General features: G+C 42.2%; 53 protein-coding genes and 1 pseudogene (1 of these 54 cut by a window edge). 5 read left to right on the top strand and 49 right to left on the bottom strand.

What is annotated here, in order from left to right; translation table 11 throughout:
* Window positions 1-200: 200 nt before the first annotated feature.
* The 21 genes from DFO72_RS07980 to DFO72_RS08080 form a co-directional block, all read right to left on the bottom strand.
* Window positions 201-980, bottom strand: a complete 780-nt coding sequence (locus tag DFO72_RS07980) for an enoyl-CoA hydratase/isomerase family protein (RefSeq protein ID WP_110065947.1) — start codon at window positions 978-980, stop codon at window positions 201-203.
* Between the two features lie 17 nt (window positions 981-997).
* Window positions 998-1777: an SDR family NAD(P)-dependent oxidoreductase gene (locus tag DFO72_RS07985; RefSeq protein WP_110065946.1), complete on the bottom strand. Its 780-nt coding sequence runs from the start codon at window positions 1775-1777 to the stop codon at window positions 998-1000.
* Window positions 1778-1958: 181 nt separating this feature from the next.
* Window positions 1959-2525 carry a TetR/AcrR family transcriptional regulator gene (locus DFO72_RS07990; RefSeq protein ID WP_110065945.1) on the bottom strand — a complete coding sequence of 189 codons (567 nt, stop codon included), beginning with the start codon at window positions 2523-2525 and terminating at the stop codon, window positions 1959-1961.
* Window positions 2526-2716: 191 nt separating this feature from the next.
* On the bottom strand, window positions 2717-3469 hold the full coding sequence (locus DFO72_RS07995) for an SDR family NAD(P)-dependent oxidoreductase (protein WP_113884031.1): 753 nt from the start codon (window positions 3467-3469) through the stop codon (window positions 2717-2719).
* A gap of 390 nt (window positions 3470-3859) precedes the next feature.
* A complete protein-coding gene (locus DFO72_RS08000) occupies window positions 3860-4261 on the bottom strand; it encodes a PaaI family thioesterase (RefSeq protein WP_113884032.1) in 402 nt (133 codons plus the stop codon).
* Between the two features lie 18 nt (window positions 4262-4279).
* Window positions 4280-5059 carry an enoyl-CoA hydratase/isomerase family protein gene (locus DFO72_RS08005; RefSeq protein WP_113884100.1) on the bottom strand — a complete coding sequence of 260 codons (780 nt, stop codon included), beginning with the start codon at window positions 5057-5059 and terminating at the stop codon, window positions 4280-4282.
* 16 nt (window positions 5060-5075) lie between these two features.
* The gene (locus DFO72_RS08010) at window positions 5076-5459 is read right to left on the bottom strand and encodes a PaaI family thioesterase (protein ID WP_113884033.1); all 384 of its coding nucleotides are present in this window, start codon (window positions 5457-5459) and stop codon (window positions 5076-5078) included.
* A gap of 11 nt (window positions 5460-5470) precedes the next feature.
* Window positions 5471-6679: a thiolase family protein gene (locus DFO72_RS08015; RefSeq protein WP_113884034.1), complete on the bottom strand. Its 1209-nt coding sequence runs from the start codon at window positions 6677-6679 to the stop codon at window positions 5471-5473.
* 26 nt (window positions 6680-6705) lie between these two features.
* Window positions 6706-7857 carry an acyl-CoA dehydrogenase family protein gene (locus DFO72_RS08020; RefSeq protein WP_113884035.1) on the bottom strand — a complete coding sequence of 384 codons (1152 nt, stop codon included), beginning with the start codon at window positions 7855-7857 and terminating at the stop codon, window positions 6706-6708.
* A gap of 15 nt (window positions 7858-7872) precedes the next feature.
* Window positions 7873-8718, bottom strand: coding sequence for a 3-hydroxyacyl-CoA dehydrogenase family protein (locus DFO72_RS08025; RefSeq protein ID WP_110065939.1), 846 nt, complete (start codon window positions 8716-8718; stop codon window positions 7873-7875).
* An 86-nt stretch (window positions 8719-8804) separates the two neighbouring features.
* Window positions 8805-9782, bottom strand: a complete 978-nt coding sequence (locus DFO72_RS08030; protein WP_110065938.1) for an electron transfer flavoprotein subunit alpha/FixB family protein — start codon at window positions 9780-9782, stop codon at window positions 8805-8807.
* A 13-nt stretch (window positions 9783-9795) separates the two neighbouring features.
* Window positions 9796-10569 carry an electron transfer flavoprotein subunit beta/FixA family protein gene (locus DFO72_RS08035; protein WP_113884036.1) on the bottom strand — a complete coding sequence of 258 codons (774 nt, stop codon included), beginning with the start codon at window positions 10567-10569 and terminating at the stop codon, window positions 9796-9798.
* A 14-nt stretch (window positions 10570-10583) separates the two neighbouring features.
* On the bottom strand, window positions 10584-11462 hold the full coding sequence (locus tag DFO72_RS08040; protein ID WP_113884037.1) for a 3-hydroxyacyl-CoA dehydrogenase family protein: 879 nt from the start codon (window positions 11460-11462) through the stop codon (window positions 10584-10586).
* Complete coding sequence (locus DFO72_RS08045; RefSeq protein WP_113884038.1) at window positions 11452-13074, bottom strand: long-chain-fatty-acid--CoA ligase; 1623 nt, start codon at window positions 13072-13074, stop codon at window positions 11452-11454. The genes DFO72_RS08040 and DFO72_RS08045 overlap by 11 nt, the downstream gene beginning before the upstream one ends.
* Before the next feature lie 21 nt (window positions 13075-13095).
* Window positions 13096-14106 carry a TAXI family TRAP transporter solute-binding subunit gene (locus DFO72_RS08050; protein WP_113884039.1) on the bottom strand — a complete coding sequence of 337 codons (1011 nt, stop codon included), beginning with the start codon at window positions 14104-14106 and terminating at the stop codon, window positions 13096-13098.
* Window positions 14107-14130: 24 nt separating this feature from the next.
* Window positions 14131-16089, bottom strand: a complete 1959-nt coding sequence (locus tag DFO72_RS08055; protein WP_113884040.1) for a TRAP transporter permease — start codon at window positions 16087-16089, stop codon at window positions 14131-14133.
* Window positions 16090-16122: 33 nt separating this feature from the next.
* Window positions 16123-16899: an SDR family oxidoreductase gene (locus DFO72_RS08060; RefSeq protein WP_113884041.1), complete on the bottom strand. Its 777-nt coding sequence runs from the start codon at window positions 16897-16899 to the stop codon at window positions 16123-16125.
* Between the two features lie 6 nt (window positions 16900-16905).
* The gene (locus DFO72_RS08065; protein ID WP_113884042.1) at window positions 16906-18054 is read right to left on the bottom strand and encodes an acyl-CoA dehydrogenase family protein; all 1149 of its coding nucleotides are present in this window, start codon (window positions 18052-18054) and stop codon (window positions 16906-16908) included.
* A gap of 262 nt (window positions 18055-18316) precedes the next feature.
* Window positions 18317-19225: a ketopantoate reductase family protein gene (locus DFO72_RS08070; RefSeq protein ID WP_113884043.1), complete on the bottom strand. Its 909-nt coding sequence runs from the start codon at window positions 19223-19225 to the stop codon at window positions 18317-18319.
* An 11-nt stretch (window positions 19226-19236) separates the two neighbouring features.
* On the bottom strand, window positions 19237-20913 hold the full coding sequence (locus DFO72_RS08075; RefSeq protein ID WP_113884044.1) for a sigma-54 interaction domain-containing protein: 1677 nt from the start codon (window positions 20911-20913) through the stop codon (window positions 19237-19239).
* A gap of 295 nt (window positions 20914-21208) precedes the next feature.
* On the bottom strand, window positions 21209-22414 hold the full coding sequence (locus DFO72_RS08080) for an NAD(P)-dependent malic enzyme (protein WP_113884045.1): 1206 nt from the start codon (window positions 22412-22414) through the stop codon (window positions 21209-21211).
* Between the two features lie 142 nt (window positions 22415-22556).
* Here DFO72_RS08080 and DFO72_RS08085 point away from each other — a divergent pair, with 142 nt between their 5' ends.
* On the top strand, window positions 22557-23450 hold the full coding sequence (locus DFO72_RS08085; protein ID WP_113884046.1) for a LysR family transcriptional regulator: 894 nt from the start codon (window positions 22557-22559) through the stop codon (window positions 23448-23450).
* A 50-nt stretch (window positions 23451-23500) separates the two neighbouring features.
* Here the strand turns inward: DFO72_RS08085 and DFO72_RS08090 are convergent, their stop codons facing one another.
* Window positions 23501-24205, bottom strand: a complete 705-nt coding sequence (locus DFO72_RS08090) for a gamma-glutamyl-gamma-aminobutyrate hydrolase family protein (protein ID WP_113884047.1) — start codon at window positions 24203-24205, stop codon at window positions 23501-23503.
* 133 nt (window positions 24206-24338) lie between these two features.
* Window positions 24339-25988, bottom strand: coding sequence for a catalase (locus tag DFO72_RS08095; protein WP_113884048.1), 1650 nt, complete (start codon window positions 25986-25988; stop codon window positions 24339-24341).
* 236 nt (window positions 25989-26224) lie between these two features.
* Here DFO72_RS08095 and DFO72_RS30380 point away from each other — a divergent pair, with 236 nt between their 5' ends.
* The 3 genes from DFO72_RS30380 to DFO72_RS08105 all read left to right on the top strand — a co-directional run bounded on the left by DFO72_RS30380 (window position 26225) and on the right by DFO72_RS08105 (window position 28442).
* On the top strand, window positions 26225-26350 hold the full coding sequence (locus DFO72_RS30380) for a hypothetical protein (protein ID WP_258549827.1): 126 nt from the start codon (window positions 26225-26227) through the stop codon (window positions 26348-26350).
* A gap of 116 nt (window positions 26351-26466) precedes the next feature.
* On the top strand, window positions 26467-27423 hold the full coding sequence (locus DFO72_RS08100) for a nucleoside hydrolase (RefSeq protein WP_113884049.1): 957 nt from the start codon (window positions 26467-26469) through the stop codon (window positions 27421-27423).
* Window positions 27424-27812: 389 nt separating this feature from the next.
* Entirely contained in the window at window positions 27813-28442 is a 630-nt protein-coding gene (locus DFO72_RS08105) for a hypothetical protein (RefSeq protein ID WP_113884050.1), read from the top strand.
* A 42-nt stretch (window positions 28443-28484) separates the two neighbouring features.
* On the opposite strand, the gene DFO72_RS08110 is transcribed toward DFO72_RS08105, so the two are convergent.
* Window positions 28485-29270, bottom strand: coding sequence for a glucose-1-dehydrogenase (locus tag DFO72_RS08110; RefSeq protein WP_113884051.1), 786 nt, complete (start codon window positions 29268-29270; stop codon window positions 28485-28487).
* A 19-nt stretch (window positions 29271-29289) separates the two neighbouring features.
* Entirely contained in the window at window positions 29290-30144 is an 855-nt protein-coding gene (locus tag DFO72_RS08115) for a GRP family sugar transporter (RefSeq protein WP_113884052.1), read from the bottom strand.
* Window positions 30145-30438: 294 nt separating this feature from the next.
* On the opposite strand from DFO72_RS08115, the gene sstT reads away from it, so the two are divergent.
* Entirely contained in the window at window positions 30439-31671 is a 1233-nt protein-coding gene (gene sstT / locus DFO72_RS08120; RefSeq protein ID WP_113884053.1) for a serine/threonine transporter SstT, read from the top strand.
* Window positions 31672-31787: 116 nt separating this feature from the next.
* Here sstT and DFO72_RS08125 read toward each other — a convergent pair whose 3' ends face one another.
* The 24 genes and pseudogenes from DFO72_RS08125 to DFO72_RS08240 all read right to left on the bottom strand — a co-directional run.
* Window positions 31788-32183, bottom strand: a complete 396-nt coding sequence (locus DFO72_RS08125; RefSeq protein ID WP_113884054.1) for a VOC family protein — start codon at window positions 32181-32183, stop codon at window positions 31788-31790.
* A 619-nt stretch (window positions 32184-32802) separates the two neighbouring features.
* Entirely contained in the window at window positions 32803-34254 is a 1452-nt protein-coding gene (locus DFO72_RS08130; RefSeq protein ID WP_113884055.1) for an SLC13 family permease, read from the bottom strand.
* A 1-nt stretch (window position 34255) separates the two neighbouring features.
* Window positions 34256-35377, bottom strand: a pseudogene (locus tag DFO72_RS08135) (glycerate kinase family protein).
* A 289-nt stretch (window positions 35378-35666) separates the two neighbouring features.
* Window positions 35667-36089, bottom strand: coding sequence for an SRPBCC family protein (locus DFO72_RS08140; protein ID WP_113884056.1), 423 nt, complete (start codon window positions 36087-36089; stop codon window positions 35667-35669).
* Between the two features lie 24 nt (window positions 36090-36113).
* Entirely contained in the window at window positions 36114-36890 is a 777-nt protein-coding gene (locus DFO72_RS08145; RefSeq protein ID WP_113884057.1) for an SRPBCC domain-containing protein, read from the bottom strand.
* A gap of 221 nt (window positions 36891-37111) precedes the next feature.
* On the bottom strand, window positions 37112-41500 hold the full coding sequence (locus DFO72_RS08150) for a TIM-barrel domain-containing protein (protein WP_113884058.1): 4389 nt from the start codon (window positions 41498-41500) through the stop codon (window positions 37112-37114).
* Between the two features lie 32 nt (window positions 41501-41532).
* Window positions 41533-42486 (bottom strand): 1-phosphofructokinase, encoded by a 954-nt coding sequence (gene pfkB / locus DFO72_RS08155; RefSeq protein WP_113884059.1) that lies wholly within the window; start codon window positions 42484-42486, stop codon window positions 41533-41535.
* Complete coding sequence (locus DFO72_RS08160; RefSeq protein ID WP_243856101.1) at window positions 42473-43303, bottom strand: tagatose bisphosphate family class II aldolase; 831 nt, start codon at window positions 43301-43303, stop codon at window positions 42473-42475. The genes pfkB and DFO72_RS08160 overlap by 14 nt, the downstream gene beginning before the upstream one ends.
* Window positions 43304-43332: 29 nt before the next feature.
* The gene (gene nagA, locus DFO72_RS08165; RefSeq protein ID WP_113884061.1) at window positions 43333-44487 is read right to left on the bottom strand and encodes an N-acetylglucosamine-6-phosphate deacetylase; all 1155 of its coding nucleotides are present in this window, start codon (window positions 44485-44487) and stop codon (window positions 43333-43335) included.
* The gene (agaF, locus tag DFO72_RS08170; RefSeq protein ID WP_113884062.1) at window positions 44487-44909 is read right to left on the bottom strand and encodes a PTS galactosamine/N-acetylgalactosamine transporter subunit IIA; all 423 of its coding nucleotides are present in this window, start codon (window positions 44907-44909) and stop codon (window positions 44487-44489) included. The genes nagA and agaF overlap by 1 nt, the downstream gene beginning before the upstream one ends.
* A 21-nt stretch (window positions 44910-44930) precedes the next feature.
* Complete coding sequence (locus DFO72_RS08175; protein ID WP_113884063.1) at window positions 44931-45806, bottom strand: PTS system mannose/fructose/sorbose family transporter subunit IID; 876 nt, start codon at window positions 45804-45806, stop codon at window positions 44931-44933.
* Window positions 45796-46572: a PTS N-acetylgalactosamine transporter subunit IIC gene (gene agaW / locus DFO72_RS08180; RefSeq protein ID WP_113884064.1), complete on the bottom strand. Its 777-nt coding sequence runs from the start codon at window positions 46570-46572 to the stop codon at window positions 45796-45798. Before agaW ends, DFO72_RS08175 begins: the two co-directional genes overlap by 11 nt.
* Window positions 46573-46592: 20 nt before the next feature.
* Window positions 46593-47066 carry a PTS N-acetylgalactosamine transporter subunit IIB gene (gene agaV / locus DFO72_RS08185; RefSeq protein WP_113884065.1) on the bottom strand — a complete coding sequence of 158 codons (474 nt, stop codon included), beginning with the start codon at window positions 47064-47066 and terminating at the stop codon, window positions 46593-46595.
* A gap of 19 nt (window positions 47067-47085) precedes the next feature.
* A complete protein-coding gene (locus DFO72_RS08190; RefSeq protein WP_113884066.1) occupies window positions 47086-48255 on the bottom strand; it encodes an SIS domain-containing protein in 1170 nt (389 codons plus the stop codon).
* Window positions 48256-48291: 36 nt separating this feature from the next.
* Entirely contained in the window at window positions 48292-49203 is a 912-nt protein-coding gene (locus tag DFO72_RS08195) for an ROK family protein (protein WP_113884067.1), read from the bottom strand.
* A 127-nt stretch (window positions 49204-49330) separates the two neighbouring features.
* Window positions 49331-50062 (bottom strand): GntR family transcriptional regulator, encoded by a 732-nt coding sequence (locus DFO72_RS08200; protein WP_113884068.1) that lies wholly within the window; start codon window positions 50060-50062, stop codon window positions 49331-49333.
* 282 nt (window positions 50063-50344) lie between these two features.
* Window positions 50345-51178, bottom strand: coding sequence for a carbohydrate ABC transporter permease (locus DFO72_RS08205; RefSeq protein WP_113884069.1), 834 nt, complete (start codon window positions 51176-51178; stop codon window positions 50345-50347).
* Window positions 51179-51192: 14 nt separating this feature from the next.
* Entirely contained in the window at window positions 51193-52146 is a 954-nt protein-coding gene (locus DFO72_RS08210; protein WP_395858194.1) for a carbohydrate ABC transporter permease, read from the bottom strand.
* 56 nt (window positions 52147-52202) lie between these two features.
* Entirely contained in the window at window positions 52203-53453 is a 1251-nt protein-coding gene (locus DFO72_RS08215) for an ABC transporter substrate-binding protein (RefSeq protein ID WP_113884071.1), read from the bottom strand.
* A 217-nt stretch (window positions 53454-53670) separates the two neighbouring features.
* Entirely contained in the window at window positions 53671-54945 is a 1275-nt protein-coding gene (locus DFO72_RS08220; RefSeq protein WP_113884072.1) for a Gfo/Idh/MocA family protein, read from the bottom strand.
* A 91-nt stretch (window positions 54946-55036) separates the two neighbouring features.
* Entirely contained in the window at window positions 55037-56086 is a 1050-nt protein-coding gene (locus tag DFO72_RS08225; RefSeq protein WP_113884073.1) for a LacI family DNA-binding transcriptional regulator, read from the bottom strand.
* A 104-nt stretch (window positions 56087-56190) separates the two neighbouring features.
* Complete coding sequence (locus tag DFO72_RS08230) at window positions 56191-56523, bottom strand: rhodanese-like domain-containing protein (RefSeq protein WP_166672439.1); 333 nt, start codon at window positions 56521-56523, stop codon at window positions 56191-56193.
* Between the two features lie 158 nt (window positions 56524-56681).
* Complete coding sequence (locus tag DFO72_RS08235; RefSeq protein WP_113884075.1) at window positions 56682-57590, bottom strand: macrolide 2'-phosphotransferase; 909 nt, start codon at window positions 57588-57590, stop codon at window positions 56682-56684.
* A gap of 37 nt (window positions 57591-57627) precedes the next feature.
* Window positions 57628-57671 carry the final stretch of a TetR/AcrR family transcriptional regulator gene (locus DFO72_RS08240; RefSeq protein WP_113884076.1) on the bottom strand. Its footprint extends 559 nt past the window's final position, so the window shows 44 of its 603 coding nt (coding positions 560-603); its start codon lies off the right edge, out of view — the gene reads right to left on this strand; it ends in the stop codon at window positions 57628-57630.

Here is a 57671-nt window from a genome sequence, read left to right on the forward strand (position 1 = left end):
CCTGAACAGTGATGTGTAAAATACATTGAATTTGAAAAAGCACATTTTCTGTAACTATGAAAAATGTTTTTTATCTTCAAATTAGACAGCTTTTTTGATTGTTAATTAGCCGATTCAGCCAGCATCTCTCAGCCCATGCTCGTTACCGGCATAAATATGGAAGGGGTCCTTCTCTTTGGTCCAGACCATGTACGGACTCCTTACTTCCCTTTAAATACAGGAATTCTTTTTTCCTTGAAAGCCGTAATTCCCTCATGATGATCCTCGGTTGAAACCATAAGCGTTTGTGTAATTCGCTCCTGCTCGAGGATTTCTTCAAGAGTGGACGTTAAGGAGTGGTCGACAAGCTTTTTAATCATTCCATAAGTCATCGTTGGCCCTTCTGCCAATTGGCTGGCCATTTTCTGAGTCTCGGCCTGCAGCTTCTCCGCAGGTACAAGGCAGTTAATAACCCCCATTTGATATAGCCGTTCAGCTTTTATGGGCTCGGCTGTGAAAAAGAATTGCTTGGCCAGATGGGGTCCCAGGAGTCTTGATATAAAATAAGAGCCTCCGCCATCAGATACAAGCCCTACTTTTGAGAAGCTTAGTGCGAATTGACTGTCGTCTGCAGCAATAATCAGATCACATGCAAGCGCCAGATTGAAACCAGCTCCAGCTGCAAATCCGTGAACACCGGCAATGATTGGCTTCCCGGATTCTTTCATCGTAAGAATGCATTGATTCAGTCTGCCAATATGCTCGTAAACACCTGTTCCATTTGCCTGGCCCATGGATTTCACATCTCCTCCGGCACTGAAGGAGCGTCCTGCACCGGACAGGACAATTACTTTTATTTCAGGATTGGTCCCAGCCTCACGAATAGCTTCCGTTAAGCCAAGAATCATCTCAGGGCTGAACGCATTTAAACGGTCCGGCCTATTTAAAGTCAAGTTCAGAATTGCTCCAGTTTGATTTATGATTAAATGCTCATTTCTCATTGCATTCATCTCCCCATTTATTTGATTAACCAGCCGCCATCAACAAGGACATCCGACCCAGTCATATATGATGCCTCACTGGAAGCAACAAAGCTGATGACATTAGCTATTTCCCCTGGCTCTCCTGCCCTTCCAAGGGCCGTATTCCTCCGGATTGCTTTTACGAACTGTTCATTCTTCATTCCCTGCTCCGTTAAGGGGGTTACGGCAAATCCTGGAGAAACTGAATTTACCCTGATTCCAAATGGAGCAAGCTCAAGTGCTAACGCTCTTGTAAAATTAATTACTCCCGCTTTTGCTGCGCTGTAATGAGGAATATGTGCACCAGCCTGATGGCCGGATAAAGAGGCAATATTCACAATGGATCGGTTCTGTGTAAAATCTCCGTCTGCACCAGATGAATCAGCCATCAGCTTCCCAAGCAGCTTTGAGACAAGGAAAACACTTTTCAAATTGGTATTTTGCACAAAGTCCCAATCACTGGATGAAGTATCCATAATCTTTGAATGAACCGATCCGCCAGCATTGTTGACAAGCACATGCAAATCTCCATATTGTTCCTTTACAAAATCAGCTAATTCACGGACATCTTCTTCATCTGTAACATCTGCAGTAAAAACCTCTGCCCTCGGAATTTTATTAGACTCATTTATCTCCATGGCAGCATTCTCAAGTTTTGATGCTGTACGTCCTACTAGAATAACCCGGGCACCTTCATTGGCAAGCCTGAATGCTGCAGCTTTTCCTATGCCGCTCCCGGCACCTGTTACGAGAGCAATTGAGTCCGAAAATCTCATGTACACTCCCCCTTGTTTGATTTAGGTTTCTAACGCAACTTAAAACTGAATGTTCAGTCTTTTAAATGGATGGATGGATGACTCCTTTATATAAACTGCTGTTCCCATATCGAGTTATTTTCATACTAACCGGTAGGTATGCAAAACGCAGATAGAGGACAATGGCCCCTCGCCAGTATTCTCAATCCAGTTGAATTCCCTTCAGAATCATTTCCACAAACGTTTCGGCTATTTCACGGTCAGATGAACTGCCAGCTGGGTTAAACCAATGATAACTCCAATTTGCTGCCCCAAGAATGCCAAATGTGATAATGGAAGGATTCAAATCCTTTCGGAATTCTCCGTTTTCGATTCCACCCCGAATGATTCGTTCAACGTTGAGCCGGAATTGATCCCGCTTTGAAACAATTTGCTCCAGCCGGTCTGCACTCAAATGCCGCATTTCCCTGAAGAAAATTTTCGCAGAAGTGCCCTTTGTTTTAATGCTGCTGATCAGCATATAAACAATGTCGAAAAGTTTTTGCTTGTAGCTTAATTGCTCATCCCCAAGAATTTGCTCCTGCCGATCAAGCAATTCATTAATGTATCCAAGATGAATATCCATTAACAATTCTTCTTTACTGGAAAAATAATAATAAAATGATCCTTTAGTCACTCCAAGAGAATCGACAATATCCTGAATGGAGGTGTCTCTAAACCCTTTTTTTTCAAATAGCTTTATGCTTTGCTTCGTAATTTTTTCCTTCACTATGCTGTCCTCGCAATCTTACTAATATTTAAAAATTATACCATATCCCCCCTATTCCATTGTCCTCCAATTTAAAGTTATAACTTTTAAAAATTTTTCCGATTATCAAAAAAAATTTGTAAAAACGGGTCCTAGAGATACGTAACTCAGGGAACACTGTCAGATTCATTTCTATTAAGAAAGGTCATTTCCTAATACGTCATGCCTCCCCCATCTACTGAAAGCGTGGCTCCAGTGATGAAGGATGATTCCTCGGAAGCAAGGAACAATACTGCAGATGCTACCTCTTCGGGCGTTCCGATTCTTCCGAGTGCATTGGCCCTGGAAATGATTGGCCATTTCCGCTCATCATTTTTCCAGCCTTTAATGATATTCGTATCAATAACCCCAGGAGCAATGGCATTTACCCGGATATTATACTTTCCATATTCCAAAGCTGCATTTTTAGTTAATAGGATCACCCCGGCTTTGGAGGCGTTATAGGGAGCTAGATATTTCTGCCCTTTGAGCCCGAGTAAACTGGAAGTGTTAATGATAGAACCGCCTCCGGCTTTCATCAACTCTGGGACGGCATGCTTCATCCCAAGGAAAACTCCTTTTAAATTGACATCAATGACCCGATCCCAATCTTCTTCTTCAAGATCAATACTTTTAACATTTGGACTGCCAATTCCCGCATTGTTGAAAAGGATATTCACCTGTCCATACATTTCTGATGCATATCCAATAAGATTCTTTACTTGTATGGAATCGCTTACATCAGTATGAAAAAATGCTGCTGAACCACCTTGCAGCGAAATAAGATTTACTGTTTCTTCTCCACCTTCAGCATCCATATCACCAATGACAATCTTTGCTCCTTGTTCTGCAAAGAGAAGGGCAGCTGCACGCCCAATCCCTCCGGATCCGCCGGTTATAATGGCTGTCTTTCCTGCTAATCTCATATCATTCCCCCTTCTGTGCCAGTCTTCCTACTTAGATACTAACCAGTAGGTATGTACTTAAACTTATTATAAGCTTAATATCGAATTATTCAACTACTATTCTAAATATTACAAAAATAATTTTAAATGGTCCGAAATACTAAAGATTTAAGCATTTTAAGAATCCATACATTCTATTAACTACTCGCCAGGTTCCTCTTACGCAGCTCAGCTGTACTTTCCTGTTCCTCTACAGAGACTCCCCGGGAATTTGAGTAAGCCCCTGAAAAAATACCGTAGAATGAAGGCGATTGTATTGAGGATCCCGTGCATTGCGCTCCAAACAACACGGTTCCAAAATCACATGAGCCTTTAACATAGCCATTAAATAAAAGGAACCTGACTTTTATTTTAAGAACGCAATAGTTTAAAGTTTCCTAACCCTTTTGCCAGAATTTCACCTTTTGAGTTTTTAATTTCTGCTTCCATAAAGGCAAGTTTAAAACCCAGCTTCAGGATTTTTGATTCTGCAAAAATTTCACCTACGGAAACCGGGGCAAAATATTGGATAGTTAGGCTGGTTGTAATGCACTTTTCCTTTGTAACAGCTCTTAGAAGCATCCCTTGGACAAAATCCAGCATCGTTGCATGAATTCCTCCATGAAGTGTACCATTTACATTTAACAGCTGATCCCTAATCCCCAGCTTTAATTTCACTCGGTTATCATCAAACTCTATGATTTCAAAACCAATATGCTTAAAAAAAGGACTATTTTCGAAGGTCTCCTTTATATCGTCAGCAGTCAACTGCACAATTTCACTCCCCTTATCTTATCGTGAAACGAACTCTGGTTTTCTTTTTTCCAGGAAAGCTGCTGTTCCCTCATTCTTGTCCTCTGTTGAGAATAGGACTGCCTGAGCCAGCTTTTCAATCATTAAACCAGTTTTTTGATCTGTCTCAGCTCCAGTGTGAACTGCTATTTTCGCCATTTTCACAGCAAGCGGGCCTTTTGTTAATATGATCCGGGCTATTTCCTCTGCTTTTGCCTGCAGATTTTCGGGTGACACTACTTCTGATACCAATCCAAACCGATAAGCCTCTTCACCGTCTATTACTTTTCCAGTCAAAATCATTTCAAGCGCTTTGCCTTTTCCTACAATTCGTGCTAGCCGCTGAGTTCCCCCTGCTCCCGGGATAATTGAAAGATTTAGCTCCGGCAGCCCAAATTTCGAATTATACGAAGCAACACGTATGTCACAGGAAAGAGCAAGCTCACATCCTCCTCCAAGGGCATAGCCATTTACCATCGCAATGGTTGGCTTATCATACATTTCAATATAGTCATAAACCTGTTGCATCCCGCCCGGTTTAAATACATCTAAAGCCACCTTCTGCTTGAGCTGGCTAATGTCTGCACCTGCGGCAAAAGATTTTTCTCCCTTCCCTGTAAAAATGACACAGCCCACCGTTTCATCTTCCCTCAGCCTGTTAAGTGCAGAAAGGATTTCCTGCAGCGTTTCATGATTTAAAGCATTTCGAAGCTCTGGACGGTTGATTACAATATAGGCAAGACTGTTCTTTTTTAAGACTTCAATATTTTCATAAACCAATTTCAAATCAGCTCCCTTACACATTTTTATAGGAAATTAATTTAAAGCTTGCCTGGCCATTTGCAATCATTCTGCCTGAAGCATCGAGGATCTTTCCTTCCCCATATGCTGATTTAGCCGTACTATGCAAGACTTTTGCCCGGCAGAAAAAGATGTCTTTTTTCGCAGAATCAAAAATATTGGTGTGCAGCTGAAGGGTTACAGCAAAACACCTTGCCTTTTCAGAAACGGCTGTTCCAATCGCAGTATCGAGCAATATCTGAAAAACGCCTGCACCAATGTTCTCTTCATCCAATAAATGCTTTTCTTTTAGAACACTTCTAATAACAATGGTTCCATTTTCATCAGGCTCACGTTTAAAATCCAAGTAGTCAAATAACAAGGAATGCCTATCTTCCATCTATTCCACCATCACATTCTCTGAGCTTGGGCAATATTTTCAATTAAGATGGCCATCCCTTGGCCTCCCCCCACACAAAGGGTTGCAATTCCATATCGTTCCTCCCTGCGAATCAGTTCGTGCATTAAGGTTACAACGATACGGGTACCTGTAGACCCTACAGGATGGCCAAGGGCAATTGCCCCGCCATTTACATTCACTTTATTCTGATCAAGACCCAGTTCTCTAATAACAGCAAGGGATTGAGATGCAAATGCTTCATTTAGCTCAAAAAGAGCAATATCTTTAATGGATTTATCTGTACGTTCAAGGAGTTTTTTAACTGCAGGGACTGGACCTATTCCCATAATTTCAGGTGACACACCTGCTGCAGCCCAATCAACTATCCTGGCAAGAGGCCTTTGGTTTAGCTCTTCAGCTTTTTCGCTTGACATGACAATAACAGCTGCAGCTCCATCATTTCGGCCGCAAGCATTCCCAGCCGTTACTGTTCCGGCGTTTCTGAAAGCCGGCTTTAATTTAGCCAGCTTTTCCATGGTGGTTTCAGGGCGGGGATGCTCATCTGTATCCACTAAAAAGGAACCTTTTTTTGATTGGATTTCGTACGAGGCAATTTCCTCCCTGAATCGGCCTTCCCGAATGGCTGCGTCCGCTTTTCGCTGGCTTTCTAATGCAAAAGCATCCTGGTCTTCCCTGGCAACACTATATTTTTCGGCTACATTTTCTGCGGTGATGCCCATGCCGAGATTTTCACCATAAATTTCCTTGGGCTGTTGTCCTGCTTCAGTATTAGAGTCAATCAATTTTGCCCGGTCTCCGCCAAAACGGGCCGCCCGCAAATAAATAGGTGAACAGCTCATGCTCTCCGTTCCGCCGGCCACAACAATCTCCGCCTGGCCGGATTGAATTTGCTGAACCGCAGAGGCAATAGCCTGCATCCCGGATGCGCATAAACGATTAACAGTGAAAGCAGGTGCAGTTTCAGGTATGCCTGCCCTTAAGGCTGCAACTCTTGCTACGTTTGATGATTCTGTTGATTGCCGCACTTCTCCTAAGATGACTTCATCAACCTGATCTCCTTTAAGTCTCGCACGACCCAGCGCTTCTTTAATTACATGGCTGGCCAAATGGCCTGAGCTGATTTCCTTCAAAGCTCCGCCATAACGTCCAATTGGGGTGCGTACACCGCTGACAATGACGATTTCTTTCCGAACTGCCATATCCATTCTCCTTTTACCTGCAAATTTTATAGGCTGTAATCCTTCTTTAATTGTCCTGCAATTATATTTTTCTGAATCTCTGAAGTTCCTTCGTATATGCGTGTAATACGTGCATCCCGGAAAAAACGTTCAATTGGATAGTCAGCAATATAACCAAGACCCCCATGTACCTGGACAGCCTTGTCGGCGACACGGTTGTAAACTTCAGATCCAAACAGCTTCAGCATCGCTGCTTCTTTGATAACCTTCATACCCTCATCGACCATCCAGGCGACTCTGTACGTAAAGGAACGAAGCGTTTCAATTTCCATAGCCATTTCAGCAAGCATATGAGAAACGGCCTGGTGTTCTATAATCGGAACATTAAATTGAACTCTGGTTTGAGCGAAAATAGCGGACATATCGAGTATCTTTTGGCATGATCCCAGATTCCTTGCTGCGAGGCCGGCACGTCCATTCGCAAGGATTTTAAGGGCATTTACATAGCCGTGTCCTTCTTCGCCAAGGACGTTTTCAACTGGAACTTCACAATCCTCGAGTATTACTTCAGCAGAATGTGATCCTCTCAGTCCCATTTTTTTCTCCACTGCTCCGACATGGAAGCCCGGAAAATCTTTTTCAACTATAAAAGATGTAATACCCTTTGCACCTTTTAAAGGGTCGGTTACTGCCATGACTGTAAAGACATCTGCCTCAGTGGCATTTGTGATATAATGTTTTGTTCCGTTAAGGATATATTTATCTCCTTTTTTTACTGCTGTCGTTTTTAAATTCGTTGCGTTTGATCCCGCAGCTGGTTCAGTGAGTGCGAAGGCACCAATCTTCTCCCCTGCTGCCATATCGGGAAGATACTTCTGTCTTTGCTCTTCGTTTCCCATCTCCACAATCCCGACTGTGCCGATGCCAGTATGTGCACCAATCAGGGTGGTATAACCATTATGTGTAGCACCAATTTCTTCATAAAGCGCACATTTTCCGACCATTCCAATACCCAGACCGCCATATTCCTCAGGAATACTCAGTCCGAATAAACCCATTTCTTTTGACATTTCTATTATTCTCTCAGGTATTTTGTTTTCTTCTTCAATTTGCATTGCGACAGCTTCTACTTCCGTCTGAACAAAGTCGCGGACATTCTTTTTCAAAAATTCGATGTCTTCACTCAATCGAAAATCCATTCCCAATCACCCCGCTTAATTGTAATCATAAAATCCTTTCCCGCTTTTCTTGCCGAGACGTCCCGCTTTGACATATTTAACCAGAACCGGACATGGACGGTATTTCTCACCAAGCGTTTTATAGAGATACTCCATATTCCGGAGCCTTGTATCGAGCCCCACAAGGTCCGCGAGTTCAAGCGGGCCCATCGGATGGTTTAGGCCAAGCTTGATCGCTTTATCGATATCCTCAACCGTGCCGACGCCTTCCATGACCATATTCATCGCTTCGTTGCCAATCAGGCAGTTCATTCTGCTCACCGCAAAGCCCGGAAATTCCGTGATTTTAACACATTCCTTTCCAAGCGCTTTTCCAAATTCAATGCTTCGTACAACCGTTTCTTCGGAAGTTTCCAATCCGCTGATGACTTCAATCAGCTTCATTTTGGGAACAGGGTTGAAGAAATGAAGGGCAATGCAGCGCTCTGGTCTTGAGGTTTGTGCCGCAATCTCAGTGGGACTCATCGTAGAGGTATTAGTAGCCAATATCGCTGACGGTTTAACGAACTGATCGAGCCGTTTGAAAATATCTATTTTAAGGTCCATTATTTCAGGTACAGCTTCAATGACCAAATCGGCTTCCTGAGCGGATTCTTCGAGTTTGGTTGTATATTGGATTCTGCTGATGGCCGAATCTCCTTCTTCTCTATTAATCAGCCCATTTTCAACAGAACGGTTAAATTGATTTTCTATATAAGCTTGACAGCTGTCCAGGGAGCTTTTATTAATATCCTGGACCACTGTCATAAATCCTGCCGCAGCACTTGAATAAGCGATTCCGCGGCCCATTGTGCCGGAACCAATTACACTGATTGTTTCCATGCTGATTCCTCCTTTTTAAACTTCATGGCAGGCAGTTTAAGTATTACTAGTCTTTAAATCTTTCAAAACATTTTTACTGAAATAGACTATGCTTTTACCAGCATTGCTTGAAGCTCTTCGACCAGCATTGGCACCACTTCAAATAAATCTCCGACAATACCGTAATCAGCTACCTTAAAAATGTTTGCTTCCGGATCTTTATTAATGGCCACGACTACTTTTGAATTCGACATTCCGGCTAAGTGCTGGATAGCACCTGAGATTCCACAAGCGATATATAGATCGGGTGTGACCACTTTTCCTGTTTGTCCGATTTGGAGTGAATAATCACAATATTCCGCATCACATGCACCGCGTGAAGCCCCAACCGCACCGCCAAGCACATCAGCAAGTTCCTTAAGCGGCTTGAAGCCCTCAGCACTTTTCACACCGCGCCCACCGGCCACAATCACTTTGGCTTCTGACAGGTCGACACCCTGGACAGCCTTTTCGGCTACTTCACGGACGATGCTGCGGAGATCTTTAATATCTGCAGAAACGGCTGAAATCTCTCCTTCACGTGATGCATCTTCTTTAAGCGGAGGGATGTTATTGGGCCTAATGGAAGCCATCAAAATCCCATCCGTTAAAATCTTCTTTTCAAATGCTTTTCCAGAATAGATAGGCCGTGTAAAAATAATATTGTCACCCGCTGCTTCAATGGCAACAGCATCAGAGATCAGTCCCGCGCCCAGCTTGCTTGCAATTTTAGGAGATAAATCCTTTCCTAGCGCTGTATGTCCAAAAATAATAGCTTCCGGTTTTTCTTGATCAATAACGGCAAGAAATGCCTGGGAAAATCCATCAGGAGTGTAGGCTGCAAGCTTAGGATCCTCAACAATGACAGCCCTGTCTGCACCATAATGAATCATCTGCGGTGCAAGACCGCGTACCGATTCACCCAACAGCACGGCAGTCACTTCTCCGCCTTCAGCGACTTTTTTCGCAGCAGCAATCCCTTCAAAGGATATATTCCTTAATTCTCCATTACGGACTTCTCCAAGCACGATTACTTTTCTTGTCATGTACATTCCCTCCTCAAATTACTTTTGCTTCTGAATGAAGCAGGTTGATAAGCTCCTTTACCTGATCCTGAACCTCTCCATCAAGAATACGGCCGCCTTCTTTTTTCGGAGGCAGATAAATGTCAACGGTTTTCGTTTTTGCCGCTACATCGTTTTCATCCAAATCAAGGTCAGCAAGTTCCAATTCTTCCAGCGGTTTTTTCTTTGCCTTCATAATTCCCGGCAAAGAAGGGTAGCGTGGTTCATTCAATCCTTGCTGTGCTGTAACAAGCAGCGGAAGAGACGCTTCAATGGTTTCCGAGCTGCCCTCAACGTCCCTGATAATGTTCACATTTCTTCCCTCTATTTCAATTTTTGTAATAGTGGTAACGTAAGGGATGCCCAGAAGGTCAGCAACACGAGGCCCGACCTGACCGCTTCCGCCATCAATCGCAACATTCCCTGCAAAAATTAAGTCTGCTTCCTTATCCTCTAAAAACTCAACCAAAATTTTCGCTGTTGTAAACTCATCACCTATCTCCAGGTCATCTTCGGTATTAATCAGCACGGCTTTATCTGCTCCAATTGCCAGCGCTGTCCGCAGCTGCTTTTCGGCATCCCCGCTGCCAACGGAAACCACTGTTACTTCCCCTCCCTGGCTGTCCCGAATCTGAATCGCTTCTTCCACTCCATATTCGTCATAGGGGTTAATAATGAATTCAGCTCCATCTGAATTGATCTCTCCGCCGGAGATGGCAATTTTCTCTTCAGTATCGAAAGTCCTTTTTAATAAAACGTATATATTCATCCATATCCCTCCCGTTAGACTTTTGCCTCTGCGGCAGTATAAGTGTAAAAACCTTTTCCAGTCTTTCTTCCAAGCTCTCCTTTTTCATATTTCTCCTGGACAACCCTTGAAGGTTTGTCTCTCTCATCTCCACTTTCCTTGTAGCGCTGCATTCGGACCAGATAATTTACATCAATTCCTGTCAGATCCATTAAAGCGAATGGTCCGATCGGATGGTTAAGCGCTTTCATGCAAACGAGATCAATATCTTCATGACTGGCAATCCCGTTTTCAAGAAGATATACGGCTTCGTCCATCAGCTTTCCAAGAATCCTGTTTGCTACAAAGCCTGAAATTTCTTTATTTAATAGGACTGGGTACTTATTGATGGACTTCACAAACTCCATAGCCGTCTCAGCGGTTTCTGCAGAGGTATGAGGCCCGCGGACAACTTCAACAAGCTCCATGACCAGTGCCGGATTGAAGAAATGGACATTACACACTTTTTCCGGCCTTCCCGTTGCATCAGCAAGCTCAGAGCTTACAATGGTGGAACTGTTCGTGGCAATGATTGCATGTGCCGGCGCAAGCTTATCAAGCTTTGAAAATAGCTCTCTTTTAATCTCAAGCTTTTCTACTATCGCTTCAATGATAAAATCAGCACCGCTTAATTCATCAAGGGAAGCGGTAAAATGAATTCTGCTAAACGCTTCTTCAGCTGATTCCCTCGTAAGCCTTCCTTTTGAAACTCTTTTTTTCATTTGTTCCTCCAGCATTAGCCTGCCTTTTTTCAGGTTATCTTTACTTACATCCTGCAAGGTGACAGAATAGCCGCCCAAAGCACATACCATTGCAATTTGTGACCCCATTGTTCCAGCGCCGATCACGCCGACTTTTTCAATCTTATTCGGCATTGTTCTTCTCTCCTTTCTCAAGCTCCTCTTTTACAAGCAGTCTTTTCAAAAGCTTCCCGACAGTGTTCCTCGGAAGTGCTCTGCGAACCTCAAACATTTTTGGAACCTTATAGGGCGTTAATTTTGAGTAGCAATACCCTTTAAGTTCATCTATATCGATTTCCCTTCCGCTTTTTGGAACAACATAAGCTTTGACCAGCTCCCCATGTTCCTCATCAGGAATGCCAGCAACAGCCGCTTCCTGGATATCCAGATGTTCATACAGGACCCCTTCCACTTCCTGCGGATAAATGTTGAAGCCTCCTACAATGATCATTTCCTTTTTTCGGCCAACGATATAAAAATAGCCGTCGTCATCCATCATGGCGAGATCACCTGTATAAAGCCAGCCGTTCTGAAGCGCTGCAGCCGTTTCTTCTTCATTATTCCAGTAGCCTTTCATGATCTGAGGGCCTTTGATCAGCAATTCCCCGACACATTTAGGACCTAATTCATTTTTGTTTTCGTCAATGATCATGCAGTCCGTTTCAGGCATGGGAATCCCGATACTGGCAACCTTTCTGATTCCAAAAGGGGGATTGCGATGGGTGGAAGGGGATGCTTCTGATAATCCAAATCCTTCACCAATCGTTGCCCCTGTCAATTCTTCAAATCGTTTAATGACTTCAACAGGCAGCGGGGCCGATCCTGATGAACAGGTTTTCAGACAATTTAAACCATATTGCTCGATCCCCGGGTGATTCACAAAGGAAATATACATTTTGGGTACTCCCGGAAAGAAAGTAGGCCGATATTTTTTTATGTTTTCAAGTACCTTATTCACGTCAAACTTTCTAAATAGCAGGATTCTTGCTCCTATATAGATTCCAAGATTCATTGCGCTTGTCATGGCGTAGACATGATATAAAGGGGTTGCGGTGAGAATGGTTTCCTCACCGGAAATCATATTTCCGTTATACATATTAAAACTCTGAATCACATTGGCAACCAGGTTGTAGTGTGTCAGCATTGCACCTTTCGTCTTCCCGGATGTGCCGCCTGTATACTGAATGACCGCAATATCTTCATGTACATCAATTTCCGCTGGAGTATCAATTGGAGCTGAGAACGGAATCAGTTCATCCAGCGTTTTGCACCCTTCCGAATTCCCGACTTCAAACTGTGAGCCGATTATGTACCGGAACTGGTAAAGCTCGTTCACCTCGAGAATCGTTTTTCTTGATAATGGATCACCAACGATATAGGAAACCTGTGAGTCATTTACAATCTGCAGAAGTTCTCTCGCCGTATACATCGGATTGATTTGGACGACCGTGAGACCCAGCGCCTGTGCTGCATAATAGCAGATGATGTAGTCTGGATGGTTGGAAAGCATTAAGCCTATCCGCTCACCCTTTTGAAACCCCATCTCCTGCAAGCCTCCCGCAAGCCTGTCAACCTGGTCCTTCAGCTCCAGATAGGTTGTTTTTTCATTTTCAAAAATAATTGCCGTCTTATCTCCGTAATGAAGGACCGATTGTTCCAGTACCCGATAAAGAGGAATTTCGGTAATTTCAATGTTGGCATTTTGCTGATAATGCTTAAACCATGGCCGGTTCTTTAGATTATGCAAGGGTTCCTCACCTCCTTATTTTTATTTAAGGGCCCCTTTTTCTTCATAATATTTCTTCGCGCCAGGATGAAGAGTTTCAGGGTCAATACCATCAAGAACAGTATCCAGAGTGAAATGCTTTGCCCGTTCAGGTATTTGCTTTTCAAAGGCACTCATATTGTCCCAAAATAATTTTGTAAGATTGTAAACATATTCCTCATCCAGCTCTTTTTGAACTGTAAGCATTGAAACGGCCGTATAGGTTGGAATATCCTTCTCCTGGCCTTTATAGGTTCCGGCAGGCAGATTATCAAAGGATATTCCGTAGTCCTTCTTGCTAATGCTTTCAAGTTTATCCTGATCGATCGGCAGCACTTTTACAGGGTTTGTCATTTCAATTTCCTGCAAGGATGCAATTGCTGGAGCCCCGCCTCCAAGGAACACATCGACATTTCCATCTGCCAGCATGGAAGCTCCGTCATTATAATTTCCATAGGAAATTTTGCCGCCGGCTTTCTTGATTTTCTCCTCGTTAATTCCATACTCCTCCATCATTCGCCAGAATGCGACTGGCCCGCCGCCATCCTTAGGACCAAGGAAAATATGCTTATCCACAATATCTTCAATGGAATTAATGTCTTCAGATTTCTGTAAAGTCGCGATCGTCTGATAGACAGGGTACAATGAAGCCACACTTGCAATGGTGTCGACCTTTTTCTCAAAGCTGCCTTCTCCTTTAATGGCATCTGAGAAATCTGAAGTATAGTTAATACCCATTTCAATATCGCCGACATCCATTGATTTTAAGTTGGCCGTTGATCCGCCCTCAATTTGTGATGCATTCAATCCGCTGAAATTATCCATATAAACCTCTGACATAATGGTCGTAATCGGAAACCAGCCCGATCCCATCGGACCTGAACCGATTCGAAGGAATTTACCCGGAGCTTCAAGTTTTCCTTCTCCCCCAGATGCTTCTTTTCCACCTGAACCGCAGGCCGCCAAAAGGAACGTGCAAATAATCAGCAATAGCGTTAAAGACAATTTTTTCATGATTAATTCTCCTCTCCTTCTTTACTAAGCATTCAATTCTTTTGCATTGCCTGCTGCAGACGTCCGTTTGTTCATGAAATAAACGAGGATGAAAATGGCTATGCCCGCAATATCCGAAAGTAAACCTGGCACAACCAATGTAAAGGAAGAAATAAACAGCAAAGCCCGCTGCACCAAGTTCATTTCATTGACCAGATAATTTTCTATTGCCGCAGAAAAAATAAAGCAGCTGAATAAAGCGCTTACAACCGCGAGCGTAATTCCAAAGACACTTCCTTCCTGAAGCAACAGCTGCGGATTATAGACGAAAATGAAGGGGATAAGAAATCCACCCGCACCGATCCGGATTGCGTAGAAGGCTGTAGCGTTAGGGTTAGATCCGGCTATTCCCGCTGTTGTGTAAGCAGTAATGGCAACAGGCGGCGTCAAGCCTGACAGGACTCCAAAATAAAAGACAAACATGTGGGCTGCAATCAAATTGACACCCGCGTCGGTTAGTGCCGGCACTCCCAAAACTGCGAGAATGACATAGGCTGAAACAGTTGGCATCCCCATTCCCAGAACAATGGACGCTAAGCCAATTAAGAGAAGCAGCGGAAACAATTGGCCGCCTGCAAGGTCAATGACAAATCTTGAAAAATTAAGGCCCAGTCCTGTAAGAGATACTGCCCCGACAATAATGCCGGCTGTCGCACAGGCGGCAATGACTGCCAGTGACCCGCGAATCCCGTCTTCAAGCGCTGCCAGGATGGATAAAAGGTTCATCCTTGTTGACTTCCTGATCCAGCTGATGGCGATAGTCAGCAGGATCGCATAAAACCCTGCTTTCATCGGGCTGTACCCGTACATCATTAAGCCAATAATGATGAAGATTGGCAAAAACAAATACCCTTCCCGCAAAAGGATCTTCTTTGGATCAGGCAGCTGCTCTTCCGGAATGCCCGCAAGCTTTAGGCGCTTAGCATGGAAATAGACGATAAAGCCAGCAATCAGGAAATAGATAATCGCGGGAATGAGCGCATATAATGCCAGTTTAATATAAGGAACACCGGTAGCTTCCGCCATGATGAATACCGATGCCCCCATGATTGGCGGCATAATTTGTCCGCCCTGAGAGGCTACAGCCTCAACTGCCCCGGCAAATTTCCTGGAATAGCCGAGCTTTTTCATCAACGGGATCGTAAAAGAACCAGTTATGGCTGCATTAGCGGCTCCATTTCCTGTAATCGTAGAAACAAGGGCGCTTGCACCAACCGCGGAAAGGGCAGGACCCCCCGTTTTTTTCCCAAGTGCACCAAAAGCAAAGTTGGTAAAAAACTGCCCTCCTCCCGATTTCATCAAAAACGATCCAAACACAACAAACAGCACCAGGATCGTCGAACTCACATAGATGGGCGAGCTGAAAATACCAAGCGTACTATTAAACATCTGGTCTATCATCTTGCCGTATCTTGCACCCGGATGCGCTAGGATGCCTGGGAAGTATTGCCCGAAAAAAATATAAACAAGAAATAACAATCCAATCAGCATCATAGCCAGCCCATTCGTCCTTCGGGTTGCTTCTAGCACAAGGGCAATTAAAATCGTGCCAAATATCATATCATACTGACCCACGTTCCCCTGCCTGCTCTGTATTCCTTCAGCTCCAAACAGACAATAGGCGCCTATGGCAAGAGTGAGGATGACAAACAGAACATCTATTGCACCAAATTTCTTGCCTTTTCTAAACGGGAATAACAGAAATATCAAAAGCAAGGCCCAGACAACGTGAATGCTTCGCTGTTCCCATGAAGGCAGAGTTCCAAATCCTGCCGTATAAACATGAAAAACCGACATCCCGATTGCCAGCAGCGAAATAATCAGCAAAAATACCCTGGCATTATTCCACCCCTCCTTTCGGGAATGCCATAGTTCTTCAATATAGGCGGGTTTCACTTTTATAGAAGTATCAATGATTTTAGACTCCTGTACTTGAACCATCATTATCCCTCCCTTAACGGTTATAATACTGACGGACTAAAGCGAGCTGCCGCCATCAACTGCCAGAATTTGGCCAGTCACAAATGCACTGGCAGGGCTGGCGAAAAAAAGGGCAGCGCCCTTTAAGGCATCATCATCCCCAATTCTGCCGAGCGGATTATGCTTCCTGATTTCATCCCCTTTTTCGCTCAGAACATGGTTTGTCATTTTTGTCGGGAAAAATCCAGGTGCAATCGCATTGACATGAATATTATACTGACCCCATTTACGGGCAAGGTCTTTCGTAAAGTGATGGACAGCTGCCTTGCTTGTGCTATAGCCAATTGCATTCAGCACCTGAGGCGGCTCTGCTTTTAAACCAGCTACAGAACCAATGTTGATAATTTTGCCTGATTGCCGTTCGATCATATGCCTTCCTACTTCCTTTGTAATAAGAAACATCCCAGTTAGATTAACGTTCATCACTTTTTCCCAGGCATTGAGAGGCATTTCTTCAACTGCTGCTCCCCAGGTGGCACCACTGTTGTTTACGAGTATGTTAATCTGTCCGAAATCGGATAATACCTGCCTTACCGTTTCTTTGACATCGTTTTCATTTTGGATATTGCAGGCATACCCTTTAGCCTGAATACCGAATGTTTCAGCTAAGGTTCTGGCGGTCTCTTCGCACTGTTCAAGCTTACGCGAACAAACGGCGATATGGCAGCCGGAGGAAGCAAATATTTCGGCCATTTGCCGTCCAAGCCCCCTTCCCCCGCCGGTGATCAAGGCAACTTTGCTTTTGATATTGAACAATTCTTTTTGGTTTGCCATCCTTCATCAAACCTCTTCCAGAATTCTTCTTGCAATAATCAGACGCTGAATTTCGTTTGTTCCTTCATAAATCTTTGTAATCCTTGCATCCCGATAAAAACGTTCCACCGGATAGTCGGAAACGTATCCCATCCCTCCATGAATTTGTACAGCTTTGTCAGCTACTTTATTAAAAACTTCAGACGCAAATAACTTGGCCATCGAGGCTTCTTTGATCACTTTTTTTCCTTCATCAATCATCATCGCTGCGCGCAATGTCAATGCCCTTGCAGCCTCTGTTTCCGTCGCCATGTCAGCCAGCATCCACTGGATAGCCTGATTGTCTGCAATTGGCTTCCCGAACTGGATTCTTTCTTTTGCATAAGAGGAGGAGAGTTCGATCAATTTATCACACGATCCGACTGATCTTGCAGCCAGTCCTACACGTCCTTCGCCAAGAATTTTCAGTGCTGAAATATATCCCTTGCCGACTTGGCCAATTACATTTTCCTCTGGTACAACACAATCTTCAAAAATCAGCTGGGCCGTGTATGAACCTCTTAAACCCATTTTTTTATCCTGCTTTCCAATTGTGAATCCGGGGAAATTCTTTTCAACCAGGAAGGCTGTGATGCCTCCTTTGGCACCTTTTTCTTTGTCAGTTAAGGCAAAAACGGTAAAAACATCTGCCACTGGTGCGTTTGTGATAAAATGCTTTGTTCCATTAATAATCCAATTACTTCCCTTTTTCTCTGCGCGTGTTGCCAAATTAGTGGCATCTGATCCAGCACCAGGCTCAGAAAGAGCGAATGCAGCAACTTTTCTTCCTGCCGCCATATCAGGCAAATACTTTTGTTTCAAGTACTCAGAGGCAAGCTTAACGAGTCCTGTGCTGCCAATTCCGGTATGGGCACTGATCAGGCTGACGAAGCCGTTGTGTGTTCTCCCCAATTGTTCAAGGACAACTGCTTTGCCAACAGCATTTAATCCGATACCGCCATATTCCTCGGGAATGCTCATTCCGAAGAGGCCCAATTCTTTTGCCTGCTCAATCAGGTGCTGCGGAATTCTGTCCTCATCTTCAATCTGCTGGGCAAAAGGCTCAACCTCCCTTTCTACAAAGCTTTTAACCATTTGTTTCATTTGTTCAATTTCCTGCGGAAGTGCTGCAATCATATGTATGTCCTCCCCCATTTTATTTATATAAATCAATATGCAATAACTGTGCCAAGTCTGAAAACCCTTCATTTACAATAGTTTGAATATTTTTAAAAATAAATTGATTCATTAATGAATCAAAAGATAGAAAGTTTGACATATTATGAGTTTGTACCGCATGATTCAAAATTGAATCACCGAATTCTTTTTTGAATCATTCATCATTTGCCAAAATAAGAAAACCGCTATTTTTATTAAATAGCGGTTGGCAATTGATTCATTATGCTTTTCTTTCCAAAAATTTGAGGAGACTGTGTATGGTTTCTGTGTATGGCACTGAAACTTCCCTTTCTTCAGCTTTCCGAATGAGAAAGCCTGTCAAAGCATCTGTCTCTAATTTCTTGCCGTTTAACAAATCTTGGAGCATGGATGTTTTATGGCTCTTTGCCCTTTCTGAGCGAATAATGAGGTCTTCAGAATAGGAGGGAGGGAAGCTAAGCCCGAGTTTGCCGGCCACCTCGATACCTTCCTCACAAATTCCTTTTGCCAGCTTTTTCAGTTCCGGGCTGTCCAAAATATCGCCAACAGAAGCACCAGTAACAGCTGATAAAGGATTAAAGGTGATGTTCCAAATATACTTTTTCCATTTTGCTTGTAAGATATGATCCGATACTTTAGCAGGGATATCCGATTTCGTAAACAGCTCAGCATATCGGCGGCTGTCATCTTCTCCCGATGCATGCAAGGTTCCAAAAACAAGCTGATAAAATCCGGCTTGCTGAATCACTCCGGGGCCCTTCGTTTGGGCCTGCACATAAGTGGCAGCAGAGAATACCCGTTCCGGGCCAAACACAGAGCTTAATATTTCTTCATTGCTTACTCCGTTCTGCAGCGTTAAAATATGGGTTTCCGGACCGCATGCTTCTGCAATCTGGCGGGCAGCCTCAAGTGTATCAACAGATTTTACGCAAAATAAGATAAGGTTGGATCCTTTTAAATCGTTTACATCATTTGAAAAACTGCCGTCCACATGGATTAGTTCATTATCTTTATAAACCTTCAAACCTTCCTGCTGCATTTTCTCCAAATTTTTCCCTCTGGCAATAAAGATTACCTCATGGCCCGACCTCTTCAGCAAACTCCCAAAAAAACCCCCGACAGCTCCAGTTCCCATTATTCCAATTTTCATAAGTGCCTCCTTTATTCTTTATTCATAAAATTCAAATTATACTTTTTTAATTTTCTTACTATTGTCGGCTGACTTGTATCAAGTGCTTCTGCCAGTTCATATGTTGTGCTGTATTTTTTGACAGCCAGCTGAAGAACTTTCTCCTCCGCCAATTCTGCTGCTTGCTTTAGCGTCATCATTTCATTTACTTCAATGGCTTCCCCATTCTTATTCTTATATTCTGCAGGCAGATGACTTAGGAGCAGATTATCTTCATCCGTAATAAGAACCATTCTCTCAATTAAGTTTGCTAGTTCACGAATATTCCCTGGCCATGTGTAATGATAAAAAAACTCTTTAAGACCGGAAGAAAGCTTTTTATGTACTCTATATTGGGAGTTCTTTAATTCAAGATAATATTCGGCAAGCGGGAGAATTTCATCTTTTCGATCACTAAGAGGAGGAATTGAAATCGGAATCACATTCAGACGATAAAACAAATCTTCACGAAAATCTCCATTCAAAACCATTTCCTTTAAGTTTCTGTTTGTTGCAGCGATGATGCGTACATTCACTTTCTTCGGTCTGGTTCCACCAATCCGCTGTACCTCCTGCTCCTGGAGGGTTCTCAAGAGCTTAACCTGCAATTGAAGGGGCAGCTCACCTACCTCATCAAGAAAGAGAACTCCTTTATCTGCCATCTCAAACATGCCGGCCTTCCCTTTTGTACTGGCACCCGTAAACGCACCGGCTTCATATCCAAATAACTCTGATTCCAGCAAGTCAGGCGGAATGGCCCCGCAATTAATCTTTATCAAATCACCGCTTCTGATTCTATCACTTTGGTCATAAATATACCGTGCGAGAACATCTTTCCCAGTCCCGGTTTCACCGAGAATCAGCACAGTAGCATCAACATTGGATATTCTGGAAGCAGTGTCATAAACCCTTTTCATCACTTTGCTTCTGATGACAACATCCTTAGCCCCGTAGGACCTTCCTTTAAGCCTCTCGATTTCCTTTTTGTAGCTATTATTTAATTGATTCGCTTCTAATAGAGCCGACTGAAGGTCATTCAACTCGGATAAATCCCGAATATTGGTAACAATGCTTTGTATTTCACCTTCCTCATTAAAAACGGGATTTCCGGTTAACAGGACTTCTTTCCCCAAGAAGTTTTGCTGGACAAGGGAAACGCTTCGTTTTTTCTCCAGGACCTGGTGTGTTACGGAATTTTTCAGAATCCCTCTCTTCATTAAAGCATCGACTTTTTTCCCTATATAGTATTCTTTTGGAATCCCAGTTAATCTTTCAATCGCAGAATTCGTTTTTATCGTAATGCCTTCCTTATTCGTAATATAAATGCCGTCATAAGAATTTTCAATCGTAGCATCAAGCTCCCAATTCACACGCTTCGCTTCCCGCAACTCCTCAATTAAGGATGTCAGCTCAGAGGAAAACGTTCCAATATAGACGATTTCTTCTGAATCAGGCAGCCTGCTTTTAATGAAAATACAATCCTTATTCTGATAAGACCCATGAATCAGCTGTCCTCCCCTTAACTCAACCCAGCTTTCAAAGACGTCCCGAATATACATATGATCGATTTCAGCAATAGATAGGCTATGCCGGAAGAATTCATTGCAATAGGAGATGCAATCGTCAGGAGAAGCGATAAAGAACGGAAACGGAAGTTTATCTGCCTCCATAGGATCACCTCATTTTTAGCTTTTTGTTTTAGGTGCATTACTATATATTTCTTCGATTATTTTATTTTCCCTTTATCCCATTTTTTATCTATCACTTAAAAATCGCTCAAAGCTAAAACAAAATGGTCTCTTTTTTCAAAAAAAAAGCGCCATAACAGGCACTTCAAAGTTACTTTATCCGTCTTCTATTTGATAGGATGCTAGTTGTTTAGAATTCCTCGAGGAGAAACTGATCAAAGTAATTCATTTTCTGATTGATACGATAATTGAACATGCTTCCTCTGGTAAATTTAAGCTATTTGCTTAATGTAGGACTTTTCAGGATCTCGATGCGTGCTACGCCTGTTTCCTGTGCTGCCTTAACAACGGCATCCCTTACAGCCGGAACAACTCGGCTGTCGAGTGGTCCTGGTATTACATAATCCGGTGATAAGTCTGCAGCGTCGATTAATCCGGCGATGGCTTCGACAGCTGCCATCTTCATTTCTTCATTAATTTCAGTAGCCCTTACGTCCAAAGCTCCTCTGAAAATCCCCGGGAATGCGAGGACATTGTTCACCTGGTTAGGCAAATCAGATCGTCCTGTTCCTACCACTATAGCCCCTGCCTCCTTCGCCTCTTCCGGCATGATTTCTGGAACCGGATTTGCCATGGCGAAAATAATGGAATCCTGATTCATTGTCTGGACCATTTCCTTTGTTAAAGCTCCTGCAGATGAAACCCCGATGAACACATCAGCGCCGATTATAACCTCTTCAAGCGGTCCCTGGCGTTTATCCTGATTGGTGATTTTCGCCACAGACTCTTTCACAGGGTTCATTCGCTCCTGCCTTCCTTCATAAATCGCTCCCTTTGTATCGCACATGATGATATTTTTAACACCCATATTGAGGAGCAGTTTGATAATCGCGATTCCTGCGGCACCTGCCCCATTGATAACAATTTTTATTTTATCCATTTGTTTATCAACAAGCTTTAAAGCGTTTTTTAAACCGGCAGCCGTTACGATTGCTGTTCCATGCTGGTCATCATGAAAGACGGGAATATTCATTTCCTGCTTAAGGCGTTCTTCAATGTAAAAGCAATTAGGTGCCGCGATATCTTCCAGGTTGATGCCGCCAAAGGAAGGCTGCAGCAGCTTGACTGTTTTAATAATTTCTTCGGGATCCTTCGTATCAAGGCAAATCGGAACGGCATCAATTCCTGCAAAAGCTTTAAATAGTGCAGCCTTCCCCTCCATGACGGGCATAGAGGCTTCAGGGCCAATATCGCCAAGCCCCAGCACCGATGTTCCGTCAGAGACAACGGCGATTAAATTGCCTTTTATTGTATAATCATAGACTTTCTCAGGCTTGTCATGAATTTTTCGGCACGGCTCTGCTACTCCTGGGGAATAGGCTAAACTTAAATCCTTCATGCTGTTCAGCGGCATTTTCACATCAATTGATAACTTCCCTTGAAACTTCTCATGAAGCAATAAAGATTCTTTCTGCAGATCCATCTTAACCATCTCCCCAAATTGAATATTGTCAATTTTCAGTATTATATTGTTGTAGATTATTATATAATGAGTGGTATCCATAAATGAAATACATATAAACTATAATCATTATGCCTTTTGGTTATATGAAGGGGTGATATCTTTGGATATACGGCATTTGGAATACTTTGCTGAAGTAGCTCACCACTTAAGCTTCACAAAAGCATCCCAGACCCTGCATGTCACCCAGCCGTCCATCAGCAAAGCCATAAAAAACCTCGAAGGCGAACTGGGAGTGCCGCTTTTTTACCGGTCATCGAAGCAGCTTGAATTAACGGATGCGGGAAAAGCGGTGCTGATCAATGCAAAGAAAGTGCTGGAGGCATTTAAAAACCTGGCTTTGGAGTTAACAGATGTTACGGAGCTGAAGAGCGGTGAAATCAAAATTGGCATCCCTCCTATTGTAGGAGCAGCTTTTTTTTCAAAGCTCATCAGCCAATATAAAGAAAAATTCCCATTGATCGAAATTAAATTAACAGAGGTTGGCACAAAGAAAATAAAAAAGGGAGTAGACGATGGAACATTGGATATTGGTCTTATTTGCACAGTGCCTGCACAAGGCAGCAGCTTTGAAATTATTAATGTTTTAAAGGACCCCTTAATGCTCATTGTTCACCGAGAACATCCGCTGGCATCAAAAAGTGAGGTGCACTTTTCACATTTGGCAAATGAGCCCTTTATACTCTACCGGAAAGATTTCACCCTTTACGACCTGATTATTGAGGAATGCTCGAAAAGCGGATTTCAGCCCAATATCGTCTGTGAAAGCTCACAAAAGGACTTCCTGCTGGGGATGGTTGAAGGAAAACTGGGGATCACTATGCTGCCAAGTAAAATCTGTCAGAATATAAACTGCCAGGACCTCGTTGTTCTGCCTATCTCTGAATCTGCTGTAAATTTGGAGCTCGGGATGATTTGGAAAAAGGATAAGTACTTATCGTTTGCGGTGCGGGAGTTTATCGGCGGTGCGGAGAATTTTTTAGAGAAAGGAATTTAAAAAGGGCCGTCGCAAAAATGGAAAATGCGACGGTTTTTTACCTTTTGGTTTTATTGTCTGCAAGCCTTTATAAATGCCTCAAAAATAGCTATGGATGGGTCATCATTCTTTTGTGTCATGCATTCAGGGTGCCACTGTACCCCTAATACAAAGCTATGATTATTACTCTCAAATGCCTCAATGACTCCATCATTTGCTTCGGCACAGACTTCAAAGTTTTCGGGCATCTTGCGGACAGCCTGATGATGATAGCTGTTTACTTTAAAACTTTGCGCACCAGTGGCTCTGTGCAGAAGAGAATTTCTTTTTACATTCACAAAGTGGGACGCATGCCACCGGGGTGCTTTTTGGGCATGCTGCAAAAGAGGGACTCCCATCTGGGAGTAGATGTCCTGATACATATCACCTCCAGCAGCAATACTGAGGATTTGGCAGCCCCTGCATATGGCTAAAATCGGTTTATCAAGAACCAGCATTTTTTGAATAATGCGAATTTCAAACGTGTCTCTTTCCGGACAGATGCTTCCCAGATTTTGATGGGGTTCTTCACCAAATAGGGTGGGATCGATGTCCCCTCCACCCGTAAGAAGCAGCCCATCCAGCTCTTCAGCTAATTTTTCAATTTTGTCATCTTCCAGAAGATTAGGCACAACAACCGGAACGGCCCCAGCGTTTAATAATGAATGGATATTATCCATTGAAACGGAAAGCTGCAAGTCATCTAAATTTGATGTAACCCCTATGATTGGTTTCATTCGGCACCTCTGGCTATATAGTTTAGGAGATTATTCTACAAAACCGGGAAGAAGTCCTACCTGCCTGCATTTAAAATTGTAAAAAACGAAAACAAAAAAAGCTGCCCATCTTCTGGACAGCTCTAGCTTCATATTAATATGGATCCGTTTCGCGGCTTTTCTCAACAGCTTCCTTTGCTGCCTGGTTCTCAGCGATCGAACCCTGGCCATATTTTGATCTTCCAGCGTCACGGCCAGGCACTTGCTCTTCCCCGCTCATTGCCAGCAATTCTTTCATTACTTTCTCGGTTCCTTCCTTCACGCGGCGGCCATAATCTTCATCAGCCTGTGTGAAATGCTCAAACATAGCATCCTGGATACGTTTGTCACATACCGCGAGTGCTTCAGATAGGTTTTTGATTAATTCATCGCGCTCCCAATCTTCAAAGCTCCGGTAGGTATGGCCTGCCTGACCATAATTATTTGGACGATCGATAGGTGCGCTCATGGCTGCAGCATTATAGGTTGGCCGATGCGGTGTGCGCCCTTCTTCAGGTGCTTCCTTGAAGCCGCCCTTCATCGATGGCTCATAGTTAATATGCGGATTTTCTCCCGATTCTTTAGGGTCACGTGTATCCATTTGGCCGCGCTGCTGGTTTGTGCGCACAGGTGCTTTTGGCGCGTTTACCGGCAATTTCAGATAGTTTGCCCCTACGCGATAGCGCTGTGTATCGGAATAAGAGAAAGTCCGGCCCTGCAGCATCTTATCATCGGAAAAATCCATTCCGTCAACAAGTACCCCTGTTCCAAATGCAGCCTGCTCAATATCTGCATGGTAATCCACTGGATTGCGATCTAGCACCATTCGTCCAACAGGCAGCCAAGGAAACTTATCTTCCGGCCATAGCTTCGTATCATCAAGGGGATCAAAATCAAGTTCTGGATGATAATCATCCTCCATAATCTGCACAAAAAGCTCCCATTCCGGATAATCTCCCCGTTTAATCGACTCAAATAAATCCTGTGTGGCATGACCGACATTTTTCGCCTGAATTTCGTTTGCCTCTTCCTGTGTCAGATTGCGGATGCCCTGTTTCGGCTCCCAGTGATATTTCACCAGTACCGCTTCCCCTTTTTCATTCACCCATTTATACGTATTGACTCCGGAGCCTTGCATATGACGGTATGTAGCGGGAATTCCCCAAGGTGAAAACAGGAATGTAATCATATGTGTGGCCTCAGGTGTCCGGGACACAAAGTCAAACATCCTCTCAGGATTTGACACATTTGAAACAGGATCTGGCTTGAATGCGTGAATCATATCAGGGAATTTCATAGCATCCCGAATAAAGAAAATTTTTAGGTTATTCCCCACTAAATCCCAGTTTCCATCCTCGGTGTACATTTTTACCGCAAAGCCGCGCGGATCACGGGCAGTTTCGGGTGAATCTTTTGCTCCTGCTACAGTAGAAAAGCGTACCATCAATGGCGTCTTCTTTCCTGCACCGGAAAAAACCTTTGCGCGTGTATACTTTTCGACCGGTTCATCCCCAACTTTTCCGTATGTCTCAAAGTAACCGAATGCCCCTGCGCCTCTTGCGTGCACCACACGCTCCGGTACCTCTTCCCTGTCAAAATGGGAGATCTTCTCAATGAAATGGTAATTCTCCAAGGTCGCTGGTCCCCGATTGCCTATCGTGCGGATGTTTTGGTTATCAGTTACAGGGTGCCCCTGCCGAGTCGTCAAGGTCTCACGCTTTACTTCTTGATCATTTTCTGGATTCATATCTTTGTTCTCTGCCACATTCAAACCTCCTTAAAGTGAATGACCATATTTTTCCTCTTTTCCAGAAAAATATTCCCGATTTTACCATGAGTGTTATGTATTGGAGATGTTTCCAAAATAAAAATACTGCCGATGTTATCATACCCTGTAAAATGGAAATGAAACCATTATCCTTAAAAGCTCTTCTTTGAATTCGTTGGAATAATGTTCACCCCTTTGTTTAAAAATACTCATGTCCAAAGGGAGGTGTAGACGTGCCGAACCTAAATGATAACAAGTTCAAGAAAATTCAATCGGAAAGCCAGAAGCAGGGTAAAACATATGAAGAATATGCTGCAGAACTGGAAGCGAACAAAATGAAGGCTCAGAAAAGAAAATAGAAAAGAAGACCCGCGCTTTTCCCTTCAGTTTTTTAGGGAAAGGGCGCTTTTTATTTTCAGCCCTTTCTTTATCAACATATTAAAAGTCTTTAATGAATATTTTTGTATAAGCAAATATGGGAGGGGTTCAATTGGTAAAGAGAAAAACAAAAAAGATTTTATTATTTTGTGACCCTGGAATTGACGATTCCTTAGCGATCATTTATACATTGCTGGATCCATATCTTGAACTGGTCGGACTTGTTACAAGCTATGGGAATGTAACTGAGGACCAGGCTACAGCCAATGCTTATTATCTGCTTGATCTGGCTGGACAAAAAAATGTTCCTATTATTCCTGGTGCTGCTCAACCTGTTCAGCAGGAAAAAGTCACGTACTACCCGGATATCCATGGAGCCGAAGGCCTTGGGCCTATCCAGCCCCCATCAGATATGAAATATCAAACCTATCCATTTGATACAATACGTATCCTTATTGAAAAGTATCAAAAAGATTTGATTATTGTTGATACCGGAAGATCAACCAGCTTGGCGACAGCCTTTATACTCTTTGACGAACAGATTAAACAAGTGGGGGCTTTTTATATCATGGGCGGTGCTTTCTTTGTTCCCGGGAACGTTACACCCCTTGCAGAAGCAAACTTTTATGGTGATCCTGCTTCTTCCAATTACGTCTGTAAATTTGCCAATAACCTAACGATTACCCCTTTAAATGTAACAGGATTCGCCTTATTGACCATGGAAACAGTGGAATATGTAACAAATACTGTTGCGAACCCTTTCACTTCGTTATTAAAACCTATATTCGAGTACTATTATAAGGCTTATCAGAAGCTGGTTCCCGGCATTCAAGGAGCACCTATTCACGATCTGCTTACCATCATGATCATCAATAATCCTGCTATAGCAGAATACATTTATTACGACGTAAGTGTCATAGATGGAACTGTAGAGGGAAAGGGTCTATCATACATTGATATCCGGCCAGGAAGTCAGAAGGGAAAGACAAGAATAGCCGTTAAACTTGACTATGAAGGCTTTATCAACGAGTTTATCAGTGTTATGCTTGCTTAAAATTAATGATAGTCTACCGCCGCTTGTCCAGCTGATTGCCTTAGCTGATTTGTATGTCCCTCCTGCAGGTCCGGATCCCTCAGGTATTGAATAGATAAACTCCAGAATTATTGGTAAACCCAATTTCTGCTGCCAGGATTTTGTCCAGCATGATTGTACCATCATTTAATAATTTGTCCGCACCCCGTTCATAGTTTGTTAACATTTACGTATTACAATAAATTTGTACCGAAACATCATACAGCCCTTTTTCTTTACCCCTTCAGGTCCGGCCCTCATTGAGAGGCCGGATTTTTTTATTTATATCTTTCACCCTCCAAAAAATTTGAGCACTCTCCTTGCTACTATTTTCCTTGTAGAGATCAAAATAACTAACTGGAGGAATCAATATGAAACATGGGAAATTGGTAAAATTGGCTGTGGCAGGTTTGGTGTCTGTATTGTTTTTAACTGCGTGCGGTGAAACCGAAGATGTATCAACCAAAAGCAAAACAGAAGAAAATGGCGAGGAGCAAAGTGCGAAGCCTGAGGAGAAGAAAGGTGATTCCAAGATCGGCTCCCGCTCCAATCCTATAAAAATAAATGAGATGGCTGCGATTGAAACGGTCACCTACGATAATTCATCAAATGAATATAAAACAATAATCGAGCTGTCAGTGGAAGAGGTCCTACGCGGACAGGATGCACAGCAAAAACTGAAGAAAATGAATGAGTTTAACGAGAATGCACCGGAAGGGTATGAATGGGTTCTTGTAAAAAGCAAAGTAAAGGTTGCCGACTCTGAAACAGAAGACCATCCATTCACCATCGATGGAATCATGAACTTTAAATTTGTCAGTGAGAACGGCGATATATACAGCGGCGATACTGTCGCTACAGCAGAACCTGATTTTTCTTTTGAAATGTATAAAGGAAACGAGAAGGAAGGGTATATAGCAGGTTTAGTAAAAACAGGCGAGGATGCCAAAATGGAGTATGATTCCTGGGTTGGAAATACAGTGTTTTTTGATTTGAAATAAAACTTCAAAGCCCCTCTCATTATTGAGAAGGGCTTTTTTCCATCATCCTTTTCCCGCCTGGAATCCGGGATATTGTGTCATGCCCCCGTCAGCGTATAATGTCAATCCGGTAACATAGCTAGCTTCTTTGGAAGCCAGCCACACTGCACAAGCTGCGATTTCTTCGGGCTTGCCGATGTAGCCCATAGGAATGAGCTCAAGGACACCTTTTTTCAATTCAGGATCTGAGAATTTTTCAGCATTAATCGGTGTATCGATAGCACCGGGGGCAATGCAGTTCACCCTGATCCCGTGCGGAGCAAATTCAAGAGCAAGAGTCTCAGTCATCAATTTAACCCCGCCTTTGCTTGCGGCATAGTGAACAAAATGGGGCCAGGGAATTTCCTGATGAACAGATGACATATTAATGATCGAGCCTTTTATTTTGTTTTCCAGCATATAATCAATAGCTTCCCTGCAGCCTAGAAATTGTCCAGTCAAATTCGTTGAAATAACTTTATTCCAATCCTCCAGGGTGAGTTCTTCAGATGGGACTTCATTTTCGATTCCCGCGTTATTGATCATAACATCGAGAGAATCAAACGTTTTAATTGTATGGGCTATTATTCCTTTAATATCCTCTTCCTTTGTAACATCCCCCTGGATGGCAGAGGCTATTCCGCCTGCTTTTTCAATTGTTTCTATGATACCCTGTACCTCCTGTTCCTCATTGAAATAATTGATGACTACCTTCGCTTTTTCAGCACCGAATCGCTCAGCCATTGCCTTCCCGAGCCCGGTCGCTCCGCCGGTAATAAGAACAACTTTCCCTTCAAGACTTGGATACATAAGATCCGCTCCCTTATTTTTATTTTTTCGTAAAGCCCAGCAAAACTCCCCCTGCGATAATAAACAAACAGCCCAGGAGAACCATAAACACCTGTTTTTTGCTTTTGCGTTCATTTAAAAAGAAAAGCCCGCCAATGGTCGATATTACAATTCCGGTCTGGGAAAGTGAAAAGCTGGTGGAAACGCCGATTTTCGGCAGTGAAAGCAGCAATCCCAGATTCCCAGTGCTCCAAATCAGGCCCGTAATGATATTCCTTATAGCAAATTTGTTATATGGCTTGCGGCGCAGAGTTATGAGGAATGCTCCTGTTACCATTCCAATTGCCTGCGGCAGAATCGCAGACCAGCCGTCAACATTAAACCAGCGGATTAAAACGACATAGCCCACAAAACCTGCCGTCGATAAAAGCAGTACAAGCAATCCTTTCTTGAGACTTTTTCCCCGTTCCTTGTCATCCCCCTGTTTCAGAGAAGTCAGAACGGCACCGGCAATAATGCAGACCAAAGAGGTAACCCCGATGATAATGCTCATCCTTGTTTCCCATTCTTTAAAAATGAATACCCCAAAGAAAGTTGTTCCAATAAGCTGCAGACCTGTGGACATCGGAGCTGTCTTGGCAACCCCTAAATAGCGGACTGCCCCAAACTGATTTTTCTGCCCGATCGACCAGAACAACCCAGAAATAAAGCCGACTGCCCATACGATATTGGACAAATCCGGCCTCTTGAAAAGATAGACAGCGATGGCAAATATCAGGGCTCCTATTGTCGTACCAAGTGTCTGGCTGTCCTCGTCCCCGCCAAGCTTGTTGCTGACAAATACAATGCTGCCCCAGGAAACCGCTGCTATGAGGGCTAGTAGAATTCCTGTCATGGTGTGTACCTCATCTTTCAATTTTATGTACAATTTTAGATTGCGGCTATAGAAAGGCTCATATTCCACAAGCGAAAAAAGTATTGAATTATTTATTATCTTTCCACAAAAATAAACCAGTGAAACCAATAGCATCAGCAATCTATCTTTATAAAAGCTGTTTGACAGATATTTCAATATAATAATTTATCGCACAATTTATAATATTTGTGTTAAACTAACAAATATCACTGTCAAATAACAGTGAAAAGCAATTATTCTCTTTTATATAATAATCACTTCGGAGGGAATTCTATGAAAAACGCAATCAGCAAGTGGAACCAAATAAGCCTGGTCAAAAGAATTCTGCTGGGCATTATCGCAGGTGTCGCCCTGGCTTTGACCATCCCTAAAGCAGCGGGATGGATCACTATCTTCGGCACGCTTTTTGTAGGCGCATTAAAAGCTGTAGCGCCGGTATTGGTATTTTTCCTGGTAATGCACGCCATTTCCAAGCATAGAAGCGGCCATAAGACGAATATGAAATCTATTATCGCCCTTTATGGCTTAAGTACTTTTCTTGCTGGATTTGTCGCAGTAGTTGCTAGCTTTATTTTTCCGGTTACCCTGTCACTTGCTCCCGGAGCTCAGGATGTAACACCTCCTGGAGGGATAGCAGAAGTTCTTAAAACTCTCCTGACTAACGTAGTGGACAACCCGGTCAATGCACTGATCAATGGCAACTATATCGGTATTCTGACTTGGGCGATCCTCCTCGGCATTGCTTTAAGAAAAGCTGCTGATACAACAAAAAACATGCTCGCAAACTTCTCAGATGCCATCTCGACTCTAGTGAAATGGGTGATTAGCTTCGCCCCAATCGGAATTATGGGTCTAGTGTTTGATGCGATAGTCACCAATGGTCTTTCAGCATTGCTTGATTACGGAAAACTGCTTGCAATCCTTCTGGGTTCCATGTTCTTTATTGCTCTTGTTGTGAATCCGCTCATCGTATTCTTAAATATTCGCAGGAACCCATATCCTCTAGTATTTAAATGCCTGAGAGAAAGCGGAATTACAGCATTCTTTACGCGAAGCTCGGCAGCGAACATTCCTGTAAATATGAGCTTATGCGAAAAGCTTGGGCTGGATGAAGATACTTATTCCGTATCCATCCCATTAGGCGCAACGGTTAACATGGCAGGTGCAGCTGTTACGATTTCTATTCTGACTCTTGCAGCTGTCCATACACTTGGCATTCAAGTGGACTTTGCAACTGCCCTTATTCTTAGCTTATTAGCAGCAGTATCTGCCGCAGGTGCTTCAGGTGTTGCAGGCGGTTCCCTTCTTCTCATCCCTTTAGCAGCCAGCTTATTCGGTATACCGAATGACATCGCGATGCAGGTTGTAGGTGTAGGATTCATCATTGGGGTTCTTCAGGATTCTTGTGAAACGGCCCTTAACTCGTCTTCAGATGTTCTATTTACCGCAACTGCTGAATATGCAAAGAAACGCAAAGAAGGAAAAATTGTGAAAATCAGTGCCTGATAACTAAATAAAGGAGTCAGTCATTTGACTGGCTCCTCAACAAAAAAGCCCTCTCGATGGAGAAGGCTTTTTTCAATTATGTATTTTTCCATTTGATGCTATAAGTTTAGATAGACTTACTTGGCATTTGCATCCGGCTGGTGAATTCCGAAAATATTCCCTTCTGTATCCTTATAGTAACCCTGCCAAGCCATTCCAGGAAGAGCATACTTCGGCAATGCGACAGTGCCGCCATTCTCAATGATTCTGGCTTCAGCTGCATCATAGTCCTCCACACCCATCGTGCAGGCATATCCGTTTAACGCTTGATTAGCTTCTGGAGGAGGTCCCTGCCTTTGCATCAGAGCTCCGTTAATGCCCAGCTCTTCTTCATTTCCAGTCACTGCTCCATAATAAGGCATTCCGGCATACTCACTCCAATCCTGAAATGACCATCCGAATACTTCGCCATAAAACTTCTTGGCGCGCTCCATGTCGTCCACATGAACTTCAAAATGCACTAATCTGCCCATAGTCTCCTCCTTCGAATTACGTAATCGCTTACAAATCTATTATAATGCTTATGGAAAAAAGTACAAGGCGTCTTCTTATCCTCCTATTGCTCTTGCTGAATTCCTTTTTTCTGAAAATAAACAAAAAGATCCGTTTACCAAAATTAATACGGGTGATTCAGAGATATAGGTTAGATACAAGTGAAAATAGACGGTTCCTATTTGCAGGATAAACAGTTCAAATAGGAAAAAGGCATACGCTAGAAACATAGCAATCAAAATTTATTTTTAAACATCATTGGCATAAAATCAAATACAGCACCGGAACTAAAGCAAGTAACGCTCTCTGATGGTATCAGTGCAGGTAACGTTTTCCTCTCCTGTATAAACCCGACACGATTACAAGTTGATAATAAGAAGCGAACCAAAATCTCATACACTGCTCCTCCTTGGGTCTATACTGCCCCGCCAAAGAGAGGAGAAGAAGAAAATTCACACCTTCCTCTTCCACATTTTTAGTTAAAATTTTTTAGCCATAATCATATAGAGGGCATCTGTTGAAAAGAGCTTTCTTGTTACAATCAGCCCTGCTAGTTTAATTGCTTCTTCCATTTGACATGAAGCAATTTTAGGATTTCAGTCAATATAGACTCATCCCCGTCCATTGCCAATAAGTACAATAGAAAATAACAGCAATGGAAATGTACAGCGGCATTAGGATAGCACTTAACCTGGCTAAAATACCTGCATCATAACTTAATTCATCATCTTCATAAAAAAGGAGCAGTGCCTTAGAACTTACTGGAAAAGTGATGCAATAGTTCATGCCTATTAAACTGATAAAGACGGCTGCGTGCGGATTCATTCCCATTGACTGGCTAAACAGAATGATACCTGGAACCAAAACAATGGCCCTTGTTGTATGGGATGTAATGTATAAATGGCTGGTGACGGTGATGATAAGAATCACTGCTGCCATAATCCAATCCGGAGCATCAGTGAAGATTTGAAGGAAGCCTGTAATCTTTCCTTCCATCCAATCGGCCACACCATTTACAACAAGAATTTTTCCTAGTGCGGCAGCGGCTGCAACAAAAAGAATCAAATTCCAAGAAACTGCTTTAACCCCCTGTTTCCAGGTAATTACCCCAATTTTCGGCATGGTCAGCGCAATTGCCCCAATCATGGAAACAAATGCAAGATCATATCCATGGAAACTATCAGTCATCCATCCTATGATCAGAAGAGAAACCATTATTAGAGTTTTAATTTCCGCTCCTGTAAGCATTCGAGCTCGCGTATCCTGTATATTAGGTATAACAGGTGATTCTTCCAAATCCTTATCGCCCCTCATCATCCGCTTAACGGCTATTGAGCTCACGATTGTCATAAACAATGCAAAAGGCAGCCCCCACATTAGCCACTGCAAATAGGAGATGGATTGGCCAGCCGCAGTTTCCAAAAGCCCAACACCAATAACATGGGAACCAGCACCAATAAGTGCAGCCGATGTACTCATTAAAATGACGATAGGCAATGTGATTGTAAGAATTTTTTTCTCTTTTGCTGTCAGCCTGCTTGCCAGATGAATGATGAGCGGCCTTGCCATGGCAGCTCGGGCGGATGTTGAAGGAATAATAAAAACAGAAGCGAAAAGAAAGGATATCATACCCCTTCTCAGCTTTGCCGGCGTCCGGCTTTTTCCTAGGGTAAACTGAATGAACCGTTCGGTTAAACCTGATTGTTCAACAGCCTCCCCAATGATAAATGCCCCGACCATCAGCCATACCACTTCCTCCGAAAGGGACAGGTATAATAGCTCCTGGCTCGCTCCTTTCATTAAAATGATGAATACTACACTGGCAAGTGCAATGAATCCAGCAGGGAGTTTTGTTGAAACCCATAGTGTCACAGCGGAGAGAAAAAAGAAAATCGATAACTTTGCTTTATAATCAACCCCATCAACGAAGGCAATCATCAGAAAAAAGATGACATGGGCGCTGATTATGGCCAGGCTTCTCCCGGAAATACGGTCTATAAGCATAAATGATGGATGGCCGGATTGCCCATGCTTTTCCATTCTAGTCTGCATATTAGACAGCCCCTTCATTGATCCGGCTTCTGGAGGCCATTTTATAGCCAATGTCCACTTGCCGCATGACTGATTCTGTACTGTCCTCAATCCACTGAGGAGCATACAGAATTGCTTTTTCCAGAGATGTCGGCTTTGGAATAATGCTTAAAAAAGCATCAATGCCGGCATCATAATTCAATGATGCCCCTTTTCCAACCGTACCTGTGATGGCTATGACGGGTATATCGTATTTTTTGGCAATTCGGGCGACCTCAGTCGGTATTTTTCCATTTGGAGTCTGGAAATCGATGCTCCCTTCCGCTGTCAGCACGATGTCAGCGGTAGCAATTTTTTCCTCTATTTTTATGTATTTTCTTATAAGGCTGAAACGTGGATGAAGCACTGCGCCAGCAAATGCAGCCAAACCTGCCCCGAGCCCCCCTGAGGCACCGCTTCCCTCGAGGTATCTGACATCAAACCTATAACTTTCTTCTATAAGATTCGCATAGTGCTCCATTGCTTCAGATAATATTATTACCTGCTCTTTGGTTGCACCCTTTTACGGGCCAAATATCCTCGCTACTCCATTGTTCCCGCATAAAACATTTTTCCAATTGCAGGCCACGTCAATTTCTATTTGTCTGACTCGCTTGTCCATGCCTGAGTCATCGATTTGCATTATTCTTAATAAATCAGCACCTCCCTTTATTTCGGCCACATTCCCATCACCATCCAAAAATCGGACACCAAGTGCCTGAGCCATCCCTGCCCCCCCATCTGAAGTGCCGGAGTCGCCGCAGCCGATCAAAATACGGTCAGCTCCAAAATCCAAAGCAGCAAGTATCAGTTCCCCTACCCCATAAGTAGTCGTCAGTAAAGGATTGCGCTCCTGCAGCGGAACATGCTTCAGACCTGCCACTGCAGCCATCTCGATAACAGCAGTCTTTTCACCATTCTCTGCAAAAATGCCGAAATGGGCATTTACCTTTTTGCCGACAGGACCGGTCGCATCCACGTAAATCAAATGTCCGCCTTTTAATCTCTTAATGGTTTTAGCAAACCCTTCTCCGCCATCAATCATAGGAATTATTTCAATGTTTAAAATATCATTAAAAAATGATGAGAATGGTGCTGCCCTTATCTGCTAAAAGGAGCATCTCCTATAAATTCAGTTTTATAAAAAAGGGGAACATAACCAAAATAAGCCGCCCTAAATAGGGCGGCTTATTTTGGTTTGATAGGGATTGGACGGTTTAATAATTGCGAATTGAATAATGAGGCATTAGTGTCGCCATACGCATGCTTTAAGGTGAAAACTGCAGCTTATTAATAAGGTGCCTAGCACTTTAAACAGCCTTTTTAAAGCTGCATAGGGCATACACCTCATGTAAACTCACAGAAAAACCTTCCTGCCGGATGGATGATAAAAATTATTTTTCAAGTATGGCTTTGATTTTTTTCAAATCCTTCATATTTGCTCTTCTCATCATCGGTTCCATCAATGGAGACATGACCTTATTAAAGCCTTTTGGGTTTCCTTTATTTCTTAATGTCATGCGGGTATGATTCTCTTCGATCGCTTGCCATGTATAGATAGTCTCCATTGGAAATGGACCATTTGCAGTTTTCATTACCAATATTTCATCTGGAATATAATCAGTAATTTCGTAAACATAAGCAAGTTCCCGGCCAAGAAACTTCGCTCTAAAAGCAATCTGTGATCCTAGTTGAAGCGGTTTTGGTGTCTTCCACTCAACAGCATGTATATTGACATACCATTCAGGAGCATGATCGGGATTTGAAGCATACTCTGACACTTGTGAAACAGGACAATTAATTGTTATTTCTGTGATTACATACCATCTTGTCCTCCAGAATTAGTTAGATTCTACGTATTTTTTTAGCAGGGTTCCAAGCAGGTATTCCCATCCCTTGGAATGCTCCTCTTCCCATTGCTCCTGAATAACACCAGACGCTGTATGGGAAAGCTGCAGCAGCGTCCCTTCTTCTTTCTCAAGAAGACGATACGTATAGGCACTATTTACCGCTCCATGCATGCCAAGATGGCCGTGCAGCCTTATTTCTTCAGGAGCATTCACATAGTATACATTCCCCCAGACTGCGCCTTCTTTTTCACCCCATTTTTCGGTAAATTGTCCGCCTGGAACAGGCTCAAACGTAAAGTGGGATGTTACTCCTTTTGGAGCTATGCGAAACTCCCACCACTCTTCCACCTTTTCGGTTAATGCCCTAAATACCTCATCTCGTGGTGCATCAAGAAATATCTCCTGTTCAATGCGAAACTCCTTTGCTGAATCCATCGGTTTGTCTCCTCCTTTATCTTGAACGGCCCTCCGTAAATTCAACAGCGAGCTGGCTGCGGATTGCATGTATTTACCTACCCAGCGCTCATGCATTTCCTGAAGGGGCACTGCATTAAGAAAATGCATTTTATATTTTCCTTCTCTCCGCACCAAAACTAAATGGCCTTCCTCTAAAATTTTTAGATGCTTCATAATGGCATACCTTGTGACTTCAGGAAAGTGCTCGTTTAGTTCTCCGGTCGTTCTTGGCGATATTTTAAGAATATCGAGAATTTCCCTGCGGATTGGATGTCCCAGTGCCTTAAAAACGGTGGATAGCTCGTCGCTCATTACATCGGCCCTTTCGTTATGAATGAAAGTTTAACACGTGACCAAACGGTAACATGTTTCACGTGACCTTATGGTAACATCTTGATCATTACCAGTCAAGATAACCATGAAAAACTCACTCTATCTAAATCCGTTGTTACTTATTAATTGATTTCTAAAAATCCTAACGAAGAAAGCCATGGAACTATCCATGGCTTTCTTTAATTCCTTTATAATTGCTCTCAATTGGCACCGTTTCTCTTCCAGATTTGCACTTCTGCAACCGAAAGCATAAGCGGTCCACTATGAGATTCTTCAAATATAACTTTGACTTTAACCATTTTTTTGCCTGATGGAATTTGAGTATGTTCAGCTAAATCGTAGGTTACAGATTTATCGCTTGACCCGACTTCCCTTCTGCCCAAATCATACTCATTCCCCTCTTCATCATAAGCTTTTGCAAGGAGAACTTTGATTTTCCCATTGGTATAAAGCGGTCTGTTAAATACTTCAAATCTGGTAAGTTCTGCAGGACTTTTAAAGCTGAAATCAACCTCTAATGGAAGAGAAATACCATCGGCTTCCGTAATGCTCCACTTTAGCTCCGCCAGGGAAGATTCACTTATTTCACCGTCAATTAACCGCAGGAAGGCTTCGGCCCCGTCCTGCATTTTATCTGCTTCACCAGAAACGGCGATATCCCGTGCGGTCAAAAGCAGTTCCTTCGGCTCTTCCGGCTGTTCGACTTCACCAGGCTCTTCTCCAGGCTTTAAAACCTGACCAATTTCATCGATGGTATCAAAGCTTGTATTCACAAGCAATGATCTCGTAATCGGTATATCAAACTCTAAATCTTTCTTCGCTTTTAGCTTAATGGCTGCCAGAGTTGATGTGCCTTCTAACGTTTCAAGAGAGCCTTTGTTTGAAAAAGCAGCCATAATTCGTTGCTTATCATTGCCTATTCCAGCAAGAATTGAATAATTCAGCATATTTTCGGTAGAGTTAGAGGAGTTGGCAATTCTCCCGCCACAATCAGATCCTTCTAAACACTCTTTTACAACTTCATACTTATTTGGATCAATTTCAAGTTCAAGATTGAAAGCATTAATATCCTTCATCCCTGCACCTATTATCTCTACTGTAAACTCTTCCCCTGCTTTTAATTGCTGCTTATCAGGCCGAATGCTCAGCAGTCCTGCTGCAGGACGCTTAGTCGGCTGGAGCTCTGTCTCACCAAGCTGTCCTGCTACATACATTAAATCATATGAATCAATCACGCCATTATAGTTAATATCAACTTTGGACACCTGATCCCAAGAAGTATCTGTGGTGTCCACACCCATATAACTGGCAAAGAAAAGCAGATCCTCTTCGTCGATGGCACCATTAGGTATGTTTTCACCGACTACAATTCCTTCAGTTTTATCCTTTTTGTAAGGCCTGAATTCCTGTGCAGATCCGAATTTCCCCACAGCATCCTTAATCGTTAATTTGATATACCGTGCAGTTACCTCTTCGTTGAATTGAATCGTTTTTGTCTCATTGCTCCTAATAAAAGTCCCATCGCTAATCACATTTTTGTATGTCTTACCATCAAGGCTGACATCCAGGTCATACTTAAGAATTGTTCCGTTCCCTGCATCCGGTCTAGGTACATACTCCAGCTTATCTAATTGATAGGCAAGCTTCATATCAATCTCAAACGTATGAGGAAGAACGTTTCCTGACCCCCAAGCTGTATGCCATTGTGTTTTCTCATCTCCGTCTACTGCTCTTGATGCCTCGCTCCCAGGCTGATTGCTCGAGGCACTGGCTGTCATATTCTTCGGAACGTTCCTGAATCGATCAAGCTTAGTTTTTACAGTTATTTCATCACTCCAGTCTGATGCACCCTTTGTATTTACTGCCCGTATACTATACCTGTATTCTGTGTCAAAATTTAGATCATCGTGCTCGAAAAACGGGTTCTCATTTTCTTTTTCCAAATAAACATTTTTGTATATCATTCCATTTATTTTAAGGTCATAGGAAAGATTCTCACCTTCAACTTTAGTCCAGTTAAGTTTTATGCTTTTATCTGTAATATTTTCATCTGCGGCTCTGAGTCCAGAAGGCACATCAGGTACTTCTATATCTTTTACTTCTTTCTCTTGCGTGTTGTTAAATCCATTTACCGTAAGCATCACTTGATTCTTGGTTATATCTGTTTTCGCAATCTTTACAAATAACTTTGGTGCAGTAGTTACCTTTGTTTTGGCGAACTCAGAGTTTTCCGTTGAATATTTATTAAGATCCGGACTTTCATTGTAGAAATAAACATTTTCCGAGCGCCTGTATTCTTCCTCTGTTAAAGCTTTTCGCAATTTAATATTTTTGCCGCCAACCTTTACAGTTACAGATTCAGGCTGCTTTCGTGTATTAACGAGGACCTCGGTTCCTCTTTCCTTGACCATTCCTTTGTAGCCTTTTCCTTTAGCTTTGTGAACGGTAATTTTCACTTTATCATTTGCTGCGACAGATGAAATCTTGGTTTTTGAATTCTTCCCAGATTTGTAGTCAGTTGTTTTACCATCATCCTCATAAAGAGTAAATTCAGATTTCCCTGCTGGATATATATCAAAAATTCGATTCTCAGATCCATCCAGCTCATTAATCGAGTTGTTTTCAGGAGCCAATGGGATGATTGCTCCATTTTTCACGAAGACCGGTGTCTTCCACAATGGGGCGTCAAAGTTATTTAAAACTGCTCCGCCCTGATACTGCTCACCCGTAAAATAATCAATCCAAACCTGTTCAGAATCCGGTAAGTAGATCCCGTTTCTTACGCCAGCCGCATGATCCTTTTCATTGTAGACAGGCGCTATCAGCAAATTAGGCCCCCACATATATTGATACTGTGTATCAGTGCTATACGTAAATGGATCTTCCGGATACTCCAGCATCATTCCCCGGACAGAAGGCATAGAAGTGGAAGTGGATTCTTCTGCAATTGTATAAATGTAAGGCATCATTTGGGCTTTTAGCTTCAGATACATGCGGTTTATGGAAGTATAAGGTTCTCCATAATTCCACGGATTTTTGGATTTGCTGTAATCGTTTCCGGATGACACCCATCCATCCATATCAATTTGAATTGGCGAGAAAGCCTTCCATTGAAAATCTCTTGTCTGGATGACCGGATCTCCTCCGAAAATACCATCCATATCCGATCCAACATTCGGATTGCCGGATAATCCCGCTCCAATGTATGTTGGGATATGCATGCGAATGTATTCCCACTCCCCTCCATACTGGTCACCAGACCAAAGGGTAGCATAACGCTGGGTGCCTGCCCATCCATCGAGACTAATCACAAACGGGCGCGCTCCGCCTGAGTTTTCCTGCTTTTCAATTCCTTCAGCAGCCTGGCGTGTTGCGTTAAGTGCCATGGAATAGCCCTGTCCTACCCATGCAACATCCGTTTTAACAGCTCTTACTCCAGCCTTCACTTCACCATCAAGATCCCTGCGCAATGGGCTATCCTCAGGCAGGCTTGGGTCTGGGTATAAATTGCTTTGTGTCCAGAGGCCAACTTCAACCTCTTTCTCATTTGCTTCATCCGCAAATTTCTCTAAATTCTCTAATCCACCATAGCCGCAGCCATAACCGTCATTCGGCAAAAACCAGCCGAGCGGCATATCCTTCGCCACATATTGATTTAATGTATCTAAGCCTTTGCCAAGGAGGGTTCTCTGGTCTTTATGGCCGTTGTGAGTGCCATTAAAGCAATCTGCGTGCCCTAAATAAAACGCATATTCCGGCATTAATGCTGCTTCTCCAGTCAGCTCGGTATATTCGTTAATAATTTCCGGAATGGAGTCTTCAACAAAATAATAGGCGTCAAATCTATTTTCCTCATGTGAAAAAGTTGCATTTTTAGAAAAGTCATAGACACCTGGCTTAAACGTATTTCTCATCACTCCATATCCTTCAGTGCTCAAGTAGAACGGAACAGGGCTTGATGCTGCACCTGCATCCCATCCACCTCCGATGGAGATATTAATTTTATTATTTTTGTGAGAGTAGTAGCCGTTTTGCTGTCCTCCACCGTAAAAGTATTCATCATCTTTTGTATTAAGTGTCTGAACTGCTCTATTCGCTTCAAGAGAAAGCGGCTCCTTCTCACTCCAGATAACCTTGTTATTATGTTTATTAATCAGGCTCATTTTGGAGTCCGTTTTGGAGATTTTTAGTTCCAATATCTTTGTATATATCCTATAAAAATCGGAATCTTCTTTTACCTTTACGTTTACAGTTCCATATTCTTTTTGGTAGTCGTTTTTATCTTTATCCACGATTTTAGTCACATGGTCAGGCTTGTTAGGTGTTGGGTATTCAGGAAATTCACTGCTCGGATCCAGGTGAAGCCTGAAAACATTGTCTTTTAGAAAGCTTAATTTAATTCCTTGTCCAGAAGAGAAATCAAGATAAATATCACTGCCTTCTTTTTGTATCCCGCTAACTTTGCCGATGGAAGAAGTATCTGAATTTTCTTCAGCATTAGCTGCACTGACTGGAATAAGCGATATGACCAGTAGGAATGAAAGAAATATTGAGGCAAATCTTTTCAGTTTATTTCGCTTTCTTAACAATATCCGGCACCTCCGCGATCTTTTGAAAAATTTTATAAACTGCCTGACCAAGTTGAGTTTATTGAAATTTGTTCAATCAACGTATTCAAATTTTGGAGATTTATATATCCAGTCCTCTCTTCCATTGCGTTTGCTGAGCCGCAAGCAGAAGCCAGGATCAGGGTATCCTTCACTGTATATCCTTTTGAAAGTCCAGCGGCAAAACCTGCAATAAATGAATCTCCGGACCCCACAGCGCTAACTGTCCGAATTTCTGCAGTTGCAGCTTTCATCCGTTCGCCTTTATAATGAACGAATGATCCCCTTTCACCGTCTGAAACAATCACAACCTCTATACCATTCTCAGCTAGCTTCTTCATCGATTTCCAGATTTCTGCTTCTTCCCGGCAGGGATGGCCAAGAAGCCCTTCAAGTTCCTCACGATTAGGTTTGATTAAATAAGGTCCATAGGGCAGAGATTCGGCTAGTGCCTCCCCGCTGGTATCCAGAAGAACTTTAACTCCATGATTTTTAGCTTCTTTTATCATCCATTGATAGAGGCTGTACGATACTCCAAGGGGCAGTGAACCACTTACTATAAGGATTTGAGCTTCAGGTATTAGGATGCGCAGGCGCTGCCTTAATTCTTCCTGCTCCAAACCGGAAATAAAAGGCCCTTCCTCAAGAATTTCTGTCTGGTTGTTTCTGCTGTCAATTATGGCCAGACATTGCCTTGTTTCACCAGCAATCTGAACAAATTCATCACGCACACCCAGCTTTGCCAATTCATTCCGAATAAAGTTTCCGTTACTTCCGCCTAAAAAACCGGTTGCCGTCACACGTTCTCCAAGAATGCTCAACACCCTTGTAACGTTCAGTCCTTTTCCTCCTGCAGTTTTAAGGGGACTTTTCGTACGTGTGCTTCCTCCGGTCTTTAGGTACTTTAGGCGGTAGAAAGTATCTAAAGCGGGGTTAAGGGTAACGGTTAAAATGCTAGGCTTTTCCATTGCTGCCACACATAAGTATTTTTTCCTCGACTACCTTCTTCATGGCTTCTTTGCCTGGAGTCATATATTTTCGGGGATCATTTGCATCTGGATTCTCGGTAAAGTATTGTTTGACCGCATTAGAAAATGGGATTTTTAGGTCTGTTGCAATATTTACCTTGCAAATACCAAGTTCTATTGTTCGCTTCACCATTGTATCCGGAATATCGGAAGCCCCATGAAGGACGAGAGGAATAGAAACCATGGAGCGGATCTCATCCAGCCTATCAAAATCAATTTTAGGCTCACCCTTGTATAATCCATGTGCAGTTCCAATAGCAACTGCCAAAGAGTCAATTCCGGTTAACTCCACAAATTTTCCAGCCTGCTCCGGATTGGTAAACTTAGCGTCCTTTTCATCCACAACGAGGTCGTCTTCTACTCCCCCTAGGCGGCCTAATTCAGCCTCAACAGAGACCCCATATTCATGGGCATAATCGACAACTTCCTTTACAATCTTGACATTTTCTTCGAAGGGATGATGGGAGGCATCGATCATCACAGACTTAAAACCAAATTCAATATATTTCTTGATTTCTTCAAAACTCTCAAAATGGTCAAGGTGGAGTGCAATCGGAATCTCATATCTTTTTGCTGCAGCATTTCCAATTGACACCAAATAGTCACCGCCGGAATAAGAAATGGTACCTGGTGTGGAAGCCAGTATGACAGGTGAGTTCAATTCCGCTGCAGTATCCACCACCACTTGGAATGTTTCAAGGTTGTGGATATTGAAGGCAGGAATCGCATATTCTTCTTGCTGCGCTTTTCGGAACATATCAATGGTGTTTACAATGTTTTTTTTACTCAATTTATTTTCTCCTCCATAAAAGCAACTTTTCCATTAACAAAGGTGGCTATTACATTGAATGCATCGTCTATCACAGCTGCATTTAACTTTTTTCCAATTTCAATGGTGCCGATCTCATGATCAACACCCAGCAATTTAGCTTGATTTAAAGTAGCCATCGGCAAAATGGATTCAAGCGGCATTCCTAGAACCTCCTTTGTGTTTCTTAAGCAGCTCATTAAATTTGCAGTACTGCCTGCCAGGGATCCAGTTTCCATTGTTCTGGCTATTCCGTCTTTTACTCTGACAGTTAGACTTCCAAGCTTGTACTTCCCATCCGGCAAATCCCCTGCGACCATACTGTCGCTAATTAATAGAATCCGGTCTGCACCTTTTGCTTTGTGAAGCAGTTGAATACCTGCTGGATGCACGTGTTCCAGATCAGCTATCAACTCGCAAAAAATATGGTCATTTGTCAGGAAGGCTCCAAGACATCCCGGATCACGATGGGTGAATCCACGCATTCCGTTAAAGGTATGAACCGATATACTAGCCCCACTTTCTATTGCAAGATTGGCAGTTTCATAGTCTGCATTGGTATGTCCCAGTGAGACAAGAATTCCCAAATTTTTCAGATAGGGAATAACCTCTAAAGCCATCTTCTTTTCCGGTGCCAACGCTAGAATTTTAATCGTATTTTGGGATGCTTTAATTAACTCATCAATATCTGTCATGGATATTTCTCGCATGTAATTCACAGGATGCGCGCCTCTGTGCTCAGCGGTTAAGTAAGGTCCTTCAACATACGAACCGAGGATTTCGGCTCCGGCTGTCTTTCCTATTTGTCTGCCAATCTCGCTAACGGCAGCCTTTATTTTCTCAAAATCGTGGGTAAGAGTAGTAGGCAAAAAGGAAGTCACCCCATGCCTTGCAAGTGATATAGAAATCGCCTGCAAAGCTTCCGGCGCTGCATCCATCGTGTCATTCCCTGAAATGCCATGGATATGAATATCAATAAGGCCTGGGATAACGGAAAATCCCGAGAAATCATGTATTTGGCAGTCTGGTTTCACTTCCGTAATATCCATTATTAATCCATTCTCATAAACCACAAATCCTGAATGTATCCGTTTGTTAGGGCCATAGATTTTACTTGCAAAAATAGCCTCCATTAAATACCTGCTCCATCTCTCTTGAGGCGATCAGATTTCTGGAAACATTTTATCGCTTCTCTTCCAGAAGTAATGGCCATTTCTTTTAGTTCGTCAAAGGATAAATTATTTTTCATGATTGCAGTTTCAATGATCATTGCAAGATTTGCACCGCCAATAACAGCAGCATCCTGTTGCTTATTTGTTAGAGAAACAGCGGATTTAAAGGGAGAGCCACCCACAAGATCGCACAGAACAAGTACTCCATTGCAGCCCTCTAAGTTTGATAAAGCTGCTTTAAGCTTGATTTCCAGATCTGATGTAGAATCTGATTCCAAGAAATCAACATACTCTATATTGGGCTGGTCCCCTGCAATCAATTTAACTGAAGAGTGAAGACCCGAAGCAAAGGAGCCATGGCCCGAAACAATTATTCCATTCATTTTTTTCCTCCTCACTCCTGTTTAAAGAATAGTGCCAAATGGGAATGGTATCTTGCCAATTATGCCAATTACGACTGTAATCAGTATTAAAATGACCGGGGACAAGCCTCTTTTCAGTAAGTAATACATTAATAAGGTATAGCCTAACGGGAGTATGTTTGGCATGATTTTATCAAGTAAGTCTTCCTGCAGGGCAATTTCAGCTTTTCCTGCATGAATGACAAGATTTGCTTTTATCTGCACAAAAGAGGCAATCAGCCCCCCAACCACTGTCAATCCCACTATTGAGGCAGCATGAGAAACTTTCTTCGTGTTTTCTTTTAATGAGCTGATAGCATTTGTCCCGGCATAATAGCCATATCGCATTAAACCAAAGCGGAGACCAAAATGGACGACATTGAAGATAACAAGGAACACAAGTGCTCCTACCGGATTTCCATCTGCCCCCAGTGAAGCACCTATACCAACACAAATGGGCAGAAGCGTAAGCCAAAACAGTGCATCCCCGATGCCGCCCAGCGGACCCATCATGGCAACACGTATAGCCCGGATGGTGTTCCGATTCTGCTTCTTTTCTTCCATTGCGAGAACAATCCCCATAATGATGTTAACTAGAAAGGGATGGGTATTAAAAAATTCCATATGGCTTTTCATAGACTCACTTAGGTCCTGCTTATTTTTGTGAATCTTCTTTAGTCCTGGAAGGATAGAGTATAGCCAGCCTGCAGCCTGCATTCTTTCATAGTTGAAAGATGCCTGAAGTAATAATGAGCGCCATACCAGTTTGTTTAGATCTCTCTTTGTAATCACCTGTTCGGTTGAAGGATCTTCATAAATTTCAGGATTGTTTACCTGAGCAGATATTTTCGGTTCAATGGCTGCATTTTCAGATGCCACGGCCTCTCGCTCCCCTCATAGCAGCCCCCTGGCCGCCAGATGTTTTATAAAAGTCATACATAGCAATTGCCAGACCGATTAGCGCGACAGCAATAATAGGCATTTGCAAATAGGTAACAAGAATGAATCCGACGATAAGATAGGCAATATACTGTTTCTTCAGCATAATTTTTAAAAGCATGGCAAAACCAATGGCTGCCATCATCCCGCCAGCCGTACCAAGACCTGCAATGAGCCAAGCTGGAAGTGATTCGACTACATTCTTGGCTGCCTCAGCTCCAAAGTAGATTGGAAGGAATGCAACCACAAAATAGAAAACGAATAAAGTTGCTATTCCCAGGTAATTAATCCTTTCGATGCCTTTTGTATTTGCTTCTTCTGCATATTTATCTGCTTTATGCATGACAGGTGAAAAGGCTGTAAACATTAATGTGATGCACGCCTGGACTGCAACGGCAAATGGAACAGCAACTCCGATTGCAACTTGAGGATCTTGCCCAGTCAAAATTGCAAATGCTGTACCAATTATTCCGCCAATAACTACATTTGGAGGCTGAGCTCCTGCAAGCGGTACCATTCCAGCCCATACTAATTCAATTGCAGCCCCGGTCATCACACCAGTAGGCAAATCGCCTAGAATTAACCCAACGATGACTCCAGTTACAATAGGGCGGTGAATGTGTAACAAACCATTAAACAAGTCGATGCCGGCAATGCCAGCCCATATGGCAATCAACAATGCCTGAAGCAATATTTCCTGATCCATCCTTCACACCATCCTTTCCCTTAAAGGAATTTATAAATGTCATCTGGCCTTTCATCAGGAACACGGCGCACTTCGAGTTTCACACCATGTTCTTTTAGTTTGCGGAATGCTTCTTTGTCAGCTTCATCAACAGAAACGGTGGAGTAAATTTGTGTCTTCCCTTCAGAATAGTGCATATTTCCAATATTCACTTTTTCGATCGGAACACCTCCTTCGACAAGCCTCAGGACATCCTGAGGAGTTTTAACTACTAAGAAAATATATTGGTCTTCAGATGCATCATGAATAATGTCTGCAGTTGTCTGAATCGAGAAAAAGCGGACACCGATTGCATCAGGGACTACCATTTCCATCAAGTCTTGCTGTATTTCATCTTCAGCTACCTCATCATCAGCTACAACAATGAGGTTAGCCCCAAGGTGATTAACCCAGGTAACACCTACCTGACCATGGACAAGCCGGTTATCAATTCGAGTCAATAAGATGTTTGGCACTTTGTATTCCCCCTCTTTTTTAAAAGTTATATATGTTAACTCCTTTAACAACCCTATTAACCATTCCGGTTGGGCTAGGATTATCAGGTGTCACCCCCAGGCGGATGGAGTTAAACAACGCAAATAACTGTGCGATGATTAAGTAATTCAACGCAATCAAGTGGTCTTCCAGGTGAATATTCTCCTGCTCCGGAAGAATAAAAGCGCAGTCACATAATTCATTAATATCTTCATCACTGGTATTTGCAATTGCTACCACTGTTTTACTGCCGCCATCATTCTTTAACTCTTGCAATAAATCAATCTCGTATTTTCTTGTATAAGGATCATTGGAAATAAAAACGAAAATCAGGGTTTCGTCATCCACCAGTGACTTCGGGCCATGTCTAAACCCAAGTACCGATTCGTGAAATGTTGGTATCTTCCCGGAAGTAAGCTCCAGATGCTTTAAGCTCGCCTCCTGCGACAAGCCTTTTAGAGTTGACGAACCAAGATACACAACTCTTTTCTTATTGAGGCTGACAATACTTTTTAAGGTTTCATATTTCGTGGTTAAAATGCTCTCAGCGTTTTTGGAAACAGCTTCTGCTTTTTTCTTTAACAATTCGAATCGATCTAACTGGAAAATAAGGAGAGCAGAAAGGTACATACAGCTGAAAGAGCTTGTCATCGCAAACCCCTTGTCATTTGCCTTTTCCGGCATTAAAAGGAGCAAAGAATTTTCGTCATTTCCAGCTTCCTTTGCAAGCTGCCCATCTGGATTGCATGTGATGATTATTTGGCTAACATTGTTGATCAGCTTTTTAGCCAAGCTGTAAGTAGCAATTGATTCAGGGCTGTTTCCACTTCTGGCAAAAGAGACTAAAACAGTGGGAACTTCTGGCTTCAAATAATTCAGAGGGTTTGTAACAATATCCGTGGTCGAAATTGAGTCAATTTGATAAGAGAGTTCTTTTCTTAAATGAGGTGTTAAAGTATCCCCAACATATGCTGATGTACCTGCTCCAGTAAAAATAATCCGTGCCTGTTTGGCAATTAGCTTTTGACTGATAAAATCCTTAATGACTGCTTTTTGATTTTCGATAATACTAACTGTCTGAAGCCAGAGTTCCGGCTGTTGAAGAATTTCTTGTACAGTGTGCTGCGCGCCTTTTAGTTCTTCTATGTGTAAATTCTTTACTGATCCCATAGGAATTCACTCCATTCTTGTTATCTATTAACTTTCTTATAAAGGACTGTCTCCCATCCTTTTTACCGAAGTTCGATACAGACAGCCAAATAATCCGGCATCCGCTTTTAACTTGCTTAAATGCACCCTTTTTTCAATCCCCTCCTGAAGCGGGTTTTGCACTAGATTTTTAAGTTCCTGTTTTATAAGACCAAAGAATTCAGGCTGGTTAATAATAACCCCTCCACCAACTACGACTAAATGTGGATCGACTATGGTAAAGAGCTGATGTAATCCCCTAGCAATACACCTTGCAGCATTATAAATAATCTCAGACGCCTGAAGGTCTTCACGATGATATAGGTCCATAGCGTCAGCAACGGTAAATCTCGGGTTAAACATTTTCTTCGCTTTTACTCCAATGGCAGTTCCTGAAGCAAGATTCTCTAAGCTTATGAGTTCATCACCATTCTCCAATAGAGTGAGTCCGATCTCTCCAGCAATTCCTGCTCCACGCAGAAATTTACCTTCAGATAGCAGACATGAGGAAATACCCGTACTAATCGTTACATAGGCAAAAGTCTCCTTTGCCATTTTCCATTCAGTCCACTCACCATAAGCTGCCATATAAACATCGTTATCCATCACTATTTCTGCATTAGGAAAAAATATCTTGAGCTTTTCTCTAAGAGGAAAATTCCTCCATGGAAGATTATTTTGATAAACAGCAAGCCCATAAACTGAATCCACTTTTCCTGGAATCCCTAATCCAATAAAGCTGATTTCTTCAGGTTTTAGTTTTTCAGCTTCCATTATTCGGAAAAACAGGGCAAGTATACAATCAAATAACCCATTTGCATCAAGTGATACACTAGCAGCCTGTACTCGTTGTTTTAATGTCTTTTCCTTATCAGAAACAAAGGCAGCTGCGATTTTTGTACCGCCGATGTCAGCTACTAATACTGTCATATTTCTACTCCTATCTGGATGTTTTTAATAATCGTCTTACAACCCATCTACGGGAAGATGGGTTGTTGGTACAAGTTAGCGGAAAATTTAACTCATAGCCTTGACACTATGAGTCTTTAAAAACCTTTTAAGTCAGTTCAGTATAGAAACGGCATCGGTCACCGCGGACAATAGATCGGCAAAACTCTACAGGCTTTCCTTCTTTATCAAATGCTGTCCTTTCTAATAGTAATGCAGGAAGACCTTCCTTGGTCTGAAGAAACTTGCTCTCATCTGCCCGGATTAGAACTGGTTCAAAAGCTTCTTTTGCTCGCGTAACGACAACATTAAATTGCTGATCGAGCAAATCATATAGTGATATCGAACCAATTTCATTTAACTTGGTCATATCAGGTACCGTCTCTTTTGTAAAAAACGATGATTCCAGAATAAAGGGTTCGTCATTCGCACATCTCAAGCGTTTTAATTCAATAACATTGCTGTCATTTTTCATTTGCAGCCCTTCTTTAATTTTGGCACCAGGCTTAACTTCCCGAATATCTATAATAATGTCTTTAGGATTCATTCCATGCTCTTTAAGGACTTTGCTAAAACTATAAAAACCCATTAATGGCTGCTGAAACTTCGGCTTTGAAACAAAAGTGCCTTTGCCTTGGATTCTATACAAAACCCCATCCTGAACAAGCTCTTCGATCGCTTTTTTTACTGTATTCCTGCTTACCCCATACTCTTCCATTAATTGATTTTCAGAAGGAACTTTGTCTCCAGTATTCCAATTACCATTGTCAACCGAATCCTTTAATATCTCTTTAAGCTGATGGTAAAGCGGGATAATACTATCGTGCTGCAATTGTTTCATTGAATCCATTTCCTCCAGTTTGTTCTTTAGCAACAATAATTATTTGAAAATTTAATTAAATTATACCATTTAAAGTTACCCTGTCAACCCAACAACCCATTACATATGTTATCAATTAATGGGCATTTTCGACAAAAGACTGAAATTAGCTATTTGTATCATAATCCAATGCCCACCCCCAATAAACACTCCTCAATGATCGGTTGTTGGGTTAAGGTTGATTCAAATAAAACTTATTGACAAACAACAGAGGAGTTTTGAATCCGAAAAAATATTTTCTTTTTACTTTCCTCCAGTAACAGCAATCCCTTCAATAAACTGCTTCTGCAGGAAGATAAACAAGATCAGCATTGGCAGGATGGCTAAGAAAGATCCAGCCATTAGAATTGGGTAATTGGTCAAAAATTGCCCCTGAAGTGAGGATAGTCCCGCTGATAGAGTCATAGACTCAGGAGAACTATTGACAATCATCGGCCACATCAATTCATTCCAGCTCCAGAGTGTTGTAAAGATCCCAAGAGCGATTAAACCCGGCTTTGCAAGCGGAAGCATCACCCTCCAATATATTTGGAAATGGTTGCAGCCATCAAGTCGGGCTGCCTCCTCCAATTCTTTAGGCAGTCCCATAAAAAACTGCCGCAATAGAAAAGTGCCAAACGCGCTGAATAATCCCGGTACAATGACTGCTTGAAGAGAATTGAGCCAGCCTAATTTCACCATAATCATATATTGCGGCAATAGGAAAACTTGCCCAGGCACCATTAACACAGTAAGCGCTAACAAAAATAGAATGTTCCTGCCCGGAAATTCAATTCTGGCAAATGCATATGCAGCTAATGAACATAAGAACAATTGGCCGGCTGTTCGAAGAACTGTAATAATTACCGTATTGTACATAAATTTGAAAAAGGGCAGGAGACCAAATACCTCTTTATAATTTCCCCATTGAAAATCTTCGGGAATCAAAACCGGGGGTACTTGAATCGACTCAGCATACGTCTTTAACGAGGTAAGGATCATCCATAAAAAAGGCAGAACCATTGCTGCAGCCCCAATAATCAGGATGAAATGAAAAAGGAATGTTTTACTTTTAAAAAGCTTAAGTGACCTGTCCATCGAAACCACTCCCTTTAATCATAATGAACCCACTTTTTCTGAAGAACCATCTGGATGGCTGTAATAATTAAAATGACCGCTAATAAGAGAACCGCAATAGCCGCAGCATATCCTTTATCGTTTAATACAAATGCATGCTGATAAAACAAATAGACTATAGACTGTGTACTTTCAAGCGCAGTGCTGCTTTTCCCAATCATCATGAAAATCAAATCGAATACTTGAAAAGCACCAATCAGTGACATAATGGACACAAAGAAAATAACCGGTGAAAGCAGAGGCAGTGTAATTTTAAAAAATACAGTGACAGGACCTGCCCCATCAATTTCTGCTGCCTCATAATACATCTTTGGAATACCTTGCAGCCCTGAAAGAAAAATGACCATATTGTAGCCAATACCGCTCCAAATCGCTACCGCGATAATCGAATATAAAGCTATATTGGGATCACTTACCCACTGTGGCCCTTCAATTCCGACCAAGGATAATAAATAATTAAACATACCGTAGTCTGCGTTATACAGCCATTTCCAGACCATCGCAATGGCAGCTGGCATAGTGATGACTGGTAAAAAGTATAAAGTACGGTAAATAGATTTACCTTTGATATTCTGATTTAAAAGAACAGCCACAATAATGGACAGGAAAATTCCAATTGGCACGGTAAAAATGATATAGATGCTTGTGTTTTTAAATGCTTGCAGAAGTGTTGCATCCTCAAGCAATCTCTTATAATTGTCTAACCCTGTCCACTCATACTGTCCAAATGCCCCCCATTCGGTGAAGCTAAAGTAAAAATTCTGAACAATGGGCCAGAGATAAAAAATAAACAGTCCCAGCATTGTAGGTGCAATCATAAGATAAGCCCAAAAATAGTCTGAACGCTTCCTTGTTTTGGCGAGGCTCGAAACCTTTATCCTATTGGCTGATTTTACTTCTGTCTGAAGAGGCACTTCCTTCAAAGTCATCCCTCCTTATATAGATGGAAGAGAAGAATAGCAAAATCCTTCTCTTCAATTAGTAATTACTTGGATAATGCCTCATTTGCTTTTTTTGTCAGCTCTTCTGCTGCTTCTTCAATACTTATTTCCTCACTCCACGCCTTTTTAAGTACATCTGTTTCGTACTGCCAGATTTCCCCCGTGTTTTCCACACTTGGCAGAGGCACTGAATATTCTGCTCCATCAATAAATGCCTGAAGGTTTAAATTAGGGACTGATTCTTTCCATGCATCCTGTGTACCATTAAATGCCGGAATAACGGTTCCCGTTTTGGCAAAGACTTCTGCTGCTTCTTTGGAACCAAGAAATTGAACAAACTTCCAAGCTTCTTCTTTATGTTTTGTATTCGAAGATATTACATTGGAAAGCCCGTGAATAGAAACGGCACGTTTTTTCCCTTGTGGAACCACCGCTACATCCAAATCGGGATTTTTCTTATATTCAGGAACCATCCAAGGACCATCAAACATCATCGCTATCTTTCCAGATGAGAATAATTCAGAAGCAGCCGTTTCGGTCATCTGGGCTTGAGTAGGAGAGAGTCCTTCTTTAATAAAACTGACATTGTATTCTAATGCCTCGATTGCTTCAGGCTGGTCGAACCCTACAGACTTATTATCCTCAGAAATGATATAGCCGCCATTCTGCCAAATGAAATCATAATATCCGCCTTGATTCCCCATCAATGCCGCATAGCCCCAAATTCCTTTTTCTTTGTCAGTCAGCTGTTTCGCAGCTTCCTTCAATTTCTTCCAATCCCATGTTTCATCCGGGTAGGATACTCCAGCTTCATCGAAGATTTTCTTGTTATACCACAGTCCAGTTGTATCGTAATCTTTTGGGATCCCATAAACCTCTCCAACTACCGTGTACAGATCAATTAATGATTCCGGATAATTATCTAAGCTATAGTCGTCCTTTTCCGCCATTTCACTCAATGGAAGAATGACCTTCCCTTCTGCATACTGAACAACATGTGCACCATTCATCCATAAAACATCTGGCAAAGCACCTCCCGTTGCCGCTGTTTCGAGCTTTTGAAAGTATTGGCCATAAGGAGTGATTTCTGTTTTCACTTTAATGTCCGGATATTTTTCATTAAATAACTTAATAATTTCCTCAATCGCAGGAACCTGCTTTTTATCCCAGAAACCATACGTAATCTCAGCCTTGCCATCTTTTTCTCCGCCGGATGCTGCATCACTATCACTGCAGCCTGATAAGCCAATCAAACCTAATACAACGGTTACTAGCATGATGATCCATTTCTTCATCCCATTTCCCTTCTTTCCTAAAGTTTTTAGTTTGCCTAACTCAAAACATAAGGGGTATATCTCTAGATGAATCAAAATGTTGTGGACGATATGATTTCTATAACGTTTACCACCTCCTTGGATAACGTTTTCCATAGACCCATTTTTCTGCATTAAGACTAATCTTAACTGGTCAAATATATTGCAACACTGCTTAAAGAGCTGTGTTCACAAACTTTTAAACTTGAATATTCCCAATTAAACCAAGATAATATTCATCTATATTGATAGATTGCCCCTGGTTTAACCGTGACTCTTCCGCCGCGAATGCCATTAGATGACTTCTTACAGATGCGGAAACAGAAGAAACACTGTCCTCTTTATTATCGTTCCGGATCTCTTCCAGGAAAAGTCTCATAATTCCGCGGTCTCCACCGCCATGCCCGCCTGCCGGCTGGTCAAAATGAATCACAGTTTCCTGCCTGGTTAGGAAATTAAAAATTGAGATTTTATTTTCTTCCATGTTCCCGCGGATTTCACCTTTGGTTCCCATTATTTGAACGATTCGAGTTTGTTCTCTTGTAAAACCGCACATATTGAAGGTTGCAGTTGCTCCTCCCTCAAATTCCATATTAACAACCTGGTGGTCAACTACATTATTATCTGAACGATATACACATTTTCCATAAGGGGTTTTACTCAATGCTTCAATTATGCCTTCATTTGTATAGTCTTCTGTGAATTTTTTTGCCCATCCTCTTCCTTCACCGAGGTAATACCTTCCTGCATGGAATGGACACTCCGGCTCGGCAGGACATCCATCCAAGCATCGCAATGGGGCTCCTTCCGGGGCATTTTCCGCTTTAAAATGCATCAAGGATCCATACGAACTAAGTCGTTTACACGGTTTTCCCATTACATATGAAATGATATCCATGTCGTGACAGGACTTCTGGAGGATCATCGGACTTGATTTTTCTTTGTTATTCCAATTGCCTCTTACAAAGCTGTGTGACATATGCATAACTTCAACATTTTCATTTAATTGAAGAGATGCAACTTCACCGATCTCCCCTCTGGAAATTACCTTTTTAATAGCTTTCCAAAAGTCGGTATACCTGAGCACATGGCAGATAGTCAGCTGCCGGTCATATTTTTTAGCTTGCTGTTCCATTAATATACATTCCACCGGGTCTGGTGACATTGGTTTTTCCAAGAGGACATGATACCCTTGCTCTAAAGCTCTCATGGTAACTTTGAAGTGGTTTCTATCCAGGGTGCAGATAATGGCAATATCGGCAATTCGTTTGTCCAGCTGTGAGATCTCTTCCCATGATTCATAGCAATTTTCATTTGGAATTTGATGTTCTTGCTGGATTCTCCCTCTCCTTTCTTTCTTAGGTTCTGCAACAGCAACAATATTTAATTCATGCGGATAATTGAGGGCATATGGTGCATATGCTCTCGCACCTCTGTCTCCAGCTCCGATAAGGAGCGCTGTCATTGTCTTCATTTAAATTTCTCCTCTCTATTGAGCAAATAAATGTGGAAAATTTCCGCGTTTTATCCAAACGTTTTCCAAACTTTTTTAAAAAAAGAACCGATTAGGTCCGTTTTTTAGAAGATGATTCACGAATAACTAACTCAAATGGCAGAATAATTTTGATTGGCAATACTACTTTTTCCTCTACCATTTCCATAATCGTTTTCGCGGCCATTTTTCCCATTTCATATTTGGGGATTTCTACTGTTGAAAGCGGCGGTGATGAATATTTCCCCATTTCAATATTATCCACTCCAAAGAAAGCAATATCTTCGGGTATTCTTAACTTATTTTCTATAACTGCTCTCATTGCAGCCAGTGCCATTAAATCACTTGCACAAACCATAGCTGTCGGCAATTCTCCCGGACTGCTTTTAAGAAGCTGATTCATTCCCTCATAACTGTTTTCCATTTTCCATCTGGTATTGATAACCCATTCATCTCGAATAGGAAGGCCTGCTTCTTTCATAGCAGATTGATAACCTTTAAATCGTAATTCTTCATTTAAGTCCTGGAAGGCTTCATTAATTCCACCGCCGATAAACCCAATATCACAATGACCCAGACTCACTAAATTCTGTACAACTTTTTCCAACGCGGCCACACGGTTATAATCTATAATGGCAATATCTTTATCGGAATAGTAGAAGTCAAGTCCCACAACAGGAATCGTTTGCTGTATGTAATCAATTAAGCTCTCATCAATACTGTCGATCAGCAGCAGTCCTTCAATACCAAGATCATGAATGGTCTTAAGAAGAAGTGCTTCATTTTCAATCTCATCCTTCGTAATACTTATTAATGTATAATCATTTTCTGTTAAAGTATCACGAATACCAGTATAGATATTAGAAAAGTATGGATTTATTTCAGCCTGTATGGGATTTGCAACCCATCCAATTTTCATTGTCCTGGCATCACTTTTATTTTGTCTTTTGCTAACCAGATTTCTTGCATGCTGATTGGGTGTATATCCCAGCTCTTTGACAGCCTGCCAAATTTTATTTCTCGTTTCCTGGTTAACATTCCGTGTCTGGTCATTCTGAATAACTCTGGAAACAGTAGAAATAGAAACGCCAACATACTCCGCAATATCCTTTAATCTAACCACAAAACACACCTCTAGGCTGTAACTTCCTGCAGTAATCGCCGGAATTTTTTGAATTTAAATAGACTATAGCACCTGAATTTATTTTAATCAATAGCTTTTAACATTTATTTATTTTTAATGAACTCCTTCCAGGCTGAAATCCCACCCACTAAAACAGCAGCATTAAATTCTTTTTCAGAAAGGACGGCTGCACACCGAGCTGCTGAATTTCCTGTTGTGCATGCAACGATTATTTCTTTCCCCTGTGGCAAAGAGTTAATTTTGCCATCAAAAGTGTGATTTAAGATGTGTGTTTTTGGTATATTTAAACTTTCGATATTAGAACCTTCTAAATGATACGCTTTGTATTTTTCCTCTGCTCTTACATCTAATAAGGTGACATTCTCTTGCTTCATTTTTTCATATAATTCTTTTGGAGTAATTTTGTTATGTGTCAATGTGATCTGCTCCTTCAAAATAACTTTAATTTTATTTTACGACAAATAGGAGAATTTCTCACGATTCATAGAATTAAGATAGGCCGTCCATACTGCACAAAACTATTTACAGTATGGACAGATACCTTTTATTTTTTATTTTTTAATTTTAATGTTTATTATTCCCCGCTTACACCTAACACCTGTCTTGCCATCTCCACATATTCCTCCTGCCCAGATACTATAGCAAACTCTGCTATGGCAACTGGAAATGCTGCTTCCAATTCAATGATGTGCTCTTTCATCTTAGGCCATGTGTATCCCCCTGCTTCCCGATATGCTTTAATCAGGGATTGGAGCCCATCTTCACCGAATGCTTTGTATTGAAATACAAAGTCATTTGACACATCTGAGACCTTTGCTTCAGTCCAATCAATTAACCCTGTCACATTTGCGTCTTCATCTATTAAGGTATGGCCTGCATGTACATCACCATGAATAAAGCCTGTTTCCCCCGGCCACAGCTCATCATCGTTTAACCAATCCTGCCATCTTTTCCACAGCGATTCATCTACTCCAAATTTTGCCTTTACCGCGCCCATTCGCTCTCTCATCGATTGCCTTAGCTCTTCTGATGAGTGAACCACCAATCCAGCCTCGGCCGCATGCTCCTTTGGGATGCTATGAATATCAGCCAGAGCCTTTCCTAGGGTCACATGAAAGCTTTTCGGCACATTATTGATATCCATTTCCCATACATAGTTTTGAATTTCGTGATCGATTGTCCCAGCCGGTATTCCGTTTAACTTCTTATATGCAATCAATTCATTCGTATAAATGGACCAGTCTGGTGCCTGGTAATTCATTATGTTCTTATTCACCAAATCTAATGCTTTCTTCTCATCCATCGTCCTTGGCATAACATCATCACGCCTGGGAAAGCGAAGCACCCATTCATTTTTTTCCTGATCTACTGCGAATACTACCCGAAAGTCCATTCCTGATTCATTAAATACTACCGAATCCTCCTTAAGCATAAGCCCATGACGATCTGCAATTTCTATCACTTTATCCCTCGTATTTGTCATTTTTTCACAACCTATCTTTAATTTCGCATACAGGTTATTAAGGTTCTCTTGTAAGTTCATTTGCTGCAGCATTGAAAAGAA

The sequence above is a fragment of the Cytobacillus oceanisediminis genome (genome assembly GCF_004366035.1).
GTDB lineage: Bacteria > Bacillota > Bacilli > Bacillales > Cytobacillaceae > Cytobacillus > Cytobacillus oceanisediminis_C.

Bases quoted from the DNA above. Each gene is read 5' to 3' on its own strand.
- DFO72_RS08060 (WP_113884041.1), bottom strand. From the start codon at position 16,899: ATGGCAAACCAAAAAGAATTGTTCAATATCAAAAGCAAAGTTGCCTTG.
- DFO72_RS08090 (WP_113884047.1), bottom strand. From the start codon at position 24,205: ATGAAACCAATCATAGGGGTTACATCAAATTTAGATGACTTGCAGCTT.
- DFO72_RS08035 (WP_113884036.1), bottom strand. From the start codon at position 10,569: ATGAATATATACGTTTTATTAAAAAGGACTTTCGATACTGAAGAGAAA.
- DFO72_RS08080 (WP_113884045.1), bottom strand. From the start codon at position 22,414: ATGGATCTGCAGAAAGAATCTTTATTGCTTCATGAGAAGTTTCAAGGG.
- DFO72_RS08235 (WP_113884075.1), bottom strand. From the start codon at position 57,590: ATGACAAATACGAGGGATAAAGTGATAGAAATTGCAGATCGTCATGGG.
- DFO72_RS07985 (WP_110065946.1), bottom strand. From the start codon at position 1,777: ATGAGATTTTCGGACTCAATTGCTCTCGTAACAGGTGCCGGGAGCGGC.
- DFO72_RS08105 (WP_113884050.1), top strand. From the start codon at position 27,813: ATGAAACATGGGAAATTGGTAAAATTGGCTGTGGCAGGTTTGGTGTCT.
- DFO72_RS08210 (WP_395858194.1), bottom strand. From the start codon at position 52,146: ATGACTTTGAAGGAAGTGCCTCTTCAGACAGAAGTAAAATCAGCCAAT.
- DFO72_RS08100 (WP_113884049.1), top strand. From the start codon at position 26,467: ATGGGAGGGGTTCAATTGGTAAAGAGAAAAACAAAAAAGATTTTATTA.
- DFO72_RS08125 (WP_113884054.1), bottom strand. From the start codon at position 32,183: ATGGGCAGATTAGTGCATTTTGAAGTTCATGTGGACGACATGGAGCGC.
- DFO72_RS08015 (WP_113884034.1), bottom strand. From the start codon at position 6,679: ATGGCAGTTCGGAAAGAAATCGTCATTGTCAGCGGTGTACGCACCCCA.
- DFO72_RS08065 (WP_113884042.1), bottom strand. From the start codon at position 18,054: ATGATTGCAGCACTTCCGCAGGAAATTGAACAAATGAAACAAATGGTT.
- DFO72_RS07980 (WP_110065947.1), bottom strand. From the start codon at position 980: ATGAGAAATGAGCATTTAATCATAAATCAAACTGGAGCAATTCTGAAC.
- DFO72_RS08050 (WP_113884039.1), bottom strand. From the start codon at position 14,106: ATGAAAAAATTGTCTTTAACGCTATTGCTGATTATTTGCACGTTCCTT.
- DFO72_RS08010 (WP_113884033.1), bottom strand. From the start codon at position 5,459: ATGGAAGATAGGCATTCCTTGTTATTTGACTACTTGGATTTTAAACGT.
- DFO72_RS08075 (WP_113884044.1), bottom strand. From the start codon at position 20,913: ATGGAGGCAGATAAACTTCCGTTTCCGTTCTTTATCGCTTCTCCTGAC.
- DFO72_RS08200 (WP_113884068.1), bottom strand. From the start codon at position 50,062: ATGAAACAATTGCAGCACGATAGTATTATCCCGCTTTACCATCAGCTT.
- DFO72_RS08215 (WP_113884071.1), bottom strand. From the start codon at position 53,453: ATGAAGAAATGGATCATCATGCTAGTAACCGTTGTATTAGGTTTGATT.
- DFO72_RS08025 (WP_110065939.1), bottom strand. From the start codon at position 8,718: ATGGAAACAATCAGTGTAATTGGTTCCGGCACAATGGGCCGCGGAATC.
- DFO72_RS08145 (WP_113884057.1), bottom strand. From the start codon at position 36,890: ATGAGCGACGAGCTATCCACCGTTTTTAAGGCACTGGGACATCCAATC.
- agaW (WP_113884064.1), bottom strand. From the start codon at position 46,572: ATGGATCAGGAAATATTGCTTCAGGCATTGTTGATTGCCATATGGGCT.
- DFO72_RS08055 (WP_113884040.1), bottom strand. From the start codon at position 16,089: ATGATGGTTCAAGTACAGGAGTCTAAAATCATTGATACTTCTATAAAA.
- nagA (WP_113884061.1), bottom strand. From the start codon at position 44,487: ATGGAGGCTATTTTTGCAAGTAAAATCTATGGCCCTAACAAACGGATA.
- DFO72_RS08040 (WP_113884037.1), bottom strand. From the start codon at position 11,462: ATGCCGAATAAGATTGAAAAAGTCGGCGTGATCGGCGCTGGAACAATG.
- DFO72_RS08195 (WP_113884067.1), bottom strand. From the start codon at position 49,203: ATGACAGTATTAGTAGCTGACATCGGCGGTACAAAAATCGCAGCTGCC.
- pfkB (WP_113884059.1), bottom strand. From the start codon at position 42,486: ATGGAAAAGCCTAGCATTTTAACCGTTACCCTTAACCCCGCTTTAGAT.
- DFO72_RS08070 (WP_113884043.1), bottom strand. From the start codon at position 19,225: ATGAAAATTGGAATAATGGGAACTGGAGCTGTCGGGGGTTTTTTTGGG.
- DFO72_RS08160 (WP_243856101.1), bottom strand. From the start codon at position 43,303: ATGTTCCGAAAAGCGCAGCAAGAAGAATATGCGATTCCTGCCTTCAAT.
- sstT (WP_113884053.1), top strand. From the start codon at position 30,439: ATGAAAAACGCAATCAGCAAGTGGAACCAAATAAGCCTGGTCAAAAGA.
- DFO72_RS07995 (WP_113884031.1), bottom strand. From the start codon at position 3,469: ATGAGATTAGCAGGAAAGACAGCCATTATAACCGGCGGATCCGGAGGG.
- DFO72_RS08020 (WP_113884035.1), bottom strand. From the start codon at position 7,857: ATGGATTTTCGATTGAGTGAAGACATCGAATTTTTGAAAAAGAATGTC.
- DFO72_RS08110 (WP_113884051.1), bottom strand. From the start codon at position 29,270: ATGTATCCAAGTCTTGAAGGGAAAGTTGTTCTTATTACCGGCGGAGCG.
- DFO72_RS08205 (WP_113884069.1), bottom strand. From the start codon at position 51,178: ATGGACAGGTCACTTAAGCTTTTTAAAAGTAAAACATTCCTTTTTCAT.
- DFO72_RS08220 (WP_113884072.1), bottom strand. From the start codon at position 54,945: ATGAAGACAATGACAGCGCTCCTTATCGGAGCTGGAGACAGAGGTGCG.
- DFO72_RS08115 (WP_113884052.1), bottom strand. From the start codon at position 30,144: ATGACAGGAATTCTACTAGCCCTCATAGCAGCGGTTTCCTGGGGCAGC.
- DFO72_RS08030 (WP_110065938.1), bottom strand. From the start codon at position 9,782: ATGACAAGAAAAGTAATCGTGCTTGGAGAAGTCCGTAATGGAGAATTA.
- agaF (WP_113884062.1), bottom strand. From the start codon at position 44,909: ATGAATGGAATAATTGTTTCGGGCCATGGCTCCTTTGCTTCGGGTCTT.
- DFO72_RS08130 (WP_113884055.1), bottom strand. From the start codon at position 34,254: ATGCAGACTAGAATGGAAAAGCATGGGCAATCCGGCCATCCATCATTT.
- DFO72_RS08190 (WP_113884066.1), bottom strand. From the start codon at position 48,255: ATGGGATCAGTAAAGAATTTACACATAGAAGAACTAAAAGGCGCGCAG.